We start from the raw sequence: 57,671 nt of genomic DNA on the forward strand, positions 1-57,671 counted from the left end.
ATGTTTTGTACTTCGTTCGGTTATTGAAGCCGATATTTAACCCCAAACCCAACAACCTAGATAGGCGTTTTCGCATTTATCGTGAAACGCTTTCGCGTTTTTCGTGCGCCAGGCTCAGTCAGCATGGGAAAGCTAACAATGACAGTGGTGGAAGCTGCCGGCTCCCATTCCATGGAATGCCGGAAAAAGCGACGAAGGAATCCTTGGTTGAATATTTGGCGGGCCAGACGTATGAGGGGGCGTGAGATATGGAAGCCATTATTTATATCGCACACGGAAGTAGGCTGAGCAAAGCGAATGGGAAATTTATTGATTTTATTAAAAAAGTCATGAAGAAGGCTTCGGCTCCCCAACAGGCCTATGGTTTTCTAGAACACGCTGAGCCGTCGGCTGCACAAGCCATTGAAGCATGTATCGAAAAAGGGGCAAGTGAGATTACAGTAGTCCCTGTATTCTTACTTCCAGGGATTCATGCCAATTTTGATATTCCGGTAGAACTTGAACGTTATCCAAATATAGTTTTTCATTATGGAAAACCACTTGGTGTTGACGCTATTATGGTCGACATTCTTGCAGACAGGCTGGCTGAAGCAGGTTTCGGTGAACAGGCGAATGAGGCGGTGCTGTTGGTGGGCCATGGAAGCCGTGTTCCTGAGGCGGCGATTGAATTTGAAAAACTAGCATTAGATTTAGCTCAGAAACTGGCGTGTCATGTTCACACGGGCTTCGTCACTACTCCTACTTTCTATCATGATACGGTGAGGAATCTAGCGGGCCGGAAAATTTTTATTCTGCCTCACTTCTTGTTTTCCGGAGGCTATACCGTCAAAATGAAGAGAGAACTAGAGTGGGCGGGCGACGATATTAATTTTTGCAAACCGGTTGGTTTTGTTGAAAAGTTGATTCCGCTTATTGAAAAACGGGTAGCAGAGGTGCAGTATGAATTCAACTTATCCAATTATGATACAGCTTGAAGGGAAAATAGTGGTTGTGGTTGGCGGCGGCAAGGTGGCTGAACGGAAGGTTAGCGGCTTACTTGGCACCGGAGCCAATATAGTGGTGGTCAGCCCGGAAGCGTCGGAGGAATTACAAAGGCTCTCTTGCGATGGAAACATTGAGTGGGTGCAGCGTCCATTTTGTGTTGGAGATTTGCAAGCCGCTTTTATGATCTTTGCGGCAACGAACGATAAGATGGTGAATCGTTTGATTAAGGAATCAGCCGTACCCGGGCAGCTTGTCATGGTGGCAGATGACCCGGATGACTCAGACTTTCATCTTCCGGCCGTTGTGCAACGCGGACGTTTATCAATTTCGGTTTCAACTGGAGGGGCCAGCCCAATCCTAGCCAGGAGAATCCGCAATATACTGGAGCAAGAGTTTGATCAGTCTTATGAAGACTACCTCGAATTTCTTTTTATTAAGCGGAAGTGGATAATTAGGGAAGTGGCGGATTCCACGTTAAAAAGAAAACTGTTAACGGCCATTGCGAGCGATGAATTCTTTAGCAGCCGCGATCGTGAGGGAGACTTTCAGCGGCTATATCAAGAATTGACTTTCTGAATCAGTAATAGCCGTTAAGGACATTTTCAGCGATATTCCGGTGAGTGTTGTCTTTAATAAGGGTTCTTAAGGACATTTTCAGCGATATTCCGGTGAGTGTTGTCTTTAATAAGGGCTCTTAAAGACAATTTCAGCGAATAGCAGTGAGTGTTGTCTTTAATAAGGGCTCTTGAAGACATTTTCAGCGAATAGCAGGTGGGTTTTGTCTTTAATAAAGGTCTTTAAAGAAAATTTCAGCGAATAGACAGCGTGTATTGTCCTTAATAAAGGCTCTAAACCAACGTTATTTTTTAAGTTATTCAATAAGGATCATCGTAATAAACAAAACATCCCCATGAATGAACTCCTTCTCCTTCACAAACCCGATTTTTTCATAAAGATGGATGGCTCGGTTATTAAAAGCCGCCACAGTAAGGCGAATAGGCGTGTCTCCATACTTCGCTTTAATATAATCTAAAATAAATGAAAAAAACAAAAGCCCCCGTCCTTGCCCCGTAAACACTGGATTCATCCCAATGCCAACATCTACATAACCTTTCGCATAGATCTCAAAATCACTACTAATCGGCACCTGAGCAGATTCCCCAATACAGAAAAAGCCAAATATTTTATTTTGATCATCTAAAATAACAGAATACGAGCCATTTAATAACTCCGCTATGGCCCCCGCACTATATTCATTACTGTAAAAATCATAAGGTGCTTCGTATTTCCAAGTCAAAAATTCCTCAGCAAAGATTTCATCCATTTTCTTCACAAATAACCGCATAAAACCCCTCCAAAGCTCAAATAGGTAAAAGTACCCGCGTCGTGAAATGGTGATATATCAAGGTCTATTATATAACAGACGGATAAATTTACCTATTTTTATAAAATTTTCAGAAAAGTAGTTCCATTTTTGAAAAGTGTGTTATATAATACAAAACGAGGACAGTTACTGTATTATAACAAAGAGGTGATCTAGTTCATGTCGACGCAAACGACAGGTATTGAAGTGGTTGGGGCATTGAAGGCCCAGTACGATGAGATTTTAACACCAGAGGCTTTAAATTTTATTGAAGAATTGGAGCGTAATTTTGGTGAGAGAAGAATTGAACTGTTACAGTACAGACAAAAACGCCAAGAGGAAATTGATAACGGTAAACTACCTGATTTCCTTCCTGAAACAAAGTATATTCGCACTGGGGAATGGACGGTGGCCCCGCTGCCAAAAGACCTTCAAGACCGCCGCGTAGAAATTACCGGGCCGACTGACAGGAAAATGGTTATTAATGCCTTAAATTCAGGGGCAAAATTGTTTATGGCTGATTTCGAGGACGCCACTTCACCGACATGGGAAAATGCCGTCGAAGGACAAATCAACTTACGGGATGCAGTAAATCGGACGATTTCGTTTGAAAACCCAAATGGAAAAAAATATGTGTTAAATGAAGAAACAGCAGTCCTAATCCCAAGACCGCGCGGACTGCATCTTGAGGAAAAGCACGTGCGATTAGATGGCAAGCCTATCTCGGGAAGCTTCTTCGACTTCGGGCTTTACTTTTTCCATAATGTAAAAAATCTGCTGGCAAGAGGCACAGGCCCTTACTTCTACCTTCCAAAACTGGAAAGCCATTTAGAAGCCCGGCTTTGGAACGATGTGTTTGTTTATGCACAAGAAAAGCTTGGAATCTCACAAGGAACAATCAAAGCTACGGTATTAATCGAAACCATCATGGCGGCGTTTGAAATGGATGAGATTCTATATGAGTTAAAGGAACACTCAGCCGGCTTAAACTGCGGCCGATGGGATTATATTTTCAGCTTTATTAAAAAACTGCGCACCCAAAAGGATGTCATTTTACCGGATCGCGCTCAAGTCACGATGACTTCACCATTCATGCGCTCATACTCATTACTTACAATTCAAACCTGTCATCGCCGCAAGGCACCGGCAATGGGCGGAATGGCTGCACAAATTCCGGTGAAAAATAATCCGCAGGCAAACGAAGAAGCCTTTGCGAAAGTCCGCGCTGATAAAGAACGGGAAGCACGTGACGGGCATGACGGCACATGGGTCGCACATCCAGGACTCGTGCCGGTGGCAATGGAAGTGTTCGACCGCGAAATGCCAACGCCGAATCAAATTCACACCGCGAAACAACAGAAAATTACCGTTACAGCGCAAGACTTGCTTGAGGTACCGGGCGGAACAATTACTGAAGCGGGTGTCCGCACCAATATCAATGTTGGGATTCAATATGTAGCTTCGTGGTTATCCGGCAGAGGCGCGGCACCCATTTATAACTTAATGGAGGATGCGGCAACGGCTGAAATTTCCCGTGCCCAGCTTTGGCAATGGATCCGCCATCCGAAAGGCGTTTTAGATGACGGAAGGAAAGTAACCGTGGAAATGTATGAGCAATTAAAGGATGAGGAACTAGAAAGAATCAAACGGGAAATTGGGGCACTAGGCTTTGAGAATGGCCGGTTTGATGAGGCAGTTCAACTATATGACGAGTTAATTATCAATAATGAGTTTGTAGATTTTTTAACACTACCTGGATATGAGCAACTTTAAAAAGCGTTTATTTTAAAAAAAATTTTAATAGATTGATAGGAGGATTTTAAAATGACAAATTCAAGAGTAGACCAATTACAAGAAAGCTGGGAAATGGATAGCCGTTGGAAGGGGATTACACGACCATACACGGCAGAAGATGTAATCAAGCTGCGCGGTTCGATTGACATTGAGCATACGTTGGCTCGCAAAGGCTCTGAAAAACTATGGAAACTGTTACATGAGGAAGAGTATATTAATGCCCTAGGTGCCCTAACGGGAAATCAAGCTGTTCAGCAAGTAAAAGCAGGCTTGAAAGCGATCTACCTAAGCGGCTGGCAGGTTGCGGCCGATGCCAACCTTTCCGGTCATATGTATCCCGACCAAAGCTTATATCCAGCAAACAGCGTGCCAAGTGTTGTCAAGCGCATTAACCAAGCCCTTCAGCGTGCAGACCAAATCACGCATTCAGAGGGTGATGACTCTATCGATTGGTTCGCTCCGATTGTTGCCGATGCCGAGGCAGGCTTTGGCGGACAGCTAAACTGCTTTGAATTGATGAAAGGCATGATTGAATCCGGTGCGTCAGGGGTTCACTTTGAAGACCAGCTATCATCTGAGAAAAAGTGCGGCCACTTAGGCGGTAAAGTATTGCTGCCAACACAAACGGCGGTTCGCAACTTGATTGCTGCCCGCTTGGCTGCCGATGTTATGGGTGTTCCAACTGTATTAGTTGCTCGTACGGATGCTAATGCTGCTGATTTAATTACAAGTGATATCGATATGAATGATGCCCCGTTCATTACTGGCGAACGGACACCGGAAGGATTTTTCCGTGTGAAAGCCGGAATTGATCAAGCGATTGCCCGCGGTTTAGCTTACGCACCATATGCCGACCTTATCTGGTGTGAAACTTCTGAGCCGAATATTGAGGAGGCAAGACAATTTGCCGAAGCGATTCATGAGCAGTTCCCTGGCAAACTATTGGCTTACAACTGTTCACCATCTTTCAACTGGAAAAAGAAACTCGATCAAGAAACAATTGCCACATTCCAACAAGAGCTTGGTAAAATGGGCTACAAATTCCAATTCGTTACCCTTGCCGGTTTCCATGCATTGAACCACGGCATGTTCGAACTTGCCCGCGGCTACAAAGAGCGCGGCATGGCGGCATATTCTGAATTGCAGCAAGCGGAGTTCGACAGCGAGCAATATGGTTACACTGCTACACGCCACCAGCGTGAAGTTGGAACAGGCTACTTTGATCAAGTATCAATGGTGATTACAGGTGGAACATCTTCAACAACAGCCCTGAAGGGTTCTACGGAAGAAGAACAATTCACAGGTTCTAAATAATGATCAGTATCCTTCTCTCCGATTGGGAGAGGAGGATTTTTTTTGTTAAGAGGGTATCGGAAGGTGTGTAGGGTGGTACTGTCGGATAAGTTGTGGTTATTGTCGGTTAGACTGTTTTTACTGTCGGATAACATGGGTTTACTATCGAATAAGCCGAGTTTACTGTCGGATAGCCACTTTTCCCCCATCCCGATTCCTAATTTTGGTTTGGAACACTTTTTAGGGTATGATCATAGATAATAGTAGCCTTTAAATGGAGTTGATTTTTTTGAAGAAACCTACCGTTGACGAGGTCTTGCAGCAAGGCATATATGGCACTTTAGAAACAAAACCGGATGAGCGGCGCAAATACTTAGGGACGATAAGAGAACGAATCATTGTTGCTCTGTATAAGAACCAGGTGGCTGAAGCCGAGGTTTATCCGCAAATTGAGCAGTCGATGAAGGAAAATCCAGGGGCACAGCTTTTTCTAAATGGAAACATGAGCTATGAGGAATTATCAAAGTATGTTAAATTGGCCACGAAACGAAAGATTGATCATAAGATCGTCACAAACAAAGAGCACGACACTGAGATTGGCTTACTATTAGCCATGCCCTACGCGATTGACAAAGAGGAAATTTTTATCACAAAAAAAGCCCTAAACTTAGAAAAGCCTCAGGAAAAAAAGGGACTATTTTCAAAGATATTTAAATGGTAAATGAGAAGTGTGTGATTCAAATTTAGAATTGCACATTTTTTATTTTTTTAAGACAAAATGGCAATTAATTATCGTAAAATTAAGATAATACAAGTGTATAAATGGGGGAAGAGCTCTTGAATCAAAAATCACTATGGCTGTCATCATTAATCATCTCTCTAGGAATAATTATTGGCTGTTCTTTGATTGCTTTTAAACCTTTACCCGCTTCAACCGAGCCAATAAATAAAGATGCAGTGGAAGGCAGTGTCATGCTTGATTTAGATGGTGCGTCGAAATTTCTAGGTTTTTCATCCGAAGAATTGCAAATGATTATCGCTAGTGAAAAAAAGGATTTGGAGACAAATGGAGGGTTTGAAGGTGTGATGCTGCCTTATATTACGGTAGAAGGTAATCTATATTTTGAAAAAACAAAGCTGTTACTTTGGGCTCAGCAGAATGCTGAGCTGCGGAAGGAATATAACAAGGGATATTAATTTAAAAAGGTGAGAGTATGACGATAAAAGGAATAAATCATTTATTATTTTCCGTTTCCAATTTGGATCAATCGATTGAATTTTATCAAAATGTGTTTGATGCGAAGCTTTTGGTGAGGGGGAGAGGTACTGCATATTTTGATTTAAATGGCTTGTGGCTTGCTCTTAATCTAGAAAAAGAAATCCCTCGTAATGAAATAGACCAGTCGTATACCCATATTGCATTTTCAATCGAAGAAGCGGACTTTTCAAATATGGTTGAGAAACTAGAGAGATTGAATGTCAATATTTTGCCTGGCCGGACAAGAGATGAAAGGGATAAAAAATCAATTTATTTCACCGACCCGGATGGACATAAATTTGAGTTTCATACAGGAACATTGCAGGATCGATTGGATTTTTATAAGCAGGAAAAAGGGTATATGGATTTTTACAATTAAAAAAGGGACTAAGTTTTTAGGAGAGTGTTCATGGGGACATTAAACGTCGAGCAAGAGATGAAATTGTCCTCATGAGGCGTTCATGAGGACAAAACTCGTCAACCAGGAGCCGAAACTGTCCTCATGAAGCCCTAGCCCAATATATTTGCTATCTCCACCGTCGCGTCCAGTTCAACAATCACATTCCCTTGAACAGCGCGGCTAATCATACAGGATGTTTCCGCTTTTTTAGCAAGCCGCCACGCCATCTCAACATCTTTTTCAGTAGCTCCAGGCTTCAAGACAATACGAGGGCGGTGGATAATTTTTTTATAGGTTATAACTCCTCTAGTTACATCAACAATTCCCTCAGATTCCATTGTTAAACCTACCTTCTCAAGACCGCTGCGTTCCATCATCGCCGCAAGGGTAATGATATAGCAGGTTGCCGCGGCCCCAAGCAGCATCTCATCGGGATTAGTGCCGACACCGGGTCCGTCCATTTCCGGCGGTATGGAGACTTTAGTTTTTAAATTCGCGGCCTCGATTTCCCCAACATCGTTCCGTAATCCCGGCCAGTTGGCTTTTAAGTGGAAAATATGTTCTGCCATGTTATATTTCCTCCAATTCTAGTTTTGCTCCCACGTCATTTGGAAAATATGGTATGGTTATTTTGATATGTTTAAAATGGAGCAGTGATAAATGAAAATTATCTTTAAAATGACTATGTTTCTAATTCTTCTTTTATATTTAGCGATTCTTTCAAAATTAATTTTGTTTAAATACATCCCGTTATCTGAAATTGTTAATCACTTTAACTTTACCTATGATGAATACCACTGGCGATCAAATAATTTCGTCCCCTTTAAAACCATCTATTTTTATCTGTTTTTAGCAGATATCAATTTAAATATCCGGATTGAGAATGTAGCAGGGAATATCATCGGTTTTATGCCCTTCGGATTTATCTTACCATTACTGGCGAAAAAGTTTCAAAAGCTTGGCGCTATAACCGTTGCCACCTTTAGCTTAAGCCTGACGTTCGAACTATTGCAGCTAGTATTTGAATTTGGCAGCTTTGATGTGGATGATTTGATTTTGAATACCATTGGCGGGATATTAGGTTACCTGCCTATTAAACTTGCTTTTCTATTCATTCAATCGAAAAATAAAGAAAACGCCTCTTAGGGGTAAAATAATATAAAAAAACCAACCAATGCGCTCTCTAAAAGGAGCCATTGGTTGGTTTTTCACTAGCATTTACTGGAACACTATCAACCAACAATTGCATGTTTTTCGCTACCTTTGTGCTGTAAGTGAAATCACCATAACAATAGGGATAGCGGAAATTATTTTTATCTCCGCCGCAATTATAAAGGGTAGGCTTTTCTTTTGCGCGGAGGAGTGAGTATTCCTTCGCCAGTTCCTCGCTATGTTTGCCGCCGCGCTCCGCTACATAATCGATATACCCGCTCCCCATGTTATAAGCTTGAATAATTGTGGAGAAATCCACCTTTTTCTGATTCCCATAGGTTAATACTCTCTGAAAATGTTTTACTCCGGCCTCGATACTTTGCTTTGGGTCTGTGATTGTGTTCCTTGGTAGACCGGCAGATTCTGATGCCTGCATAGGATCCCCGCCTTTTCCGTGGCTTTCCTGCTGCATCAAGGCAACTAGGACGGGGGTATGTTCCTCAAGCTGATATTTTGCTAATTCATCGTAAATCTGCGGACTATATTTTTTCACATCAGCAAATGGATCATTTTTTACTATTTGGGGAAGGGAATTTTGTTTTTGAAAATAATGTTGAAACATCGCCAAACCACAAAATATAATAAACAGCACGAAAAAGGTTCTGAACTTCTTCCGTCTTCGTTTTTTCATTAATAAACTCTCCTAAATCAATTCTGCATGGACTATTATAATGGTTTGTTAAAGCAAAGTCAGTGATAAACGTTTAAATAGAGGCTCAATTCAATAAAAGTAATCTAAAAATACAAACTATTGCCCATACTGAAGAAGGAATCATTGCGGTAAAGCGGAAAAGTTTGATATTATCAATAGTAAAATAACATTGGGATTGGGGGTTATGGATAATGTCACGAATTTCAGAGGAACAAGTGAAGCATGTTGCCAACCTAGCGCGATTGGCAATCTCGGAAGAAGAAACAGAAAAGCTCACAAAACAGCTTGATGCCATCATTACGTTTGCTGAGCAATTAAATGAATTGGATACGGAAAATGTGGAGCCTACATACCATGTGCTTGATATGAAAAATGTCTTACGTGAGGATGTTCCACAGCAAGGATTGCCGCGGGAAGAGGTACTGAAAAATGCACCGGAACATCAGGACGGACAAATTAAAGTACCGAACATAATGGGAAAGGAGGATTAATAAGATGAGTTTATTTGATTATAAGGTCTCAGACCTTCATGAACTAATACATAAAAAAGAACTAAAAGTAACAGATTTAGTCGATGAATCATATAAGCGGATTGGTCAAGTCGAGGACAAGGTCCAGGCTTTTTTAACGTTGGATGAAGAACAAGCTAGAAAATCCGCAAAGGTATTTGATGAAAAGGTAAATACAGGCGCAGAAAAAGGATTATTATTCGGAATGCCAATCGGCGTAAAGGACAATATTGTCACTAAAGGCTTACGAACAACTTGTGCGAGTAAGATCCTCGAAAATTTTGATCCGATTTATGACGCAACAGTTGTGCAAAAGCTGCAGCAGGCAGAAACGGTGACTATCGGAAAGCTAAATATGGACGAGTTTGCAATGGGTTCTTCAAATGAAAACTCAGCATTTAAAAAGACCCGTAATCCGTGGGCTCTTGACAGAGTGCCAGGGGGTTCTTCAGGCGGTTCAGCAGCAGCGGTCGCGGCTGGAGAAGTACTATTTTCATTAGGCTCTGATACGGGCGGTTCCATTCGTCAGCCCGCTTCCTTCTGCGGTGTGGTTGGAATGAAGCCAACATATGGCCGCGTTTCCCGTTTTGGATTAGTTGCCTTCGCTTCATCACTTGATCAAATCGGACCGATTACGAGAACCGTTGAAGACAATGCATATTTATTACAGGCTATTTCTGGGCTTGATCCAATGGATTCGACTTCAGCGAATGTGGATGTTCCGAACTTTGCAAGTGCCTTAACAGGTGACGTAAAGGGTCTGAAAATTGCGGTGCCAAAAGAATATCTTGGTGAAGGTGTCAGTGAGGCCGTTCGTCAATCGGTGTTAGATGCGTTAAAGGTACTTGAAGGTCTTGGTGCAGTATGGGAAGAGGTTTCTTTGCCACATTCTAAGTATGCTCTTGCAGCCTATTATTTGCTTTCCTCATCAGAAGCGTCAGCGAACTTAGCCCGTTTCGACGGTGTGCGTTACGGTTACCGGACACCAGATCCGGAAAGCTTAATCGATTTATATAAAAAGTCCCGTGCAGAAGGCTTCGGCGATGAAGTCAAACGCCGTATTATGCTTGGAACGTTTGCGTTAAGCTCAGGTTATTATGATGCTTATTATAAAAAAGCACAGCAGGTTCGGACTTTGATTAAGAAGGATTTTGAAGATGTGTTTGCCAAATACGATGTAATCGTTGGGCCGACAACGCCAACTCCAGCTTTTAAAATTGGTGAAAACATCGAGGATCCGTTAACGATGTACGCAAATGATATTTTAACGATTCCTTTGAATCTTGCGGGTTTGCCGGGAATTTCCGTTCCATGTGGCTTTGATGCAGGTCTGCCGCTAGGTTTACAAGTAATCGGCAAGTATTTTGACGAAGCAGCTATTTACCGTGTTGCCCATGCGTTTGAGCAGGCAACTAATTTCCATAAACAAAAGCCGGAATTGTAGGGGGTGAAATCAATGGAATTTGAAACAGTAATCGGACTTGAAGTCCATGTCGAGTTAAAAACGGATTCAAAAATCTTTTCTGCAAGCCCAAACCATTTTGGTGCTGAGCCGAATACTAATACAAGTGTCATTGATCTAGGATATCCAGGTGTGCTGCCTGTCCTAAATAAAAAGGCAGTTGAGTTCGGGATGAAGGCTGCGATGGCATTAAACTGTGAAGTTGCCAGCCATACGAAATTTGACCGTAAGAACTATTTTTACCCCGATAATCCAAAGGCTTACCAAATCTCACAATTCGATAAGCCGATTGGCGAGCACGGCTGGATTGAGATTGAGGTGAATGGTTATACGAAACGGATTGGGATTACGAGAATTCACTTGGAAGAGGATGCCGGTAAGCTGAACCATGGTAAGGGTTATTCTTTGGTTGATTACAACCGCCAAGGGACGCCGCTTGTGGAAATCGTTTCGGAGCCTGACATCCGTACTCCGGATGAGGCGTATGCCTATCTTGAAAAATTAAAGTCCATCATCCAATACACAGGTGTTTCGGATTGTAAAATGGAAGAGGGCTCACTCCGTTGTGACGCCAATATTTCAATTCGCCCGGTGGGACAAGAGGAATTCGGTACCAAAACGGAATTGAAAAACCTAAACTCGTTCAACTTTGTTCGAAAAGGTCTTGAATATGAGGAAAAACGCCAACGGGAAGTTGTTTCGGCAGGCGGGGTCATTGAGCAGGAAACCCGTCGTTTCGATGAGTCGACTGGTGCGACGTTGCTGATGCGGGTCAAAGAAGGTTCGGATGATTACCGTTACTTCCCGGAACCGGACTTACTCGATATCTATATTGATGAGGATTGGAAAGCCCGTATTCGTGCGGAAATCCCTGAGCTTCCTGACGCTCGGCAAAAGCGTTATATAGAAGAGCTTGGCTTACCTGTGTATGATGCTAAGGTATTGACGGTTACGAAGGAAATGGCTGATTTCTTTGAAGCGACTGTTGGCGGCGGCGCCGATGCAAAGCTTGCTTCGAACTGGATTATGGGTGATGTTTCTGCTTATTTGAATGCAGAGTCAAAAGAGCTTGATCAGATTGCGTTAACGCCAGAAGGACTTGCCGGAATGATTAAGCTGATCGAAAACGGTACAATTTCATCGAAAATCGCGAAAACAGTTTTTCTGGAATTAATCGAAAACGGCGGCGATGCCGAGAAAATTGTGAAGGAAAAAGGTCTCGTACAAATTTCTGATGAAGGAACTCTATTGAAAATTATCGCAGAAGTGCTCGATGCCAACCCGAAATCGATTGAAGATTTCAAGGATGGGAAAAATAAAGCGGTAGGATTCCTTGTTGGACAATTGATGAAGGCGACCAAGGGACAAGCCAATCCGCAAATGGTTAATAAATTATTACAGCAGGAATTACAAAAGCGATAAAAATGAAAGCTGGCAGAAGCTACTCTGCCAGCTATTTTATTGAGAAAAAAGTCGAGCGGATTTCGACATTCTTTGTACCAATTTCCCGGGAAAAAGCTATATGGTATAAGGATTCGGCCTGTTTTCAAACAAACGTTTAATTGAAAGTGAAATATAGAAGTCCTTGTCGAAGAGTGTAAGATGAGTCGAGAAGGGCAGTTGTTCGCCAGGGATTGCGGAAAAAGCGAAGAAAGGAGCTCTAATTTCGACAGTATTTGCAATCATTTTCTAGGGTAATCCCTTTAATCAAAGGCTTAGTTACGGATTCAAACAAACATTTGATTGGTATATTTTTTACCAAACAATCGTTTGATTGAAATTGGTTAAAATATTGATATAACGGGATTTATTTAATAAAACTACTAAAATATTTGTTGAATTTTAGACTGTAGAAAAACGGATGTTTTTACAAGCTATTTTTGAAAATAGATATCCCTGAAAACAAAAAAGAGGTATCTAAAAAGTCTTAGATACCCTCCCATTAGAATTAAAACGAAATCATCGCCCCGCGTTCATCAAAGACAGAGCTTGGATTCCAAGCGACTTCCCATAGATTGTTTTCAGGGTCGGCAAAATAGGCCGTGCGTCCGCCCCAAAAGGCATCACTTGGTTCGCGCAATATTTTCCCTCCGGCTTCACGTATTTCCTCAACGGTTGAGTCAACTTGCGCCGGTTTCTCCACGTTTATCGCGAAGGTCACAGCCCGATAGGTTTCGGGGGATTGCGGCAGATCAATGCCCGCGTCCTTGGCTAACTCCGCAATTGGGAACAGTGATAGCAGGACACCTGCTGTCTTAAAGACCGCGTATTGATCAGAGCTAAATTCAGTTTCTTCCCAGCCCAGCGATTTGTAAAATGCACGTAAAGCAGGTAAATCAAATGCTCCTATTGTGAGTAGGCTTACTCTCTGTGGAACCATCATTCTATACCCCCATTAAAGATCTTTTCCTTTTATTGTTCTTCATGTGTTTTTGAATATCCTCCTTGTAGGGGAAGCTGTTCGATTTAAATAAAAAACACTCGAATTTTCAATTGAAAATCCGAGTGTTTCTAATGTTATTATTCTTGTTTTAAAAGGCGGACACTTTCATCAAATTCCTCCTCGATCGCTTCATTTTTCTTATACGTGATTAAGCTGACAACAACAGCTACAATCAGGTTGAGGATAAAGCCCGGAACGATTTCATAGAGTGATTCACCGAAAAAGACCGTACCAAGGTCGCCATTTTTCCAGACGATGACGGTAACAGCACCGACAATCATGCCGAACAGGGCGCCCCAGTTCGTAATTTTTTTCCAAAATAGACTTAATAAAATGATCGGGCCAAAGGAGGCTCCGAAGCCTGCCCATGCATAGGCAACCAGATCTAAAATGGTGCTATTTTGTTTGAAAGCAAGTGCTGCTGCGATGACAGCAACGAAAAGGACAGCCATTCTTCCTAGGAAAACAAGATGTTTATCCTTTGCCTCTTTGTTCATCACGACTTTGTACAAATCTTCAACTAGTGCGCTCGATGTTACGATTAACTGGGAAGAAATCGTACTCATAATCGCCGCAAGAATCGCGGCCAATGCAAATCCCGCAAAAATAGGATGGAATAAGATCTGACTTAATGCAATAAATACTGTTTCTGGATTTTCTAAGACATGTTGTGGATTGTTATGGAAATAGGCAATACCAATTAATCCTGTAAAAATCGTACCGATTAGTGAGAAAATCATCCAGCCCATGCCAATACGGCGAGCGCTCTTTGTTTCTTTAATCGTTTTGATGGCCATAAAACGGACAATAATATGCGGCTGGCCAAAATAGCCAAGCCCCCATGCCATTGCTGAGATAATTCCAATCATCGTTGTCCCTTTTAATAAATCTAGTCTTGCAGGGTCAATCGCCCGAATGGTATCAAATGTTTCAGAAGGTCCGCCTGTGCTGAATATACCGATTGCTGGAACGAGTAATAGGGCAATCAGCATCATTAATCCTTGAATAAAATCGGTATAACTTACTGCCAGGAACCCGCCAAATAAGGTGTAGGCAACAACCACACCGCCTACGATATAAAGACCAGTATGGTAGCTTGTTCCGAATGAGCTTTCGAAAAATACAGCCCCAGAAACCATCCCCGATGATACATAGAAAGTAAAGAAAATAAGAATAACAATACCTGAAACGATACGGAGTAGTTTCGATTTGTCTTTAAAGCGGTTCTCAAGGTAGCTTGGAATCGTGATCGAATCATTGGCAACCTGAGTATATGATCGAAGACGTGGTGCGACTAAAAGCCAGTTTAGATAGGCACCGATTGTTAGACCTATGGCAATCCAGGCATCGGCTAAACCGGTTACATAAATTCCGCCGGGCAAGCCCATTAATAGCCAGCCGCTCATGTCGGCAGCGCCAGCACTTAAGGCAGTTACTGCAGGTCCTAATGACCTTCCCCCAAGCATATAATCCGTTAGATTGCTTGTTTTTCGATAGGAATACCAGCCGATAAATAACATCATTGCGATATATACCCCAATTGAAACCAGCTGCAGTGAAACATCGGACATATATTTCCCCTCCCTAATTATAAATAGAAAATAATTTAGATAATATTTTCTATATAGGAAATATTCTATCAACTTTGCAATTCTATTTCCAGTGTAAAAATATTGCTTTTTTAAAATAGGAAATAATGCTTGTACAATAATAAAGAAGAATGAATGAAGCAGTTCTTTTGTAACGTATGGTCGAAACGATTATCATAAAAGAAAATGAAAGAGGTGCAATGTGGATGGAGTTGAATAGTTGGTTTCAAAAAGGATTGACTGCGGACGAGTACATCAATTCGATGAAGCAAAATAAAGAGGAAATGCTTTCGATCTATGAGAAATTTTCTTTAAGTGCTGATGACAAAATGAAGCTCGAAGCAATCCAGGCACAAAATCTTCGTGGAATTGTACTGACCGAAGATTGGTGCGGTGATGCGCTGCTGAACAACCCGATTTTGATGCGGGTAGCCGAGGCGGCGGGTATAGAACTGCGTTTTGTGCTTCGTGATCAAAATCTCGAGTTAATGGATCAGTACTTGACGAATGGCACGTCACGCGCGATTCCCATCTTCATTTTTATAAAAGAAGATGGCAGTGAGGCGGCTGTATGGGGGCCAAGGGCGGCTGAAATGCAGGCGCTTGTGATGGAAAGACGGGCAGCGCTGCCGGATAAGGATGCGGCGGATTTCCAGGAGAAGCAAATGGAAGTGTATAAGCAGCTTCGGGCGGAATATCTAGTAGATTCGAACATTTGGCAGACCGTTGCGAACAGTATTATCGCTGCGCTAGTAAAGTAAAAAAATCCCGGCGGAAGTTTCCGCCGGGATTTTTTTTTCAAAAACCGCTGTTTTTTGGCGGGATTCGATCGTTAATTAAGTTTTTGTCATTTATCTTCGGTTCGATGCCTAGGATGAAGTTGCGGATGTTCGAGCGGTGCAGATAAATTAAAAATAACGAGAATAATAAAAAGATTAGTTCAAAATTGAGCTTTGGAGAAATAAAATCATAGATTAGCATGCTTAGGCCAACAGAGATGGAACCGAAAAACACATATTTTGATAAAAAGATAACCAAAAAGAAGCTTACATAGGCAATGACAAGTAAGGGAAGGTTTGTAATTAAAAGTGCACCTGCGGTTGTGGCAATCGCCTTTCCGCCTCTGAAACCGGCAAAAATGGGGAAGCAATGGCCAAGAACGGCCATAAGTCCAAAATAAAGTGGTTCTGCATTAAGGTTAAAATGAATTGGCAGGTACGCTGCCAAGGCTCCTTTTGCCAAATCGATAAGCAGGACAAACATAGCTGATTTCTTACCGAGAACCCTCAAGGTGTTGGTGGCACCGGGATTTTTGCTGCCGTGGTCGCGGATATCGACCCCGAAGACCAGTTTGCCTACGATTAGGGCAGTGGGAATACTTCCGATTAAATAGGAAGCAAGAAGAAGCACCCAGAACAAATGAATTACCCCCTTTGAATTATTTACCTTTCCATTAGTATTCTATCATAATTAGATGGTATTATTTTTTTGTATTTCCATTATTAAGAAGTATCGGAGTGCCAATCATGAGACAATTTTAGGTCATATTGCTAATAGCTATGCTAGAAAAAGAGAAGATATTCCTTAGTTCTTAATACCCTGATTGCATTTGTTATAATATATGCCAAATGCATGCAATAGATAAATAAAGTAGAATAAATTTAGTTAGATAAAAGAAAGGAATCATATGGATGAAGAAGAGAAATACCTTGGAATATAAAATGAAGACGTATTTTTCACTAATCTTTTTTTTCATGATAATACTGATAGGGATTATTATTATGCAGTACAGTAATGAGCGTTATCAGGAACAGAGTTACCAATATTTAAGAAATACAGTCGAATCAAATATAAGTTTGTTGGATAAGTATTTTAGCAGTTTACAGAATGTTGCCCGGCTTATCGTGAGTGATCAGGATGTAAGGACAGCGGTCGCCTATCGAAATCAAGTAAAGGAAATTGATTATTCGATTGAATTATATAATCAACGAAACGTAGATGAGAAATTACAACAACTTAAAATCATGCCGTATATTAAGAATGCCGTGATCATTGGGAGTAATCAAAAAGGATTATATTCCTATAAAGGAAACGTAAAGGAAGATTACGATTTTGCAAGACAAAAATGGTTTAATAGCTTACAGAATATAGGAAAGGTTTCCATTAGCGGCAGTTACTTTTCTGGATTTCATCCTACGGACTATCTGTTGAATGGGGAAGGGGAAGATACTATATCGATGGTTACACCTATCCAAAATAAGGTATCGTATGATTTCAAAAATAATTCATATCTGTTATGTGATGTTGATATTTCCTCTATCCTTCTAGCAAATACAGGAGAAAATGGGGTACAGCTAGTCATTAATAATGGTACTGAGTGGATTCACTTATCAGACTTGGCGGGTGTATCCAATCGGCAAATAGAGGAAATAAAGAGGAAGTACAGGAAGGGTGAAGAAAATTTTCTGGTAAAAAGCAGGGGTTGGGGAGAAGATGATTTATTGGTGGTTAGGAATACCACGAATACTACAGGTTGGAACATATTAGGGATCAAAAGCTTAAAAGGAATCCAGGACACGAAAAGGACTGTTTTTTTGTTTATTTTGGGAATGATTATTCTATCAGGTATCATCATTGCCATTGTTTCCGGGGTTATTTCAAAAACGATTTTGAATCCCGTCAATCAGTTAATTAGAAGTTTTAATAAAATTGCCAATGGTGACTACTCGGTTACATTTGAAAAGAACAGCAGTGAAGAAATTTCGATGCTTTCCCGAACGGCAGAAAACATGATTCAAAATATGCTGAAGCTATCTGATGAGGTATTGCTCGAACAGAAGAAACTCTCAAAAGAACAGATGCGAGCCCTTCAAAATCAGATTAATCCACATTTTTTAAATAATGTATTACAATCAATTAAAGCGCTTTCGCTAAATGGAGATGTAGAGAAGATTTCAAAATTAAGTACATTATTGGGTAAAATATTATCTTATTCCGTCTATCAGCCTTATGAGAAGGTGGCAATTGAGACAGAACTGCAATATACGGAACATTATATGATGATTCAAAATATCCGATTTGATAATAAAATCTTCTACTCAATAAATTGTGAAAAGGAATTGAAAAATGTAAGGGTGCCCAAATTAATTGTTCAGCCATTAGTTGAAAATGCTCTTATACATGGATTTAAGAATCAAGAAGCAGGAGTTCTGAACATTATTATTGAAAAGGATCAGTCGGATATTTGTATTATTGTTACAGATAATGGGATGGGTATGGAAGACGAATTAGTAAAGAGGATTAATGAGGAATTAACGTATAAAGACACTTATTCAGCGCTAAAAAGTATAGGGTTGCTTAATGTAAATCAACGGATCAAGAGCGAGTTTGGGGAAGCATATGGATTAAAACTTATTTCCAAGATTCAAAAGGGTACAAGCGTTATAATCACTCTTCCATCTATTAGCTAAGGGGAGATGTACATGTTTAAAGTACTATTGGTAGATGATGAAATACTGACAATTCGTATGTTACAGAGACTCATTGATTGGGAAAGGTTCAATTTAGAGTTGGTAGGATACGCACAAGATGGATTGGAAGCATATAATGCCTATTTAAAGTACGAGCCTCATATTATCATCACGGACATACAAATGCCTAACATGACAGGAATTGAGTTTATAAAAAAGGTAAGGGCTATTAATAAACAAACAGAGATTATTCTGGTAAGTGCCTATGGTGATTTTTCGAATATCCAAACTGCGATGAAAATGGGTTGTTCCGATTATATTTTAAAACCGATTGATGAGCAAGAATTGCATGATGCCATTAAAAAAGTTTCAGAAAAAATGGATGGTGAAAAAGAGCAAAGAAGAATTATTGATAAAAGTGAATCACAACTAAAAAAAATGGAGCTTCGGTACTATATGAAAACGGGAGTTCACTCTCAACATATTATGAAGCTTCAGGAAGGCTACCATTTTAATTTTGAACGATACCATATCCTTGTGTTCGAAATAAATCACAATACGATGGATGAATTTGTTACGATGCAAAGTATTGAATCAATGCAGATGAGTTATATTATTCACGTCATGGAGGATAAACTTAAAGACTATAAAAATATTCTTTTTGAATTTGAAGAAAATTCCTGGGTCATCTTACTTTCTGACATAGAGCAGGAGGAACTTGTTAGTCTTAGTAAAGAGATGATATCCACCCTAAAGAATCAATTCAATATAAATGTAAAAGCGTGTTTTAGTGATACTGTCAATGGATTAATGGAATTACCACTCCAATATAAAGAAATCAAACTTTTGTGCCGCTACAATTTTTATCTTGATACGGAAGAAATACTGGGATGCGGGTATAATTGCCAAAAAGATGATTTTAAGGAAATCCAAAGTCGTACATTAGCAAAAGAAGTGGAAGAAGCACTAAAACTAAAAGATCTAACAAATGCAGAAAAAATAGTAAATGAAATATTTCAATTATCTAAAAGTATGAATCCATTTGAGTTAAATCATATCTATGAAATTTGTTTTGAAATGATATTGATTTTGAAAAAGGCAATTTCAGCTAAAAGTAAGAAAACGGAGAAAATGATGGAGATTTTATCTATTTCCTATCAAGACTTGTTGAAATTAAAGTCGATCAATAGTCTTCAGGATTTTATGAGGCATAGGATGGAGGAAACGCTCAATCAAAAAAAGGAGGTTAAAGGGAAATATAGCCAACTAGTAGAGGAGAGTATAAAAATATTAGAAAGTCATTATAATGAAAGTCTGTCACTAGAAGATATATGCAATCAAATTTCAGTTAGCAAAAATTACTTTTGCTATCTTTTCAAACGAGAAGTAGGAATTAGTCTGTGGCAGTATCTGACAGAGCTAAGACTAGAAAAAGCAAAGGAGCTTTTACTAGAAACCGATATGAAAAATTATGAAATATCCTTTCAAGTTGGGTATGATAACCCAAGCTACTTTTCAATGCTATTTAAAAAATACGAATCCATGACACCAAATGAATTTCGAAAACGGAGGCAGAAGCAGTAATATTATAGTAGAAATCCATAATTTTATCGCTTCTTTTATGATTAAATCTTTTATATAGTGGGAGGAAATCCGGATAAGGTACTGCCGCGTAAAAATTTAAAATAAGTTGTATGTCAATACTTATTGGATGATCATTTTTGCTGGCAGCCGGTAATCCTAGGAGGGGACACTATGAAAATAAAGATGTTAGAACGCGAATATTGGTACGGTGGTTATGTACATGAAGGAATAATTGAGCCCATTGGAGAAGAAGATTTTCGTAAGATTGATTTACGGAACAATCGGACACCAAATCAATCCATGCCGTTATTTCTGTCTACTAAAGGCAGATATCTATGGTGGGATAGGGGATTTGCTGTTACATTTAATCGAGGAATGATTGAGATTGATGAGGACATAGTGGTAGGCGAGGGATACCAGAATATAAAGGGTGCTTATTTAAGTGCGATGTCAAAGTATTTTCCTTTTACTATGAATGGACTCAATATGGAATTATTTCGATCCCCAATTTATAATAGCTGGATTGAGCTGACATTTAATCAAAATGAAAAGGATATTTTAACATACGCGGAGGATATTTTAGCCAATGATTTACCTGCAGGCGTCCTCATGATTGATGATGGCTGGTCAGACTACTATGGGAAGTGGACCTTTAATAAGGAGAAATTTCCAAATCCAAAAGAAATGATTCAAAAGCTTCATGACCAAGGATTTCATGTGATGCTTTGGCTTAGTCCTTTTATAACTCCTGATACTGTAGAGTACCGGGAGACTAGAGATAAACAATTACTTGTCAGAAATAAAGATGGGAAACCATTTATCACGGAATGGTGGAATGGCCATTCTGCAGTTTTGGATTTTTCAAATCCTGACACGATTGTATGGATGAACGAACAATTAGGCCGTTTGTGTGATTTAGGTGTAGATGGGTTTAAGTTTGATGGCGGCGATAGCATTTATTACAAGGAAGATAATGAGACGTACGGAAATGTCACACCGGATGAACAGTCTTTATTATGGGCAAAGTTTGGTGAGAAATATTCATTTAATGAATACCGGGTCACCTTTAAGGCAGGGGGCATGTCCTTACTTCAGCGGTTATGTGATAAAGAGCATTCATGGGGAGATTCAGGAATTAAAGCGTTAATCCCAAATAGTCTCTTACAAGGAATTACGGGTCATCCGTTTAGCTGTCCAGATATGATCGGCGGGGGCGAATACCTTAATTTCCTTCATCTCTCCGAAGGGGCATTAGACCCCGAACTTTTTGTAAGGCACAGTGAAATTGCTTGTCTGATGCCATCCATGCAGTTCTCTGCAGCACCTTATCGAGTGCTGGACAAGACTCATTTTGAACATATACTCCGAAGCGTTCAAACACGAAAGAACTATCAAGATATTATTGAACAGTTGGTTTTACATGCAAAAGAAACAGGAGAACCTATTATTCGTTATATGATATATGAATTCCCTGATGAGCCGGTTGAAAAGATTGTCGATCAGTTTATGCTCGGAAGTCATATTCTTGTCGCACCTGTTAGTGAAAAAGGGGCAGCAGGAAAGGATGTATACGTGCCGAAAGGCGATTGGAAATATGGAGAAGAATGGATCCATAGTTTAGGAGAATATCGTGCCTTTTCCAGTACACAGGGAATACCGATTATTCTTGAAAGGGCATAGAAGCGTAATATTGTGATAGAAAAATAGGCGAAATAGAAAGATACTATTTATTCAAGTGAATAAATAGTATTTTTTTTATATAAGAACCGTAATATAGCTTATTTATAGCCTATAAAGAAACTTATACAATATACCTATCACAAATAACAGGGGGCATTTATATGAAGAGGAAAGCGATTTCATTGCTGCTGTGTGCTTCTATGGTAGCAGGCAGTTTAGTAGGTTGTTCAAGTAAATCAGAAACAAATAAGAAGGTTGAAGGAGAAAAGGTCGTAAAACTTCGTATGTTGGGGTATAATGCCGAGTCCACAAGAGCGACATATTTGAAATTATTAGACGAAAAGCTGCCGAATGTTGAGATCAATTTTGAGTTTGTGCCACTTGACAATTTTAACAATGTCTTGAATTCACAGCTCCAGGCCGGGGAAGGCCCAGACATCATTGAAGTAGGCGGGGAAGCAAAGCTCTTAGCAAAAGCGAATTACCTATTGGATTTGACAGATAAAGAATTTTCATCAAAGTATGTGGAACCAGGTCTTAAGCCATATTCAATAGATGGAAAGGTTTATGCAACACCATTACAATCTTGGTTTGAAGGAATCTTCTATAATAAGGCGATCTTTAAAGAAAATAATATTGAAGTACCAAAGACGTGGGATGAATTCGTTTCTATTAGTAAAGAGTTATCTAAAAATGGGGTTAAACCACAGGTTATGGGTGCTCAATCTTGGGAACCAATGATGAAACAGAGTATTGGTCTAGTTAACAATGAGTTTTATGCAGATAAAGAAAATAAAGATTTTGATGATAAGTTTAACGAGGGCAAAGCAAAATTAGCAGAAGAATGGCTAGCATCTGTAAAAGAGTGGTCTAGGGTCATAGACGAAAAAATATTGACAAAAGATATGCTGGGGCTTAGCTATGATCAGGCATTAGATCAATTTGCAACAGGAAAAGCAGCAATGTGGGAAAGTGGTCCATGGGCAGTACAAACCATCCTTGAGAAAAATCCAGATATGGAGCTAGGAATGTTTCCAATACCAGGTAAAAAAGAGGGCGATGGCTGGCTGATTGGCGGACCTGGTTCTGCTTTGGCCATTAATGCTAAGTCAAAACACATTGATGAAGCACTAAAAGTATTAGAAGTAACAGCAACAGAAGAGGCACAGAAGGCACTTGTAAAAGATAATGCCGGCAGTTCCTTCCTAAAAGGTGTTGAAGTAGATTTAGGTGATATCTATCAGGATAGTGAAGGTGCCTTTAAAGCAGGGAATGTATACGCTCCATGGACAGCAGTTTGGACCTCCGGGAACCCAGTAGTAGAAGCTTATGGGAAATCCTTGCAAGAGGTGTTGGCTGGTACAAAGACGGTAAAACAAGCACTGCAGGATGCGGATGATACCAATGACAATTTAAGAAAGACGTTACAATAAAACTGTTTTTATATAGTTAAGATTGAACATTAATTGGAAAATGGGGTTCTCTCCATTTTCCGCCTTTTTTCATGATAACCATTTTTCTAGGAGCAGGGAGGATTAAAATGTACAGCAAGCAACGAGAACGGATCTTTATGTTGATGATCCTTCCAGCATTTATTGGATTTATGATTCTTTTTATTGTACCTACGGCGATGAGTTTTTTCTATAGTTTTACAAATTGGTCTGTGTATAATACGACACTTCAATTTACTGGATTGGATAATTATAAGCTGCTGTTTCAAGATACAAAAACAGTCGCCGCCATCAAACATACCTTGCAGTATGCTGTATTAATTACCATTTTGCAAAATGTTATTGCGATCTTACTAGCGGTATTTTTGACTAAAAAAACGGCAGGAGCCAATTTTGTAAAATCAGTCGTCTTTTTACCGGCTGTACTAAGCATTTTAGTTGTTGGTTTCCTATTTCAGTATATTATGACTTCGGCAGATTACGGGTTATTGAATAATATGATTCAATTTTTTGGTGGAAATCCGGTGAATTGGCTGGGGGATTCAAAGATTGCGTTATATTCCGTTTTAGGAACCCAAGTATGGCAATGGGCCGGATGGTCGATGGTCATTTATATAGCAAACTTAAAAAGTATTGACTCTGCTCTTTATGAAGCAGCAGAGATTGATGGGGCAGGGAAGATCAGGAAATTCTTTTCTGTAACATTACCACTATTATACCCTGCTGTATCCTTCAATGTTCTAATGAGCCTTATTGGCGGAATGAAGGTGTTTGATGTTATTTTCGCGATGACCAAAGGCGGACCAGGATATGCAACGGAAACCATCATGACTACGTTGATTCGGGAAGGGTTCAATAGCGGCAGAAACGCCTATGCATCTGCTCTTGCGGTGGTATTTTTTATAGCCGTTTTTGTATTATCGCGAATTGTCATTACTTTCCTAAATAAGTGGGAAAGGAAAATCTCTTAATGAAAAATAAACTAATAGGAAAGACTTTTTACCGACTTGGGCTTATGGTAATCTGTGTATTTGTGTTTCTGCCTATTTATTATTTGATTATCACCACGTTTAAATCTCCTTCAGAGGCAGCTGCAAGTCCTTTGGGCCTGCCTAAAAGTTTGACATTTGGAAACTATGCCAAAGCCTTAGATGCCATGAATTATCTTCAGGCATTTAAGAATAACGTAATCATTACGGGTGTAGCTGTCATCCTGCTGGTTTTCTTTGCAACGATGGCTGCCTACGTAATCGCTAGAAGTAAAAAGAAAATCATTAAAATGATGTATTCCATCTTTTTGGTAGGACTGATCATACCATTTCAGATTGCTATTGTCCCGTTGTACCAGATTATTTCTGGCTTGCACTTGATGAATACACACCTCGGGGTCATTTTAGTCAGTGTTTTCTGTATTAATCTTCCATTGTCTATTTTTCTATTACGCGGTTTTATTAATACCGTCCCAATTGAATTGGAAGAAGCTGCATTTATGGACGGCTGTGGAACCTTTAGAACCTTTTGGTTAATTATCTTTCCGTTGTTGAAGCCAATTATTTCTACAGTTGTCATATTAAATACATTAGCCATTTGGAATGACTTCCTTACTCCATTATTATTCTTGCAGTCACCGGAAAAAGCCGTTCTACTGCAGGAAGTGTATAAAAATGTAGGGCCATTTTCAACAGACTGGACATCATTCTTTCCAATGCTTGTGATGTCAACACTTCCATTAGTTGTTTTCTATATCCTTATGCAAAAACGTGTAATCGATGGTGTTGTAGCAGGATCCGTGAAAGGCTAATGAATCATGAGGAGGTGAATTATGGTATGTGTGGACTTTCAGACGAATTATTAATTGAATCCTTTTATAGAGCTAGAGAATTAAATTTAGATACTGATTTTATACTTCTAATTGAAACTGAAATGTTCAGTCGCTCATTATTTCATAATAAAAGTGAATTTCCATCTAATGGTTAACGGCGGTTGTGTTGCACAAGTTAGATAACGATCCAGGAAAAAATTTAATCTTTGTTTCTCAGTCTTGTGATGCATTTATAGAGGGAGGATATGATAACATGACGAAGATAAAAAAGTTTATTAGTATCATTTTGGTCACGCTTGTTGTTCTGAATATTAGTAGTATGGGTGTACTAACAAATAAAGCCTTTGGTGCGACAACAGAATCTAAAAAATTTGTGATTACATTTGATCCTGCCAATGGCCAGGAAGTAAAACAGGTCAAAATAGTGAAAGGTAAAAAGCTTAAGGAGAAAAAAGTACCTTTTTCAAAAATGAAAAAGGAGGGGTATGACTTTCTTGGGTGGTACAATGGTCAAAGTAACAAATATGAGGTAATCTTTCCGTTTCAACCTGACCAAGATATAACCCTTGTAGCAAAATGGGGAAAACATACACCGCCAAGTCCAGTAAAAAAGGATGGATATCGTTTAATTTTTGATGAGGAATTTAATAATGCTAATGGAAAATTAGATTCAACATTATGGGTGGACCAATATTTGTCATCTTGGACAAGGACCCCTGAATTCGCTAAACCCATTTACAAAATAAATAATGGAGTTATGAACCTACAAGTGAAAGAAGATACACCTGGATGGGCTCCGGAGTATGATGGGGAAACTCGGGTAAGTGGATTTACAACGGGAAATAGAAATGGACTTCATAATTGGAATGGTACCAATGTAGTGCGTAATCCTGTTGATACTCAGTTAACACATATTAATCAATATGGGTATTACGAGATCCGGGCAAAGGGTCAAGCTGGCTCATCAAGGCATTCTGCATGGTGGTTGTTAGGGTTTGAGGATAGAGAAGAGCACTCAGCAGAGATTGATATCTTTGAGATTCTAGGAAACCAACAGACTGCGGTTCCGAGAGCATTTCATGGTTGGAAAGATAAAGATGCTTTTGCTGTTAAAGATCAGGGAGAGACATTTATAAATGCCCAAGCAAACTTCCATGATGAATGGCATACATTTGGAATGGATTGGCAAAATGGTACGGGTGCAGGTGCATATCCTGATAAACTTGTATTTTATGTCGATGGAAAAGAAGTAGGAAGTAAAAACGTAAATATCGACTATCCTATGATTCAATTATTCTCTCAGTATGAGAAACGAGCAGGCGGATGGACGGGTCCATGGGAATGGATGCCCTATCCAAACTCTTTTGATATTGATTATGTAAGAGTTTATAAAAAGCTTTCTAACGGTCAGAAGGAATTATCAAAAAAACAACTGAAAGTGGTACATGTTGAGGATTCAATGGTAACAGTTCTGAAGGGACAGGCGGCTCTCAAACAATATACTTCAAGTGTGAACGGACATGAGGGAGAAGTATATACGGAGCCCAACTTACCAAATACAAAATCCTATGTCAATGTGACATGGAATGACGGTGTTATCACACAAGAGTTTGTAAAATGGGATCCGATTACACAGGAAGATTTAGTAAAGTTAAATAATGGAGAATCGATTACAAAGAATGGAATCCTTCCAAATCTAAATAAAGTTGCAGGTATAACAAATCCAACATTACAAATTGCGGTGACAACGCCACCTCCACCACCTCCGTATACGAGTGAAAACCTAGGAGTGGCAAACAGTCAAACTGAATTGGCGAAACTGTTTGATAGTAATCTGGAAAGCAACAGTGGAGAATTTAGATTTGCCTCTAATCAGTTACCAAATGATAAAGAAGTAAATATTCAGTATAACTTTAATAAGAATGTTACGTTACATTCTATTTCATTTACTACAAACTTTGGACAGGATCAGGGAATTAAAAAGTTTAAGCTGGCAGCATGGGATTCGAAAACGAATAGTTGGGTAAATCACGATAAGGAATATAGTATTCCTTGGACAGCTGCTGGAAATACTGAAATCGGAGAAACGTTGAAAGTTGAAATAGATTCTCTTGAAACATCGAAAATTAAAATGATCATTACGGAAGTAGGACTTAGATGGGAAAATAAAATAGCAATGCGCGAGATTGCATTTAATTAGAGTTTTCCTTGGACGACCGATGAAATGGAACAAAATAAGCACACAAAGGAGCAGGTAAATCGCCTGCTCCTTTGTGTGCTTGTTAGAAATGGGTGACATTCACCGTTTTGAAAAAATAAACAGTAGAATGCATATGCAGGTATCGACAATTACGTTAGGATTGAGAAAACAAAAAAACATTTTTATAAAAAGTGTAGGGGTTTGAAAAAAACGAATCGTCTATTCAAGTGTAAGTAGGATAAGAAAGGGGGAGAGAACGATTAACGACACAGCCTTAATAGAAAAAGTGCTGGAAGGCAATGATCATGCCTTTCGTCTTTTGGTTGAGAAGTACCGCAATGATGTGTTCCGGACTGTCTTTGCTGTTCTTCGCGACCAAAAGGAAGCGGAAGACGCGGCACAGGAAGTGTTTATGAAAATTTACACCTCTCTCCCCAAATATGAACATCAGGGGTTTAAAACGTGGATGACACGGATTGCTGTGAACCATGCGATAGATGTGAAACGAAAACAGGCAAGACGAAGAGAGGAAGTTGTCGAGACCCTCGAGCAAACGGCATTAGGGACGCCGAGGGATAGTGTGGAAAAGGAAATTATTGAGCAGGATCAGCGCAGACTTGTGAGGAAAAAGCTGAATGAAGTACCTGAAAATTACCGCGAAGTGATTTATGGCTTTTATATAGCGGAGAAAAGCTATCAGCAAATGGCCGAGGAACAAAATGTCCAGGTCAAGACGATAGAAACAAAGCTGTACCGGGCCAGGAGCTGGATGAAAAAGAATTGGAAGGAGGACGATTTTTCATGAAGCATTATAGTTACGATGAATGGATGGAATACGTGAGTGACGAAATCAATGACCAAAAACGTGAACAGCTGGAAAATCACTTATATACATGCGACCAATGCCTAGAGACATACTTACAAGCAGTCTCAGCCAATGAAACATCCCTCCCAGTTCTTTCAAACGAAAGCAACTTCACAGACCAAATAATGGCAATGGTAGCGCCAAAGGCGGTGCCTAACACCAATAACGACCTTAGCACTATGGAAACAGTTCAATTGGTGCCTGACACCAATAACACTATTAATACTATTAACACCATCAACAACACGGTTAATAGGAAGAAGCGTTTTTATCAGCAGGCGGTGTTTCATTATTTGTTGGCGGCGGCGGCGACGGTTCTTTTGATGTTTTCGGGGGCGTTTCAATCGCTTGCCAATTATGCGAACTCGATAGAAAGTCCGCAGCACATACAGGAAAAAAAGCCTTCGGTGACGGAAGGGGTTATTAATAAAACATTTGCATGGATGGATTCACTAGAAAAGAAGGAGGCAGATAAGAAATGAAAAATTCCACGAAGGCTTTAACACTATCGCTTTTTCCCGGCCTCGGACATATTTATTTCGGCAACATGATTCGCGGGGTGATGTACTTACTGTCAGTAATAGGATTGGCATTTATAACGGTTATTGCTTTATTCACCCATAATGAGGAAGTGGCGATCCTAGCTTTTATGGCTGGAGTTTCAATTTATTTAATTAGTTTCATTGATATGGGAGTTCAGATTTCAAAACAAAAGAAAGCACTAATAGAAACAAATCCTGATTACCAACAATCTAAAGCGGCACAGGATTCAGAACGTTTTTATACGATTGTCTTATCGTTTATTCCGGGGCTTGGCCATTTCCAACTCGGCTTAATGAATCGGGGTTTAACCTTATTGGCGACATTTTTTGGACTGGGCGCCATGGTCATTTTCATCACGGCACTGTCTAGCCGGTCAGAATTTCTAATCTTTTTAGCGGCACTTCCCGTTATATGGGTGTACGGATTTTTCGACGCTGTTCAGCAGGTAAATAAAAAGCAGCGTGGTGAGGAGCTCATAGACCGTACCATTTATGAGGATTTTGAATTACGCCGCGAAGACGGCAAGAAAAGCAAAGCCATTGCGACCTTTCTCTCGATTTTCCCAGGAGCCGGCCACTTGTATTTAGGTTTGCAGCGCCGCGGCATCCAGCTAATGGCAGCGTTCCTGTTCTCGATTTATATTTTAGATGTATTGCGCCTTGGCATCTTCTTGTTTCTAATTCCGATCATATGGTTTTACAGCTTTTTTGACGCGATGCAAAAGGTATCGCGGTACGGGGAAGAAAAGTTGGAGGATGTCCCGATCATCTCGTATTTCCTTAATCATCAAAAATGGGTGGGAATCGGACTTATCTTATTGGGCCTTTATTATTTGGTCATGAATGTCCTATTACCGGCATTTTCACCAATGTTAGAAAGATTAATCAACTTTGACATTATGTATTGGGTGCAAAACTACATCCAGTCAGGCATTGTATGTGTCTTGTTGATTGTGGGAGGAATCAAGCTTTTATCTGGAAGTAAGGTTAAAAGGGAGGTTAAGAATCATGAGTAAGTGGGGAAAAACGGTAGAGGGACTGGCCTTAATCGGAGCCGGAATTGGGTTCCTTTTTAGAAAAAGAAAAGGGGGAGAAGAAGTATGAGAACCTGGCGTGTTGGGACGTTTTCGATGGGGGCCTCGCTTTTGTTTCTTGGCCTCTTTCTTTTCTTTTCAAAGTTCTTGGGTTTAAATCTTGTTCAGGTGATGACGGCTTGGTGGCCGCTTCTGCTGGTCGTCCTCGGAATTGAAATTCTTCTTTATTTATTTCTTTCACGGCAGGAAAAGCCAATATTAAAATATGATTTTCTGAGTATTTTCTTTGTTGGGGTGATTGGCACGATTGGCATTGCCTTCGCTGTTGTCAATGCAACAGGACTGATGGACAAGGCAGAAGAGGTAATGGCAAGGGAAGAGCGGTCGTTTGAACTTCCTGCTTTCTCCTACCAAATGGAGGACAGCATTAAACGGGTTGTGGTAAGAACGGTCGGCTACGACATGACGATTGAGGCGACAGAAGAGAAAGAAGTATCGATGTTTGGAACATACCGGGTGCAAACGGCAAAGAAAGAGAAGCTGCTTAAAAGTGCCGATGATTTCATTGCGGCAAACCAAAAGGGAGATACACTTTATTTAAACCTTAAGTCTCTGCCAAACGAGATGGGTCCGTTTTATTCGGAGGGAATGGCAGCGGGGACCATTCTAGTGCCGAAGGATGTAAAACTTGAGGTCATCGGAAATGGGAATTCGTTAACATTAAAACCGCGGACGCTCGCGAACGACTGGAATATTGAGAGTGTCTCATCGATTGTTGTAGATGTTGCTGAAAATAATAATTTGAAGGTTTCTGCTGTAGGTGTGGAGAATGTGAGCGGAAAAGATGGTGAATGGCAGGTGTCCGAAAAAGAGAGCTCAGACAATGAGACGGGAAAAAATGCTGTTTATCAATTGGGTGAAGGGAAATACCGTATCAATATTGCCAAAGCTTATGATGTTAGCCTGAACACATATTAATAAAAAATTCCTCACTTATTTTTTGCAAAAAAATAAATAACCATTATGATAGTAAATGGACGTGGGGAGGAGATAATAATAGGTATCCTGCATGAATGGGCAGGAGGATTCCCACGAATGGAAGGTCCAGATTGATGGCTTTGCAATATGTTTGTAAGCAATGATGAAAATTGGTAGAATATAGAATTGACAAAGCCATGTATTTAAAAAATAGGATGATGATAATGAAAAGAGCAAGACTGATTTACAATCCTACCTCAGGACGAGAAGTTTTGAAGCGGAATCTGCCGGAAATTCTTGAAAAATTAGAGATTGCCGGATATGAAGCATCCTGTCATGCAACGACGGGCGCGGGAGATGCAACAGCTGCAGCCCGGTTAGCTGTTGAACGCCAGTATGATGTGGTGATTGCAGCTGGCGGGGATGGAACGATTCATGAGGTCGTTAACGGCTTAGCTGAACAGGAGTATCGTCCGAAATTAGGCATTATTCCAGCAGGTACAACGAATGATTTTGCCCGAGCCCTTCATATTCCCAGAGACGTGGGAGCGGCCGTGGACATCATTACTAAAGGGGAGTTAATCCCTGTTGATATTGGCCGGATTAATGACCGATATTTTATTAATATTGCAGGCGGCGGCAGAATTACCGAGATTACATACGAAGTACCGAGTAAATTAAAAACGATGCTCGGCCAGCTAGCTTACTATTTAAAAGGGATGGAAATGCTCCCTTCAATAAAAGCATCGGATCTAAAGATTGAATATGACGGAAAGCTGTTTGAAGGAGAAGCAATGATGTTTCTAGTCGGGCTGACCAATTCAATTGGCGGATTTGAAAAGCTGGCGCCAGATGCTTCCATTAATGACGGTTTGTTTTCCCTGTTAATTTTGAAAAAAGTAAATCTTGCTGAGTTTACCCGGATTGCAACGCTAGCGATTCGCGGTGAGCATGTAAATGATCCAAATGTGATTTACACACAGGCCAATCGGATCAAGGTTTATTCTGATGAGAAAGTGCAGTTAAATTTAGATGGTGAATTTGGCGGCTTACTGCCGGCAGAGTTCGAGAATCTTTATCGTCATTTAGAGGTATTCGTGCCCCTTGCTGATATTCGCCCAAATGACCGGCCGACAGACTGGGAGTCGGGGAAAAGATATAGCTAACAAGAAGTTCGTTCCTTTAGGAGCGGACTTTTTTATAGAAAAATCCCTTGGTACTTTTGCTTTCGGGTGCCTCAATTAATGTGTATAATGAATTAAAGACATCAGTCAAGACAATGTAAGGGGCGATGGGTGATGAAGGCATTAATTAATATTGATTACACGGTTGATTTTGTTGCAGATGCGGGGGCGTTAACCTGCGGAGAGCCGGGCCAGGCGATTGAGGGGAAAATCGTTGAACTGACGCAGCAGTTTATTGATCAAGGGGACTATGTTGTTTTTGCAATCGATGTCCATGATCAAGGGGATGAATACCATCCGGAAACGAAATTATTCCCGCCGCATAATCTTCGCGGGACATCAGGCCGGGACCTATTTGGTGCACTCCAGAATGTTTATGATGAAAATAAACAAAAAGAAAATGTTGCTTTTATGGATAAAACAAGATACTCGGCATTTGCGGGGACAGACCTTGAAATCAAATTACGTGAGCGGGGTATTACCGAAGTCCACTTAGTTGGTGTTTGCACGGACATTTGCGTCCTCCACACTGCCGTGGATGCCTATAATAAAGGCTTTAACATTGTCGTGTACAAGGATGCCGTTGCATCGTTTAATCCCGCAGGACATGAATGGGCGCTGGGACATTTTGAACAATCGCTTGGAGCTATGGTTAAATAGTGCTATTAATGATATTATCAGTTATAATGGTGAAAAGCTGTAATAGTACTCCGGAGGTCAATTATGAAACACATTTATCATGATGATAGTTTAACTCTGCATACGGATCTATATCAGATTAATATGGCAGAGACGTATTGGAGAGATGGAATACATAATAAACGTGCGGTCTTCGAACTATTTTTCCGCAAGCTTCCTTTTGGAAACGGCTATGCTGTTTTCGCAGGCTTAGAAAAAGTCATTCAGTTTATTCAAGGATTCCGTTTTAGCGAAGAAGACCTGGATTATTTGAAAAATGAAGTAGGGTACAAGGACGATTTTCTTGAATATTTAAAGGATATGCGTTTTACGGGCTCGATTCATTCCATGAAAGAAGGCGAACTTGTCTTTGGCAATGAACCCATTTTACGGGTGGATGCACCTCTAGGGGAAGCACAGCTAATTGAAACCGCTTTGCTCAATATTGTGAATTACCAAACATTAATTGCCACAAAAGCCTCGAGAATTAAGCAGGTCGTTGGCAGTGAAGTGGCGATGGAATTTGGGACAAGACGGGCTCAGGAAATGGATGCAGCGATTTGGGGAACGAGATCTGCCTATCTTGCCGGCTTTGAAGCCACAAGTAATGTCAGGGCGGGAAAACTGTTTGGTATTCCTGTTTCGGGAACCCATGCCCATTCGATGGTCCAAGCCTATAAAGATGAATATACGGCCTTTCATAAATATGCAGAAACACATAAAGACTGTGTCTTTTTAGTGGATACGTATGATACCCTTCGTCTCGGCGTGCCAAATGCGATTAAAGTGGCTAAGGAACTGGGAGACAAGATTAATTTTATCGGGATCCGCCTAGACAGCGGCGACCTTGCATATCTATCTAAAGAAGCAAGAAAGATGTTGGATGAAGCCGGGTTTACGGATGCGAAAATTGTTGCGTCAAGTGATTTAGATGAGTACACGATTATCAACTTAAAGTCGCAGGGTGCTAAAATCGATAGTTGGGGAATCGGCACCAAGCTGATTACTGCCTTCGATCAAGCAGCGCTCGGTGCTGTATATAAAATTGTTTCGATTGAAGATGAGAATGGTAAAATGGAGGATACGATTAAGATTTCCTCTAATCCGGATAAGGTGACAACTCCGGGGATGAAAAAGGTTTACCGGATTATCAATAATACGAACCACCATGCCGAGGGAGATTATATCGCGATGGAGGATGAAAAGCTGCCGGAAAAACGTATCCGCATGTTCCATCCAACCCATACGTACATTAACAAGGTGGTAACGAACTTTACTGCAAAAGAGCTCCATGAAACTATTTTTGTCAATGGCGAGCTCGTTTTTGAAATCCCTTGTCTGGAGGAATCACGCGAGTATCTAAGACAAAATCTTGATGCATTATGGGACGAGTACAAGCGGATCTTGAATCCAGAGGACTATCCACTCGATTTGAGTCAAAAGTGCTGGGATAACAAAATGAAAAACATTGAAGAAGTGAAAGAAAAAGTAGAAGCGATGAAGGAATAAGAGAAAGAAGGGGCGTCCTTAAGAAGGGCGTCTTTTTTCTATGGAATAGGGCGGAGCGTGGCAATCCTTAATGGTGTAATATGAAAAAGTGCATAAATCTTTCGAAAAAGTCTGTCATTTCTTATAATGAATAAGGACACAGGGCTAACGGTAAAGGAGAAAGAATATGTTCAATTTAGCTCCATTGATGCTCGAAAAGGTTGGAATTATCGTGATTGTGGCATTTTTACTTTCGCAAATGCGGTCGTTTCGCCAAGTGATTCAAAACGAGCACAGCAGAAAAGAGAAAATCATGCTTATCTTACTGTTTGGTTCGTTCGGAATCATTAGTAATTATACAGGCATTGAAGTTCACCATCATACGATAGGCAGACCCGATTGGCTTACTGAAATGGACCATGAGAGTGCACTAGCAAACACAAGAGTGATGGGGATTGTCATTGGCGGTTTACTTGGGGGACCAACGGTTGGCATTGGCGCAGGACTGGTTGCGGGTATTCACCGCCTTACCCTAGGGGGATTCACTGCCTTTTCTTGTGCTTTTTCTACCATTCTTGCTGGAATTGCAGCAGGATACTTTGGAAAAAAACGAAAACAGAAGGGGAAGCAAATCACGTCCTCGTTTGCTGTCCTTATCGGAATGGCCCTAGAAGCTGTCCAGATGCTTATCATTCTTGTCGTAGCCAAACCGTTTAATGATGCCTGGGAACTCGTTCAGCTCATTAGCCTGCCAATGATTTTTGGCAACGGTTTAGGTACATTGCTGTTTATGTTTATTATTCAAATCATTAAACGTGACGAAGAACGCGCCCGTGCCAACCAAACGAACCAAGCCTTTCTTATTGCGGATCAAACCCTGCCTTTCTTTCGCCAAGGTCTTAACTTCCATTCCTGCAAGGAAATTTCAGAAATTATGCTGAAATTGACCCGTGCAGATGCAGTAGCGATCACTGATGACCACCAGGTCCTAGCCCATGTCGGCGCCGCTTCAGATCACCATATCCCAAAGTTAAAGCCTGAGACAGGCTTGACGAAAAAAGTGCTTGAAAAAGGTAAAATTTCCATTGCAAGATCAAAAGAAGAAATCTCTTGTTTTGATAGTCAATGTTCGCTAGAAGCAGCGATCGTACTGCCATTAAAGGTAAAAAACAAAATCTTTGGCACCTTAAAAATGTACTACACGGAGCCTGGAAAGCTGGATAGGGTACAGCAGGAATTGGCTGAAGGGCTGGCGAATCTTTTTTCGACTCAGCTGGAGCTTGCGGAAGCAGAAAGACAGACGAAGCTATTAAAAGATGCAGAAATTAAGGCTTTACAAGCGCAAATTCATCCGCACTTTTTATTTAATAGTCTTAACACCATCTCCGCACTCTGCCGTACAGATGCAGATAAAGCTCGTAAATTACTATTGGAACTTGGTTCCTTTTTTCGTGGCAATCTCCAAGGAGCAAGGCAGATGCTAATCCCTCTGGAAAAGGAATTAGCGAATGTTAGGGCCTATCTATCATTGGAACAGACTCGCTTTCCTAATAAATACAACATTGATTTTCACGTAGAGTCACACCTAGAAAAGGTAATGATTCCTCCTTTTACCTTGCAGCCATTAGTTGAAAATGCGATTCATTATGGTTTTCCTCGAAGTAAGTCTGAAGGGAAAGTGACTATCACAATTTTTTCAAAAAACAATCAATTGCAAATTATCGTAGCCGATAATGGAAAAGGAATCCCAGAGGATCAGATAGAGTTGCTTGGTAAACAAGTTGTCCATTCTAAAAAAGGAAATGGCACGGCGATTTATAATATTACTGAACGTCTAAAAGGAATTTATAATGGTCAAGCAAGTTTATCTTTAAAGAGTAAAGTTAATCACGGAGCGACCATCACGATTTCCATTCCGCTTGAGAGGAAAGGAGTTTTTGATCAAGATGTTGAAGGCCTACATTGTGGATGATGAACCATTAGCAAGGGATGAATTAAAATACCTGCTCATTCAAAGTGAGCAGGTGGAAATCTTAGGAGAAAGTGATTGTGTAGAGGATGCAGTGTCGGCTATCACAGTTCTAAAGCCGGATCTTGTTTTCTTGGACATTGAACTGGATGATGATAATGGATTAAGTTTAGCGAGGCAATTAGAAAGCCAGGAGCAAACTCCCGCTATTGTCTTTGCAACGGCTTATGATGAGTATGCCTTACAGGCATTTGATGTAAATGCAGTCGATTATATTTTAAAACCCTTTGATGAGGAGCGCATTCAAAAAACGTTGGAAAAAATCAAGAAAATGCAACAATTTAGGGATAAGCCGGTACCTATCCAGTCCTCTATGAAACACAACAATAATGGGAAAATTGCCGTTCTTGCGGATGAACGGATTATTTTATTAACGCTGGCAGATATTCTTTATTTCGCATCCAGTGAAGGAAAGTGCCATATCGTAACCCTCGATCAAGCATACAAAGTGGCAGATGCACTTGTCGTGTTGGAGAAAAAGTTACATAGTTCTAAATTTCTACGTGTTCATCGCAGTTTTATTGTCAACTTGGATCATGTTATTGAAATAGAACCGTGGTTTAACTCTACCTATAATTTGCTTATGAAAGACGGCTCCAAAGTTCCAGTAAGTCGAACCTATGTAAAGGAATTAAAGCAGCGTTTCGGTTTTTAAACTGATTGTATTTCATTTGTTGATTTTTGCAATTCATCCTTCTATTTGTGCATTTTATCGTGAAAACGGAATATATCCGCTTTTATTTTGTAAAATTGATGAAGTAGATACAAAAGTGGAAGGAGAATATACGAAAATGAATGCGATTACAATTGTTATTGGCTCGATTTGTATCCTTTTAATTGTTTATCGTTTATATGGTACTTTCATGGCAGCAAAAGTTTTGAAGCTTAAGGATTCAAAACCGACTCCTGCTCAGAAATTTGAAGATGGACGAGATTATGTACCAACGAACAAATGGGTAGTTTTTGGCCACCATTTTGCAGCGATTGCAGCAGCAGGTCCACTAGTTGGCCCCATCCTAGCTGCGCAATTTGGTTATTTACCAGGCTTGCTTTGGCTGCTGATTGGTGCTGTTATTGGCGGCGCTGTCCACGATATGGTTGTTCTCTTTGCCTCTATGCGCAGAAATGGAAAATCGTTATCAGAAGTAGCCAAAGAAGAACTTGGTCCTATTGCAGGCTTTTGTACAGGCTTAGCTATGCTATTCATTATCACCATTACTATGGCAGGATTGTCATTGGTTGTTCTTGGCGCACTTGAAAGAAATCCTTGGGGAACGTTTGCGGTTGGGATCACGATTCCGATTGCAATGGGTGTTGGATTGTATCATAAAAAGACAGGAAACTTAAAACTAGCAACGATTGTGGGCTTCGCATTAATTATGGTGGCAATCGTTCTTGGACCAAATATTCAAGGTACATGGCTAGGTGACGTGTTAACCCTTGAAAAAAGTACATTAGCACTTATTCTGCCAATCTATGCTTTTTTTGCGGCTGCATTACCAGTCTGGCTATTATTGGCACCACGCGATTATTTAAGTACATTTATGAAGATTGGGGTATTTGCCGCCTTAATAATTGGGGTATTCATTGTAAATCCAGACGTACAATTTCCGGCATTTACAGAATTTCTTAACGGCGGGGGGCCGGTAGTAGCGGGTCCAGTTTGGCCATTTATCTCCATTACGATTGCTTGTGGAGCCATTTCGGGCTTTCATGCATTTGTAGGATCTGGTACAACACCAAAGATGGTCAATCGTTGGAGCGATGTGAAGGGCGTTGCATTTGGAGCCATGCTTGTTGAATGCTTAGTAGCAATCATGGCTTTAATTGCTGCTGTATCACTGCAGCCAGGTGATTATTTTGCCATCAACTCTTCACCGGAGAAGTTTGCTACACTTGGAATGGAAACAGTTCACCTGGATGAACTGAGTAAAGAAGTTGGAATGGACCTTGAAGGAAGAACGGGTGGAGCCGTTACACTTGCAGTAGGGATGACGTACATCTTCACTGCCGTTCCGTTTTTTGCAAAATTGGCATCCTACTTCTATCAATTTGTTATTCTATTTGAGGCAGTTTTCATCTTAACAGCTATTGATTCAGGAACACGGGTTGCCCGCTACCTGATTCAAGATTTCTTGGGAGACTTCATTAAACCGTTAAAAAGAACAGATTCAATCGGAGCAAATATATTTGCCAGTGCGTTAGCCTGCTTTGTCTGGGGATATCTTCTTTTCTCAGGTGACATTAGCTCTGTCTGGGCGCTATTCGGTGTATCGAATCAATTGATGGCATCGATCGGTCTTATTGTCGGAGCGACCGTCGTGTTAAAGATTGCGGAAAAGCGCTGGTACATGCTGACATGTCTAATCCCACTAGCATACCTGTTTGTCACGGTTATGGTAGCAGGGTATTGGATGGTGAAAAATGTTTACTTAAATGCAGCTAATCCTGGTTTCAACGTATTGAACGCTATCCTTTCCATTATCATGCTGATCCTTGGAATCGTCATCATGGTTACATCCATTATTAAATGGACGAATCTATGGAAAATTCCACAAGCAATATTAGTGAAGAATTCCGAAAAGGAAGTTGCTTAAAAAAAACAGCACTCATTCATTTTGAATGGGTGCTGTTTATATATCTCATCAATGAACCTTTGCCGAAATTGATTTTAAAAAACTAAAACCGGATAATTTTAATATGAGTTTTTCTCTATCCCTAATCCTCTTTTGTACATATATGGAGAGATCGTCAATCATAAATTCATGATAGAGGTCTAAAGTCTTTGGTTTTCCCGGTACGGCTACCAGCTCCTGTACTCCTGGGGCACAGCAAGCTTTTACTTCAATCGTTTTTACGGTTAACTGGTTGCCTTTAGATTCTAACCAGTTTTTTGATCCAGCATCGATTTCGATAATCAACCATTATCCACTCCTTTTTAATTACCCTTAATCTAGTATAATATTTAATTTTATTGTGTACTATGTTTTAGGACTTAATGTAATTATTAAAAAAAGCAGACCCATGGAATGCTGTTCCTCCTGAGTCTGCCTTTCTGTTATTTTTGTCTAAAGTAATCCATAAAAGCATGGAAGATTTCGATGCCTTGGTAGGTGAGCATTCCTGCTGCCGATAACGAAAAGAATCCAATCAGAGCAAAACGAATCCACATATTATTTCCTCCCTTTTTATTCATTTTTCTTATGAATTGGGTGGGAGGATTAAGTAGTTTGATTGATGAAATACCGGGATGAGAAAAATAAGTTTTCTGCTAGGTGCCAATAACAACTGCAGGGGTGAAATCATTGCTGTTGAAATGACTAATACAAGTACAAACAGTAATTGCAGGTATATCGGCTGTTTTTTCTCATCGTCTGAAAAAGCCTTTGCCTTTGTATCATCCTCGTTGATAACAGCTTTGATTGCTGAATGGGATTGCGGAAGAATAGTTGAAATGTGTAAAAAGTTTAAAGCAAAGAAGGCAAGCAGCAAAGGAATGGAAAGGGTTTTTATGCGTTTAATCATCATCCACTCCTTCCAATGAGATTGTTTTAATCATATACACTTTTATTATATTTGAAAACAAAAAAGTTCTGACAAATTTTTCGCACTTATGAAAAAAAGGGCTCTTGATGTCGGCAGTTTTCGCATTTAACCCGCTATTGTGTTACAATCTTAGCTAGTCAAAACGAGTAAAGGAAGAAATTGATGAGCAAACAATTACCAGTTAACAAAAATGATTATATAGATGTAGTCTTTGAAGATTTAACACATGACGGGGCGGGAGTTGCGAAGGTGGATGGTTATCCATTATTTGTTCCAAACGGACTGCCAGGCGAAAAAGCTAAAATTAAGGTGATTAAGACTGGCAAAGGCTATGGGATTGGCCGCTTGATTGAACTTTATGAAAAAAGTCCTTACCGTGTGGAGATTGCTGGCAGTGAACGGCATAAATACGGCGGCTGCCAGCTCGAGCATATTAGCTATGAAGGTCAGCTGAAATACAAAGAAAATCAAGTCCGGCAAGTCCTTGCGCGCATCGGCAAATTGGAGGATGCAAAAGTCCATCCGATTATTGGAATGGAAAATCCATGGCACTATCGAAACAAGGCCCAGGTACCAGTCGGGGAAAAAGACGGTAAATTGATTGCGGGATTTTTTAAACCGCGTAGTCATGAAATTGTTGATACAAATGAGAGCTTAATTCAACTCCCGGAAATTAATGAAGCAGTACAAGCAGTGAAGGAGATTTGCAGTGAGCTTGGGATCCCTGCGTATCAAGAAGAATCCCATAAAGGAGTTCTCCGTCATATTATGGCACGGTACGGCAAGCAGACAGGCGAGCTCATGGTTGTCATCATTACGAGAACAGCGGATCTGCCGAAGAAAAACAAATTGGTTGAAGAAATTGTTGCTCGGCTTCCGAAAATAAAATCAATTGTTCATAATGTTAATTCAAAGCGGACCAACGTAATTATGGGCGAAAAAACGAGTACCCTTTGGGGAAATGAAGTGATCTATGATTACATTGGGGATGTGAAGTTTGCCATCTCCGCGTTGTCGTTTTATCAGGTCAATCCTGTGCAGACAAAGGTTTTGTATGATAAGGCGCTTGAATATGCCGGGCTTAGCGGTGAAGAATCTGTAATTGATGCCTATTGCGGCATCGGGACCATCTCTTTATTTTTAGCACAAAAGGCACGCAAGGTTTTCGGAGTAGAAGTGGTTCCTGAGGCGATTGAGGATGCCAAACGGAATGCCGAATTGAACGGGATTACGAACGCGGAATTTGCGGCCGGGGCAGCAGAGGTTGTTATTCCAAAGTGGTATAAAGAAGGTATTACTGCCGATGTTTTAGTGGTTGATCCGCCGCGTAAGGGCTGTGACGAAGCCCTGCTGCAAACAATTATTGAAATGAAACCAAAGAAGGTCGTTTATGTTTCCTGTAACCCGGCAACATTGGCTAGGGACCTTCGGATATTAGAAGATGGCGGCTACAAAACCGTGGAAGTGCAGCCGGTGGACATGTTTCCGCATACGACCCATGTGGAGTGCGTCGCGCAGCTGATTTTAAAATAATGTAAGAATTAAGCCCAGTCTTAGGACTGGGCTGTTTGAAGTGGGGGCGATTATTACTTATTCTCCATTCGAAAAAATAAGAGTATTCGATTTTCATTTCGAATACTCTATTAAATTGAAGAAAATCAACTAAATTGGAAGGTGCCTGGCACTTTTTTTCTTGGAACGGACCCCAATGTCGCTAACTCTCCTAAAACCTGGCGGCATGGCCGTGCAACATTCCCGAAGAGCTTCCGTGTCAAATTGACTATCATTCTACCTATTATAATGCATATTCCAAATTAGCTAGGATCCTACTTTTTATAATTAGTTTAAATCAACTACAACGAAAGTATAGAAAATCCAATAAATTTAGAAGAATTATGAATGTCTCGCCATCCCAATTGGTGAGTTGTATTACCATAAAATAGCATCTAGGCTTTAATGACTAATATTTATAAAATTTAAATAATTCTAACTATTCATGTAAATATATATTTATTAATTTATAATAAAACCGACTGATAATAATAGGGGGTAGCAAATGTTGAAGAAGAAGTTTATTGTTCCTGCAGTTCTGTCGTCGGCGTTGTTGGTAGGTTCTATTCCAGCTAGTAATGTATTTGCGAAACCGGTTGATTCGAAGGTGGTTAATAGTGTACAAGCATCTAAGGAATGGAATGAGAAGGCAAGCGTCCCATTATTTGTAAAGGAGCGATTTGCCGAGAAATTCTCTTCTAGCAATCCAGCCAATGCAGTAAATTATTTACAGAAAAACGAAGGTAAAACCGGAATTAAAAATCCGGGTAAAAATCTAAAAGTAAAAGATACGCAAACAGATGAATTGGGTATGACTCATGTCCGCTTTAATCAGTCAATCAATGGAGTTAATGTAGAAGGGTCCGAAGTTATTGTTCATTTTAATAGGGATAATGAAGTCGTATCCGTCAACGGAAGAGTAAATCAGACGATTGCCGATGATGCAGTGGACACGACTGCCTCTTTAAGTAGTGATGCTGCACTAGAGGCGGCATTATCCTCTGTCAATGCTCCCGAAGAGCTGACATATGAGCCAACTTCCGAGCTTGTTGTCTACCCATTTGAAGGGGAAAATCATACGGCTTATAAAGTGAATGTTAACTTTATGGGAGATGAACCTGGAAACTGGTTTGTCTTTGTGGATGCAAAAACGGGAGAAGTCGTCGATAAGTATAATGGCTTAATGCATGCGGATGAAATGAAAACACAAAAAGGTGCTGGGAAAGGGGTACATGGCGCTCACAGGGAATTACATATTACCCAAGTGAAGGAACCGAATTCTGGGACTAAGTTTGCGTTGGCTGATTATTCTCATGAGGGTCTTCAAGGCATTATCACGTATGATGCTAAAAATGATAATACTTCTAGTAACGATACTATATATGTTGGAAATTCTGCTGCATTTATTGGCGACTATGATCGGGCTCTAGTCGATGCACACTATAATTCGGAAAAGGTATATGACTATTACCTTAATGAGCATGGTCGCAATTCCCTTGACGGTAAAGGGATGGCCATCATCTCCAGAGTCCATTATGGAACCAATTATAACAATGCCTCTTGGAATGGGCGTTGGATGACCTATGGTGATGGTGACGGTGAGTTCATGATTTCTTTATCAGCCGGCCTTGACGTTGCTGCCCACGAAATGACTCATGGCGTCATCACTAATACAGCAAATTTAGTATACCAAAATCAATCTGGAGCACTAAACGAATCATTCGCTGACATCTTTGGCGCACTCGTTGACGATGATGATTGGGAAATGGGCGAGGATATTATGGCGCCTGCTGAAAAAGATAAGGGTAATGGAGTATTGCGCAGTTTAAGAGATCCACATAGTGTTATTGTACAGAACGCACAAAGAAGGGCATATAGCACAAATGGCGGCGTCTATCCGAAACATATGGATGAATTTTATCATATGCCAACTTCAGTTGATGGCGGAGGTGTCCATGTTAACTCTTCGATTACAAACCATGCCGCATACCTGATTGCACAAGATATCGGCAGGGAAAAATTGGGAAAAATTTTCTACCGTGCTCTATCTGTTTATTTAACGCCAAATTCCAATTTTAGCGACGCGCGTAAGGCGGCTGTTCAGTCTGCAATCGATCTTTATGGTGAAGGCAGCGCGGAAGTGGCTGCAACTAATTCCGGATTTGATGCGGTGGGAATCTACTAATTAAATAATTGGATCTGCCCGCAGGAATCAATATTTTTATGGATTTTAGAATAATATTGAAGTGCGTTTTATGTTCCCCAGACTAAGAGTTTGGGGGATTTTTTGTTATGGTCTCCACCAGCATCCCATGTGTAGCCACATATACACTGGACATGTGGAGTGCGTGTCGCAACTCATTATTAATAAATAGAAAAACTGTAGCCCTTTCGTGTAAAGGGCTTTATGCATTTTAAAGAGATATCTGATTTATTTATACTTTATCTAAGATTAAACCAACTCTGATTGTCGGGATTAGCCGTGTTTAAAGCCAATATAAGTATTGAATACATACCAAATTAATGCTGCATGCAGTTTTTCAGATCAGACAATCATGAAAGTTTGCAATTTCATGATTGTCTGACCCTTTTTTACGTTGTCAATTATAATCCAAACATGTTAAGACTGTAGTAATGGTGAAGCGAAGATGGGTAAACTATGAAATGAATGTTTTTATTATCAAGTAATGGGTTTAGTTCTGACGGTATCGTTGAACAATTCATTGAAAAGTATTAATGCATAGAAAGGATAGGAAAATGTCAGGAATAAAAGATGAAATCATTTTAAGAGGGCTTAAAGAAAATAATTTAAAAAATGTAGATTTAAACATACCTAAAGAAAAAATCATCGTATTTACTGGTCTTTCAGGCTCAGGAAAGAGCTCAGTGGTTTTTGATACATTAGCAACAGAGAGTAGAAGACAAATGACTTTGAACTATCCTCTCTATGTCAGAAATCAAATGCCAAGGTATGAGCGACCCCACGCCGATCTTATGCAAAACTTAAGCCCGGTTGTAGTAGTAGAACAAAGACCTATAGGAGGCAATTCCCGCTCAACAGTGGGCACCTATATGGATATTGATCCATTAATTAGACTTTTGTTCTCGAGAGTAGGAAATCCACCAATCGGTTCTGCCACTGATTTTTCAAGTCAAAGTTCTTTTGGCAGATGTCCAAAATGCGGTGGATATGGGGAAGTCATTGGACCAGACCTTGATAAGTTGATCGATTACGATAAGTCACTTCGAGAATATGCAGTGAAATTTAAACCATTATCGCCTTCAGGCTGGCAAGGTCAATGGATGATGACCTGCGGATTATTCGATCCAGATAAACCGATAAAGGACTATGCAGAAGAAGAACTCCACCTGTTCTTATATGGTCCCCGAGAAGGTGAAAGAGCCTATGCGCCGTTTCACACAAAAAATGGACCCCATAATGCAGAGTGGGATGGGTTATTGCCTAGATTTACGCGTGTTTATATAAATAGAGACATCTCAAAACTAAAACAAGTATCCCAAGATGACGTTTTAGCAGTGTCAACACATTCATTATGCCCCACATGTAAAGGTTCAGGCTTAAACCCCAAGGTATTAGAGTGCAGCATAAATGGCCTAAATATCGCAGAATACGACCAATTAGAGCTGCCTGAAATGCTAGAAGAACTAAAGAATATTAAAGATCCTATGGGGAAATCGATAGCACAACAGGCAATCCCGTATGTAAAACAACTAGTCGACATGGGACTGGGATATTTGAGTCTGTCAAGAAAAATGGGCACCCTGTCCGGCGGTGAAGCTCAAAGGGTAAAAATTGCTCGTCATTTAGGAAGCAGTCTAAACAATATCACCTATATTTTTGACGAACCAAGTGCAGGACTCCATCCAGAAGAAGTGGATATGTTAATTATTATGCTAAAAAGGATAAAAGATCAGCATAATACCGTAATCGTAATCGAACATGATCTATCAGTAATAAAAGCTGCGGATGAAATAATTGAGATGGGACCAGGAGCAGGTGTTAATGGAGGAAAAGTTGTCTATCAAGGAAAATTAGAAGGACTAAAAAACACTCCCACCGCAACGGCCTTAAAGCGCCAGCTAAAAGTAAATAAAAACCCAAGGGAAATAAAAGGTTATTTTACAATAAGAAGAGCAGGTAACAATAACTTAAAAAATATAAGCGTCACTATTCCTAAAAATGTCTTGGTCTCTGTTTGTGGAGTATCTGGTTCAGGTAAAAGCTCCTTAATATTGGAAGCCTTCACGAAAAAGTATCCAGAATCCATTACGGTAGGACATGGTGGTATAGGAATTTCCAATCGTTCAACTATGGCTACCTATATGGGAATAATGGATGATATACGCGCAATATTTTCAAAAGCAACAGGACAACCGGCAGGATTGTTTAGCTTTAACTCCTTAGGAGCATGTCCGGTCTGCAAAGGAAAAGGAGTCCTAACGCCAGAAGTAGCATTTGCAGATCCAGTGACGATCCCTTGTGAGGCATGTGGCGGTACGAGATACTCAGACGAAGCGCTTAAGTTTAGCTATCAAGATAAAAATATAGTAGAAATTTTAGATTTAACAATAGACGAGGCTATAAATTATTTTAAAGCACCAAAAATCATAAAAAGAGTGCACACGCTAAAAGATGTGGGATTAGGTTATTTGACCTTAGGGCAGACGACAAGTTCCCTAAGCGGCGGAGAAATTCAACGTCTTAAACTGGCAAGCCACTTACAAAAAGAGGGCCAAATCTATCTGTTAGACGAGCCATCCTCAGGACTGCACTCAGAAGATAATGAAAAACTCTTAGATGTATTTCAAAATCTTGTAAACAGAGGTAATTCCGTTATAATAATTGAACACAAACTAGACCTGATAGCGACGAGCGACTGGGTAATAGAATTGGGTCCAGGAGGAGGAAAACAAGGCGGACAAATTATATTCGAAGGAACACCGGAAGAGATGTTAAATGCAGAAACATTGACGGCGAGATGGTTAAAGGATGGAGTTAGAAGACATTCGGAACGGGGCGTATGGTCGGCCAATATCTAAATCTTACTACCTAGAACGAATTCTCAAGGAAGAATTTCGTTCTTTTATCATTTAGCAAATGTAACTCGAGAAGATATCGACTCAATCACTTATACCATAAATAAAGGCTTGTTCGTAGAAGATTTACACTAACAGAAGAAAATAAAGAAGACAAAAACTGGCTATTATCAGAAAAGATATATGTCATTTATGGTGAGCCTGGTTCAAATCAATTTCAAGGTATCAAGGAAATCGGGAATACCTATACAGTTACGTATAAAGAACAGGATAAATATAATTATACACTTGCAATTCCTCATGATGGCAATAATGTAGTAGATGATGACATTATAATCCGCGTAAATGTAAAATATACAGATGGAAACTATGAACAACAAGATATTGTTGTAACTCAAGAATCAAATTCTATTTTACTCAAGCTTAAATAAAATAATTGAAGAGATAATACTGCAAAATAAAGAACCAGTAGGAACAAAGTTAACTAAGATCGACAGAGAAAATCAATGGTCACCTAACAACTACGGCGCCTTTATTTCATTGGTTCTTCAAGGGGTTGAAGAGAATAAAACTTTATTTTACATCACGATAAAATATTTTGTCAACAATAAATTTGTAATAATTTATAAAAAATGTTATAATTGTCTTACAATTGTTTTTTTATGATATTCCGTATCCCGTATTCTGATGTATTTTTTGCAGTTAGAATGATGGATACGTTTTTTAATATCCTTTTTTAAACAAAGAAGAATTCAAACAGTTGTGTAAGCTTTAAAGGTAAGTTAGTTGAATAAAATTATCAATTTACTATCTAACAGTAACTTAGTTTTTATTCTACAAGGAGGCCTATAATATTGAATCTAATCAATAAGAAAGTTACACACAAGCGTTTTGGCACGGGGAGTATAGTTAAGCATAATGATTCTATTATTGAAATACATTTCGCATCGGAAAATAAAAAGTTTGTTTTCCCCGATGTATTTGGAAAGCACATAACGCTGCTTGATAAAAGTGCTGCTAATTTACTTGAAAAAATTATACAAAAAAAGGAAAATGAGCGAAGAGAGGAAGAATGGAAGAAGGAAGAGGAAAAAAAACTACAACGGAAAAACCAGGAACTTCGCTTGGAACATGAAAAACTTATGAAAAACCATAAACTACATCCCGAATCACAAATGGTTTTTTGGTGTGACACAGAAGAACGGAATCGTTCTTTTTCAGAGTGGAAGGTTTTTTCAGGTGTAATAAAAAGTGGTAATAACAAGGGGAAGCCAAACAAACCCATCCGCTTACACCAAAATAGCGCTGTCCTGTTAACAGCTGTAGATTCCAGCAGGCCTGAAAAAGACAGACGTATCTTAGGTGTCTATATGGTGAATGAAGATTTTATCGGTAAGCTATGTGAAGATGGATATATTCCTGCTCATTCAAAATACAGACTCCAACTTTCAGAGCAGGAATCAAATCAGATGCTTTTCTGGGAATATTATGTGAATGAAAAGTTCCCCCAAAAAATGACATGGAATACAGGTAAATACCGTTATTTTGAAAATTTATGGTTGGCTCAAATTTTGCTTGATATCGTTTCGTTGAAAAGTGACCCAAAAGAACGAGAGCAGGCACAACAATTTTTTAAACATTTCTGTAAAATGAATCAGATAACAGATCAAGAGTTACCAAAACCTAATGGCGCATTATTGCGTATTTAGTTGTTAGCCCAAAGCTTTTTTAGCAGGAAGTTTGATTAGTGTTTGCTGTTTATTCCTGCTGTAGAATAATTAGGATGATTCTTTATCGTGGAAGGAGTCTTCTAAGTATCAGGGATAAATAGCTGAACAGTGATTGAAAACTTACCAGCATCTCATATTGTATGGCCACATACACTCTAGTCACGTTAAGTGCGTGTCGCAACTCATTTTAAAAGAAGGCAACTAACCATTAGTTGCCTTCTTTGTCTTAAGAATCATTAACTCTTTGAAAAGAAAGAGCCATCTGTTCCTAAAAAGTTATACTTTTAGGACTTCCCTCAATAAACAACAACCGGATCATAGGTGCTGAGATTGTCATATACAGTTTTCATAATACTTGGAGGTGTGTTGACACAGCCATGCGATCCTGCACTAAGATAGGCATTACTTGCCCAATTGCCCCGCCAGCTGGCATCGTGGAACCCCTGACCGTCATTTGTAAAAGGAGCCCAATAGTTTACATCTACCTGATAAGTGATTTTTCCGTTTTCTCTGCCCGTTAGGACGGAAGGCGTTTGCTTATAGAGGATATACCACACACCCGGTGATGTATCATGACCAGTGCTGTGATTCCCGGTAACAACATTCGTAGTGACGACTAATTTTCCATTTTTGTATATCCAAATTCGCTGCTCTGCAATGGAGACTTCAGCGTACGTATCGCCAATACCATTGTTTACGATTGTGTCATATCCGTAGCCTTCACCCTTCCAGCCATGACCGTAAATATTAGACGCAGAAACTGATTTCTCCCCATTTTCAAAAGCGCTCATAATGCCCGGTATTTCTTTATCAACATCGATGGCCCAGCCATAGCCTTTACCTTTCACCGATATCACCGAACCTGAATGGGTCATGAAGGTGAAGTCCTTATTTAATGTGGATTGGGAATTGTTAATTTCAGCAATCTTATTCTTAATATCACCGGCATCATCAAGCTTAATCTGCAAATCTTTTGAAATAGAAGCATTTTTAATTAATTCACCCGCGTTTAACGTAAACACTTTATCCTGTACCTGATAATCGACGGTCTGTGCAAGAAATTCCTCCAGCTTTTTCTGTTGATTTTTAATAAACTCGCTGTCTTCTTTAATTGGCTGTATGTATGCTGGATTGAGGCGGATTTCACTAATATATTCTTGCTGTTTTTCGTAATCATTCAATAGACTAGCGACATCATACTGCTCTCCGCTAATGCTGTTAGTGACAACAATTTTGCCTTGTTCCAAACGAACCATCGCATCTTGCGGCGCTTTTAAACTTTGATTCATGGCTAACAGCTTTTCTTCTACCTGTTTTTTCAATGTCTGGTTTCGATACTGGTCCTGATTGCTTGGCATGATTGAATAATCTTTAACCTTTGAAGAAGGAAAAAAAGTCCGCTGGCTCTTTAATAATTTTTTGACGTCGGGCAGGTCCTCATCCGAAAATACCATCTTTGTATCGTTTCCATCTAAAATTTGCTGTTCTCCGATGTAGACAACATTTTTTAATACGGTTGCTTTTAATTTTTTTAGCGCCTGATCAGCAGTCATTCCACCGACTTTGATGCCATTAATCTTGATTTGTGAATTAAAATGGTTTGCCTGATAATAGCTGCCTGCTGCAATGAAAAGCACGATAATAAGAATGATCCCTGCTGTAATAAACTTCCAGTTTGCATGCCATTTAGCTGAATTTACATGTTGTTTCTCCATTTCTTGAACATTTACCGTGCTTTCCATTAAGTTACCCCCTATACTGACCTTCTGTCCTAAACATCTTAGCCATTAGCAATTGATATTGTAATTTTGGTTACCACTGTTTAGAAAAATGTAATTTATACTACTATTCTACAAAATGTCAGATTCGAACATTGTCGGTTTTTGGGCAGGATTAAACTTTATGTATATAAAAAAGGGCAGCCGGAAAATCGGCAGCCCTCTTGCTTTATTAACAGATTTATTAAGATGTCTTTTTGATGAATCTAAGAAATTTTCAATTGGTGCGGGAGGTTTCCCCCTAGGCACCTAATCTTAAATTCCGTTTTATTTCCCCATGATTTCTTGTATTTCTTGGTGATTCATAAGAATTTCATTGCCATAATAATAACTGATGGATAGTACAATGATCAGACCAATATAAATGAGAAATAATTGCATTTTTGTTGCTTTGCTTGTTTTATAATAGCTTTCCGTTATCTGTACTTGTTTTTTATAATCGAGTAATTTTTCTTCCAATCTGTTGAGGATATTTTCTATAACCTGTTGATTATGATGAAGGTCATCTTCATTCCATACTGGGACACCCGATAATTGTTGAAGGTAGCGATCCTTTTTCATTTGTTCAATTTCTGTATTCAGTGTATATAATATTTTAGTAATTTCCTGGTTTGAAACTTTCTGTTTTGCCTTGCTGGTCATTTCTTGAACGAAATCTAAATCATTTGATCCTTGCTTTATTTTACCTATCAAATGCTCCAGTTCTTGTACTTCCATTTTATTGTCATGCAGACCTTTTTGTTTTTTATATATTTTGTACCATTCTATTCCGCCCATGATGACAATGATAAATCCTATAAAAATATGTTTTATTATTGAAAACGCCAATAAAAGGATGATGCCTAACCCCCATAGTTTCGTACTGATTCCCGCAACGATTCTCCCGCCGTCCAATGGGGTGATTGGGATTAAATTAAATAAATTGATCATTCCTCCCAAAATAATCAGAAGTGCCCAAAAAGGTTCATGTGTAAAATAATACAATGGAATCGCAGGCAAGAAGGATAACAACCCGAATAACGGACCCATGTATGCTACGAATCCTTCATCCTTTGCATTTTTAGGCATTTCCTTCAGGCCGATCACTGCTCCGACAAATGGAATAAATACAGCAGGGCTAACCGGAAGTTTAATTCTTTTAGCAGCATATAAATGCCCCATTTCGTGAACAAATAACAAATAGACTACAGCAATTGCGAACTTCCAACCGAAAAAAAGGGCATAGGTGCCAAGGTAAATGAACATGCTCACAAGTGTTTGGAGTTTTAAAAATTTAAAAATGACTAAAACAAACTTTAATTTACCAAATAAAAATGCCCCTATTGCCGTAAGTATCCCCCAATAGGTTTTCTTGCTGCTAGTTACATTCGTTTTACTCAAATAACCATCCCCTTAAATCCCTGCCCGATGTAAAATCAAAATATAGCTTTACAAACATTATACAGGAAATGGTTGGAAATTTGGTTAAACGGTTGGGAAGAACAAGCAATTTTCATTCGTTTTTTTGGCATATAACCAACCCTAATAAACTGGCTCCATTTTCCTTTTTTACTAATTGGAGCTTAATGAGGACACACATTATGACGTGGTATTTTATGGTAAAATTAAAGTGCGTAATGGGATGGAGATGAACTAAGAAATGGAAGGGATTATTGTTAAATATTGTAAGAGGCAACAATGAAAATAAATATTAAGTAGTGAAATCAATTGGAATGGTTCTTATTTGCCCTGAAGGGTAATATGAACTGTCACCATAGAGGAGGCGCAGTATGAAGCAGCTTTATATTAAGCAGAAGGTATTTAGTCTGGGTGGCAAATTCACGGTAAAGGATCAGCAGGAGAAGGATGTATATTACGTGGAAGGTAGTTTTATGAAAGTCCCAAAGACTTTCACCATTATGAATAATGCAAGAAATGAAGTTGCACTTATTACCAAAAAGACGTTCAGCTTTTTACCGAAGTTTTTTGTTAACGTGAATGGTCAAGAGGTGTTAATGATTAAGAAAGAACTTTCTTTCATTAAAGCACGTTATACGATTGAGGCAGCAGGCATTGAAGTACATGGCAATTGGTGGGATATGGAATTTCAGGTAATGCAGCATGGTGAAGTTGTTGGTAAAGTGAACAAGGAGTGGTTTACTTGGGGCGATAGCTACAAAGTTCAAATCATTGATGAAAATATGGAAGCTATCGTTATTGCGCTTGTTGTCGCAATTGATTGTGTAAAGGCAGAGGACGCAGCTGCTTCCTCGGCATCGACGATTTAATTTCCCAAATTACGGAGAAGGTAATTATATGAAATCAACAGATAAATTTACAGATAAACTTCAGAAGGGCAGTTGTTATCTATTTTGTTATTTAATCAAGTGGTTTTTGAGTTTTCTTAATATAAAAAATATTGTTGACAACAAAAATCTATGATGCTACCATTTTTATAAACCGTAGACGAGGGAGTTAAACTGTTAAACGATCTCTCAGCGAATCCGGGATGGTGTAAGCCGGATAGATGCAGTAACAGCAAGTGGGCCTCCGAGGGCGAAGCGAAAGAATTTTTTTAAGTAGCTTAGACGCAATGCCGGCGTTACAGGGCTAAGGGTGTGTATGCACCCTACAGAGTGGGTATGTATGATACATATCAAACAAGGTGGTACCGCAAGTTAACACTTGTCCTTGAATTATTATTTGAGGACAGGTGTTTTTTATTTTTTTATGAGGATAGGAGAATGTGCCATGGATGATAAATTTACGCTATATAACTTAAAAGTAGAGGTTGTTGCTACAGATATTCCAATGGTATGCAGGCATAAGGAAGGGGACTATTTCTTAGTTGTTGGGGAAGACCTAATCTTCCCAGAAAATAATTCTTTTTCCATGTATGCATTAAGCGCTATTTTGCCATTACTGCCTGCAAAGCAGCGGCCATTACACGCGAATGACTGGATGTTGTCCGATAGTGTAATTGCCTGCCCGGATCCAAACTGTGGTGCCAGATTTAAAATAAGTCGTATCGGAACGCAAGAATTTAGTCATGCTGAATGCACAATAGAACCAATAGATAAAGGAGATAAACAATAATGGCAGAGCGATTCGAACTAGCAAAAGATTATACAATCAACAGAGTGATCAACGGCTGCTGGCAGCTATCAGAAGGCCATAGCTTACAATCAAAACTAGATATGCAAGATGTTATGAAGGCCTTCCACATGCTTGCTGAGAGAGGATTTACGACATTTGATTGTGCAGATATCTATACGGGTACGGAAGAACTCCTCGGTGAATTTTTAACGGAACTAAAAGAAGGAAGCACCCTTTCGCCGCATGATATTCAAATTCATACCAAGTATGTACCGGATATCAATTTGCTTAGTGAGGTCGATTACAATTACACAGAAAAAATAATTGACAGAAGCCTCAAACGTCAAAAACGAGATGTATTGGATCTTGTTCAGTTTCATTGGTGGGATTACAATGTGCCTGGCTATGTTGAGACAGCGGGAGATCTGTTGAAGCTTAAAGAAAAAGGAAAAATCCGTAATATCGCCGTTACAAACTTTGATACGAAGCATTTGCGCGAAATCGTTGATGCCGGGATCCCTGTTGTGTCCTGTCAAAATCAATACTCGGTGTTTGATAGACGTCCAGAAAAAGAATTAATAGATTATTGTAAAAGCAAAGGAATTTCCCTGCTGTGCTACGGTACATTATCTGGCGGTTTGTTAGCGGAAAAATGGATCGGCCAAACTTCGATTCAACCAGAAACGCGCTCTCACGTTAAATATTTTCAGGTGATTGAAGATACTATGGGCTGGGATGGCTATCAGAAAATGTTGGGATTGCTGCAAAGAATCGCTAAAAAGCATTCAGTCAAGGTTTCACAGATTGCTACAAAATATATATTAAGTCAAAAAGGAGTCGGGGCATCTATTATTGGAGTGAGAAATAGCCGGCATGTGGAGTCAAATACGCAAATATTTGCTTTCGAGCTTGAACGTACCGATATCGAAGAAATAAAACAATTCTTAGACAACTATCCAATCGTAGACGGTGAACCGTTTGAGTTAGAGCGTACTGTTGATTCAAAATATCGCAATATTATGAAGATGAACTTAAATGAGAAATAAGTGAGAGTGTATGTTTAGTCTAGCATAGAGAGTTTAGTAGAGGAGAGGGAGTTTCGATATGAAGAAGAGACTTGAATTTAGAGGTGGCTGGGGAACTGCGTTTATTCCAGTCGTGATTTTTCTATTTTTCTGCATACTGTTTTTTATTGTTTTTAAAGCGTTTGAAATGTATGCTCTCGCCATGGGCGCTTTCGTTGCACTGATGGTAGGGGCCATTTTTGTAAAAAGAGGAAACTACGATCGGTTCTGGGATTCCGTCTATGACGGCGTAAAGGAAGCCGTACCGATTGCCATCCTGCTGTTCGTCATCGGGATGTTCTCAGAGTTGATCAAAGCTACTAACATTTCGTCAGGTTTCGTATGGCTTGCAGACTTGCTGGGCGTGGATGGGGGATTATTCACTGCGTTTACATTCTTAGCCGTTTGTATCATTTCTACTGCTACTGGATCATCCATCGGAACTATGTTTACCTGCTTTCCTATTTTCTACCCGGCAGGAGTATTGTTGGGATGTGATCCCGCCATTCTTGCGGGTGCAATCGTCAGTGCATCTATATTTGGCGATAACTTAGCACCAATATCAGATACCACCATTATCTCTGCAGGAACTCAAGAATACACAAAAAGAGAAGGGTTCGCTGATGTGGGCGGCTGTGTTGCCAGTCGATTAAAGTATTCCTTGGTCGCAGGTTCTATCTCGTTTGTTCTGTTCTGGATTTTAGGCGGAGGAGGTACGGTAGGTGCAGGCGCATCGGATATCCTTGCAAAAAACATGAATCCCATCTCGCTTGTCATGCTGGTTCCGGTAGCCGTCATGTTAATCGTAGCCATCAAAACCCGCAATATCTATAAAGCTATTACTATAGGGATCATTTTAGGGACCATTACAGGTCTCGCGTTTAACCTGTTAACTTTCGACAAGGTTATCTCAGTGGAGGATGGGGCGCCGAAAGGGTTCCTAACGGGCGGCATCAGCAGCATGATGGCAACCGTCACGCTGGTTATTTCAGTCTACGGGATTATGGGTGTGCTCAACGGTGCGGGAGTACTTGAAAAAGTCACAAATGGCATCCTTAACAGCAAAATGGGCAAGACGGTTCGCAGTGCCGAAATCGCAATGATGTTAGGCATTTCGTTTACAACGTTAATCTTCGGTGGTGTGACAAGTGCATCGATGACAACATTTGGTAAAGTACAAAATGAGATTGGCAAACGTGTTGGGTTGCATCCATACCGTCGTTCCTATCTACTGGATGGTTTTGCTAATGCAATTGTGCTAGTCATACCTTTCTTAAGTGTTTTTGTATTCATCGGTGCTTTGCTGTCAAAAGGGTATGATTTTGTTGCCCCGCTTTTACTAACACAAGTCAGCAGCGGCATGATCTATTGCATGGTACTGTTCTTGGTTCTATTGTCCTCTATCATTACGGGATGGGGCCGCGAATATGAAGGCCCTGAAGGAAAAGTAGTTAGCAATCCTCAAGAAATGTAAACAAGATACCAAGTCCGGCTCTTATAAAATGATGAGAGCCGGATTTGGTATCGAATCGTTTTTATCGTCACAGTGAGAGTGAAGAATAAATATGTACATAATCTGGCTACACTGTTTCTACGGCTGGATAAGAAGGGTCGATCCATTAAAAAGTAATTCAATATTTAGTAGATGAAGAGGTTTTCGTATGAATAATGAAAAAAGGAAGTTACCACCTGAACAATGTGAAGAAATAATAGGGATATTGAAAGTCCGTTTTGAGAAAAATATGAATCGCCATAAAGGACTTGAATGGGCTAACGTACAAGCAAAACTAGAAAATAATACTGAAAAACTGTGGTCGCTTCATGAAATGGAAACAACTGGCGGCGAGCCGGATGTTATTGTTCATGATAAACAGGCGGACGAGTACATTTTTTATGATTGTTCAGCGGAAAGTCCTAAAGGACGCAGAAGTGTTTGCTACGACCGTGAAGCACTGGAGTCAAGGAAACAGCACAAACCAGAAAACAGCGCTATAGATATGGCTGCTGACATGGGTATTGAGATATTAACGGAAGAACAATACCGGGAGCTGCAGCAACTTGGAAATTTCGATACGAAAACATCGAGCTGGGTGAAAACACCTGCTAATATCAGAAAACTCGGTGGGGCCATCTTTTGTGATCGGCGCTACGACACTGTCTTTGTGTACCACAATGGAGCAGAATCCTACTATGCTGCCAGGGGCTTCCGTGGCTCGGTGAGAATCTAAATTTTTAGTATGAAACGCTGCCCGTTGAAAGGACGTATGGGGAGTTCTGTTTGCTACTTGTAAGAAAAGATTAAAACAGATAAGACAGTGAGTAAAGAGCCTCTCCATAAGGAAAGGCTCTTGATTATTAATAAAAACAACTTAAAGAATTTGAACCAAGACGGTTTTATTTTAAAATTAATTAAATACGAGTTACCTGCCAGTCAATTGCTTATAAACCTATATGATGTTTCCCAAACCGAACGAGAGAGTACATATCCTGTTCTAGAAATGCATGGTTGATGGCAATATTTTTAAAAAGACTACGTACACAATCTGACAAGGTTAAAAACTGTATAAGGAGGCGTTATCATGGCCCGAGTTTTATTTATAAATGGCGGATCGGAAGGACATGTCAATCCAACGATTGGAGTGGTGCAAGAGCTGGTAACGCGCGGCGAAGAAGTCGTGTATTTTACAATCGAGGATTTTCGTGAGCGAATGGAGAAAACGGGGGCGACAGTGAGGACCTTTGATGTTCAGGAATTTTTAAAAGCCTTTCTCTCAGGGGGGAGAAATAATGTACTCGAAAGAATCAATGGTCTTTTGCATACGGCAGATATTATGATTCCTAGCGTTCTGGAGAATATCAAAGGAGAGCCATTTGATTACATCATTCACGATTCAATGTTTGGCTGTGGGCGATTACTTGCTCAAATCCTTAAGCTTCCTGCCGTCAATTCTTGTACTTCGTTTGCGCAGTCTAAAAGCTCATTTGATAACATGTTCAAACAGCTTTCTAAAAATATTCCTGCAGAAACATTCGATGAAAACATAAGGCTGACGAAACTCGTGAAGGAGAAATATGGGGTAGAAATCCATTCGTGTTATGAAGTCTTTTGTAATCCCGCACCACTTACAATTGTATATACCACCAGGGAGTTACAACCTTTTGAAGAGGAATACGACCAAACGTATAAATTTGTTGGGCCATCCATCACTTCAAGAAAGACGCATGAAAGCTTTGATTTTACTTCAATCAAGGGAAAAAGCCCAATTTACATATCCTTGGGTACTGTCTTTAATCAAGCAATTGATTTTTATAAGCTTTGTTTTGAGGCATTTGGAAACACGGAACATACTGTGGTCATGTCGATTGGGGAAAAAGTTCACCAATCTGATTTGGGAACGATACCTGAAAACTTCATTGTGAAAAATTATGTTCCACAAACGGAGGTGCTGAAATACACGAAATTATTTATTACACATGGCGGAATGAACAGTGTCCACGAAGGCCTTTATTATGGGGTTCCGCTCATTGTAATCCCACAAAGCGCGGATCAGCCGGTCATTGCCGGTCAAGTTGCCAATATCGGAACTGGTATTCAATTACAAATGCAAGACTTGACCGCAAATCTGCTGCGTGAATCCGCAGACCAAGTGTTGAACCATCCATCATTCCATCAAGCTGCGGCAAGGATGAAAGAATCATTGCAAAAATCGGCTGGGTATCAGCAGGCTGTTGATGAGATTTTTGAATTTAAAAGACACTATAACATCTAAACGAATATTGTGGTCAGTCCCCACTCAGCCATTCAATATAGAGATTGGTGAAAATTTACAGAAGAGCGTTTATCTCCTCAGCTTAAAGGGTATTGGTTAGTAAAACCTTTTAAAGGAGGGAGAATTTATGAAATT

Annotated in this window: 53 protein-coding genes and 1 other annotated feature (1 of these 54 running past the window's edge); of the genes, 43 read left to right on the forward strand and 10 right to left on the reverse strand. The window is 39.9% G+C overall.

The window, feature by feature from the left end; all coding sequences use genetic code 11:
- From ACO1D1_RS03300 to ACO1D1_RS03310, 3 genes are all read left to right on the forward strand, one after another.
- On the forward strand, positions 1 to 245 hold a 245-nt coding region (locus tag ACO1D1_RS03300), incomplete at its 5' end, for a hypothetical protein (protein WP_423334936.1).
- A 3-nt stretch (positions 246 to 248) separates the two neighbouring features.
- Positions 249 to 974 (forward strand): sirohydrochlorin chelatase, encoded by a 726-nt coding sequence (locus ACO1D1_RS03305; protein WP_149868332.1) that lies wholly within the window; start codon positions 249 to 251, stop codon positions 972 to 974.
- Positions 940 to 1,560, forward strand: coding sequence for a precorrin-2 dehydrogenase/sirohydrochlorin ferrochelatase family protein (locus tag ACO1D1_RS03310; RefSeq protein WP_423334937.1), 621 nt, complete (start codon positions 940 to 942; stop codon positions 1,558 to 1,560). The genes ACO1D1_RS03305 and ACO1D1_RS03310 overlap by 35 nt, the downstream gene beginning before the upstream one ends.
- Positions 1,561 to 1,855: 295 nt before the next feature.
- On the opposite strand, the gene ACO1D1_RS03315 is transcribed toward ACO1D1_RS03310, so the two are convergent.
- Positions 1,856 to 2,329 (reverse strand): GNAT family N-acetyltransferase, encoded by a 474-nt coding sequence (locus ACO1D1_RS03315; RefSeq protein WP_149868334.1) that lies wholly within the window; start codon positions 2,327 to 2,329, stop codon positions 1,856 to 1,858.
- Between the two features lie 198 nt (positions 2,330 to 2,527).
- Here ACO1D1_RS03315 and aceB point away from each other — a divergent pair, with 198 nt between their 5' ends.
- The 5 genes from aceB (at position 2,528) to fosM (ending at position 7,071) form a co-directional block, all read left to right on the forward strand.
- Positions 2,528 to 4,120 carry a malate synthase A gene (aceB, locus tag ACO1D1_RS03320; protein ID WP_149868335.1) on the forward strand — a complete coding sequence of 531 codons (1,593 nt, stop codon included), beginning with the start codon at positions 2,528 to 2,530 and terminating at the stop codon, positions 4,118 to 4,120.
- A gap of 51 nt (positions 4,121 to 4,171) precedes the next feature.
- A complete protein-coding gene (aceA, locus tag ACO1D1_RS03325; RefSeq protein WP_149868336.1) occupies positions 4,172 to 5,455 on the forward strand; it encodes an isocitrate lyase in 1,284 nt (427 codons plus the stop codon).
- Positions 5,456 to 5,723: 268 nt separating this feature from the next.
- Entirely contained in the window at positions 5,724 to 6,155 is a 432-nt protein-coding gene (locus ACO1D1_RS03330) for a YueI family protein (protein WP_423334938.1), read from the forward strand.
- Between the two features lie 116 nt (positions 6,156 to 6,271).
- On the forward strand, positions 6,272 to 6,631 hold the full coding sequence (locus ACO1D1_RS03335; RefSeq protein ID WP_423334939.1) for a hypothetical protein: 360 nt from the start codon (positions 6,272 to 6,274) through the stop codon (positions 6,629 to 6,631).
- 17 nt (positions 6,632 to 6,648) lie between these two features.
- Positions 6,649 to 7,071 carry a FosM family fosfomycin resistance protein gene (gene fosM / locus ACO1D1_RS03340; RefSeq protein WP_423334940.1) on the forward strand — a complete coding sequence of 141 codons (423 nt, stop codon included), beginning with the start codon at positions 6,649 to 6,651 and terminating at the stop codon, positions 7,069 to 7,071.
- A 131-nt stretch (positions 7,072 to 7,202) separates the two neighbouring features.
- Here fosM and ACO1D1_RS03345 read toward each other — a convergent pair whose 3' ends face one another.
- Positions 7,203 to 7,661: an OsmC family protein gene (locus tag ACO1D1_RS03345; protein WP_423334941.1), complete on the reverse strand. Its 459-nt coding sequence runs from the start codon at positions 7,659 to 7,661 to the stop codon at positions 7,203 to 7,205.
- 91 nt (positions 7,662 to 7,752) lie between these two features.
- On the opposite strand from ACO1D1_RS03345, the gene ACO1D1_RS03350 reads away from it, so the two are divergent.
- Positions 7,753 to 8,238: a VanZ family protein gene (locus ACO1D1_RS03350; protein WP_423334942.1), complete on the forward strand. Its 486-nt coding sequence runs from the start codon at positions 7,753 to 7,755 to the stop codon at positions 8,236 to 8,238.
- 37 nt (positions 8,239 to 8,275) lie between these two features.
- On the opposite strand, the gene ACO1D1_RS03355 is transcribed toward ACO1D1_RS03350, so the two are convergent.
- The gene (locus ACO1D1_RS03355) at positions 8,276 to 8,935 is read right to left on the reverse strand and encodes a lysozyme family protein (RefSeq protein WP_423334943.1); all 660 of its coding nucleotides are present in this window, start codon (positions 8,933 to 8,935) and stop codon (positions 8,276 to 8,278) included.
- Between the two features lie 212 nt (positions 8,936 to 9,147).
- Here ACO1D1_RS03355 and gatC point away from each other — a divergent pair, with 212 nt between their 5' ends.
- Genes gatC through gatB form a run of 3 tightly spaced genes read left to right on the forward strand, consistent with a single transcriptional unit; the run spans position 9,148 to position 12,349 of the window.
- Entirely contained in the window at positions 9,148 to 9,447 is a 300-nt protein-coding gene (gene gatC, locus ACO1D1_RS03360) for an Asp-tRNA(Asn)/Glu-tRNA(Gln) amidotransferase subunit GatC (RefSeq protein ID WP_423334944.1), read from the forward strand.
- Between the two features lie 4 nt (positions 9,448 to 9,451).
- Positions 9,452 to 10,909, forward strand: coding sequence for an Asp-tRNA(Asn)/Glu-tRNA(Gln) amidotransferase subunit GatA (gatA, locus tag ACO1D1_RS03365; RefSeq protein ID WP_423334945.1), 1,458 nt, complete (start codon positions 9,452 to 9,454; stop codon positions 10,907 to 10,909).
- A 12-nt stretch (positions 10,910 to 10,921) separates the two neighbouring features.
- On the forward strand, positions 10,922 to 12,349 hold the full coding sequence (gene gatB, locus ACO1D1_RS03370) for an Asp-tRNA(Asn)/Glu-tRNA(Gln) amidotransferase subunit GatB (protein WP_423334946.1): 1,428 nt from the start codon (positions 10,922 to 10,924) through the stop codon (positions 12,347 to 12,349).
- A gap of 526 nt (positions 12,350 to 12,875) precedes the next feature.
- Here the strand turns inward: gatB and ACO1D1_RS03375 are convergent.
- Positions 12,876 to 13,310, reverse strand: coding sequence for a VOC family protein (locus tag ACO1D1_RS03375; protein WP_423334947.1), 435 nt, complete (start codon positions 13,308 to 13,310; stop codon positions 12,876 to 12,878).
- Between the two features lie 137 nt (positions 13,311 to 13,447).
- The gene (gene putP / locus ACO1D1_RS03380; protein ID WP_423334948.1) at positions 13,448 to 14,941 is read right to left on the reverse strand and encodes a sodium/proline symporter PutP; all 1,494 of its coding nucleotides are present in this window, start codon (positions 14,939 to 14,941) and stop codon (positions 13,448 to 13,450) included.
- A gap of 224 nt (positions 14,942 to 15,165) precedes the next feature.
- On the opposite strand from putP, the gene ACO1D1_RS03385 reads away from it, so the two are divergent.
- A complete protein-coding gene (locus tag ACO1D1_RS03385) occupies positions 15,166 to 15,720 on the forward strand; it encodes a thioredoxin family protein (RefSeq protein WP_423334979.1) in 555 nt (184 codons plus the stop codon).
- A 37-nt stretch (positions 15,721 to 15,757) separates the two neighbouring features.
- Here the strand turns inward: ACO1D1_RS03385 and plsY are convergent, their stop codons facing one another.
- Positions 15,758 to 16,378: a glycerol-3-phosphate 1-O-acyltransferase PlsY gene (plsY, locus tag ACO1D1_RS03390; protein WP_149868348.1), complete on the reverse strand. Its 621-nt coding sequence runs from the start codon at positions 16,376 to 16,378 to the stop codon at positions 15,758 to 15,760.
- Between the two features lie 335 nt (positions 16,379 to 16,713).
- Between plsY and ACO1D1_RS03395 the strand changes: the two genes are divergently transcribed.
- The 18 genes from ACO1D1_RS03395 to ACO1D1_RS03480 all read left to right on the forward strand — a co-directional run bounded on the left by ACO1D1_RS03395 (position 16,714) and on the right by ACO1D1_RS03480 (position 38,561).
- Positions 16,714 to 18,429: a sensor histidine kinase gene (locus ACO1D1_RS03395; RefSeq protein ID WP_423334949.1), complete on the forward strand. Its 1,716-nt coding sequence runs from the start codon at positions 16,714 to 16,716 to the stop codon at positions 18,427 to 18,429.
- Positions 18,430 to 18,441: 12 nt separating this feature from the next.
- The gene (locus ACO1D1_RS03400) at positions 18,442 to 20,013 is read left to right on the forward strand and encodes a response regulator transcription factor (RefSeq protein ID WP_423334950.1); all 1,572 of its coding nucleotides are present in this window, start codon (positions 18,442 to 18,444) and stop codon (positions 20,011 to 20,013) included.
- Positions 20,014 to 20,184: 171 nt separating this feature from the next.
- The gene (locus ACO1D1_RS03405) at positions 20,185 to 21,693 is read left to right on the forward strand and encodes a glycoside hydrolase family 31 protein (RefSeq protein WP_423334951.1); all 1,509 of its coding nucleotides are present in this window, start codon (positions 20,185 to 20,187) and stop codon (positions 21,691 to 21,693) included.
- 161 nt (positions 21,694 to 21,854) lie between these two features.
- The gene (locus ACO1D1_RS03410; RefSeq protein ID WP_423334952.1) at positions 21,855 to 23,126 is read left to right on the forward strand and encodes an ABC transporter substrate-binding protein; all 1,272 of its coding nucleotides are present in this window, start codon (positions 21,855 to 21,857) and stop codon (positions 23,124 to 23,126) included.
- A 107-nt stretch (positions 23,127 to 23,233) separates the two neighbouring features.
- Positions 23,234 to 24,115 carry a carbohydrate ABC transporter permease gene (locus ACO1D1_RS03415; RefSeq protein WP_423334953.1) on the forward strand — a complete coding sequence of 294 codons (882 nt, stop codon included), beginning with the start codon at positions 23,234 to 23,236 and terminating at the stop codon, positions 24,113 to 24,115.
- Positions 24,115 to 24,945 (forward strand): carbohydrate ABC transporter permease, encoded by an 831-nt coding sequence (locus tag ACO1D1_RS03420; protein WP_423334954.1) that lies wholly within the window; start codon positions 24,115 to 24,117, stop codon positions 24,943 to 24,945. The genes ACO1D1_RS03415 and ACO1D1_RS03420 overlap by 1 nt, the downstream gene beginning before the upstream one ends.
- A 26-nt stretch (positions 24,946 to 24,971) precedes the next feature.
- Positions 24,972 to 25,121, forward strand: coding sequence for a sporulation histidine kinase inhibitor Sda (locus ACO1D1_RS03425; protein ID WP_423334980.1), 150 nt, complete (start codon positions 24,972 to 24,974; stop codon positions 25,119 to 25,121).
- Between the two features lie 98 nt (positions 25,122 to 25,219).
- The gene (locus ACO1D1_RS03430; protein WP_423334955.1) at positions 25,220 to 27,166 is read left to right on the forward strand and encodes an InlB B-repeat-containing protein; all 1,947 of its coding nucleotides are present in this window, start codon (positions 25,220 to 25,222) and stop codon (positions 27,164 to 27,166) included.
- 286 nt (positions 27,167 to 27,452) lie between these two features.
- Positions 27,453 to 27,971, forward strand: a complete 519-nt coding sequence (locus tag ACO1D1_RS03435; RefSeq protein WP_423334956.1) for a sigma-70 family RNA polymerase sigma factor — start codon at positions 27,453 to 27,455, stop codon at positions 27,969 to 27,971.
- Entirely contained in the window at positions 27,968 to 28,513 is a 546-nt protein-coding gene (locus tag ACO1D1_RS03440; protein ID WP_423334957.1) for an anti-sigma factor family protein, read from the forward strand. Before ACO1D1_RS03435 ends, ACO1D1_RS03440 begins: the two co-directional genes overlap by 4 nt.
- Positions 28,510 to 29,589 carry a hypothetical protein gene (locus tag ACO1D1_RS03445; protein ID WP_149868358.1) on the forward strand — a complete coding sequence of 360 codons (1,080 nt, stop codon included), beginning with the start codon at positions 28,510 to 28,512 and terminating at the stop codon, positions 29,587 to 29,589. Before ACO1D1_RS03440 ends, ACO1D1_RS03445 begins: the two co-directional genes overlap by 4 nt.
- 84 nt (positions 29,590 to 29,673) lie before the next feature.
- Positions 29,674 to 30,585 carry a hypothetical protein gene (locus ACO1D1_RS03450; RefSeq protein WP_149868360.1) on the forward strand — a complete coding sequence of 304 codons (912 nt, stop codon included), beginning with the start codon at positions 29,674 to 29,676 and terminating at the stop codon, positions 30,583 to 30,585.
- A 224-nt stretch (positions 30,586 to 30,809) separates the two neighbouring features.
- Positions 30,810 to 31,751: a diacylglycerol kinase gene (locus ACO1D1_RS03455; protein ID WP_423334958.1), complete on the forward strand. Its 942-nt coding sequence runs from the start codon at positions 30,810 to 30,812 to the stop codon at positions 31,749 to 31,751.
- Positions 31,752 to 31,880: 129 nt separating this feature from the next.
- A complete protein-coding gene (locus tag ACO1D1_RS03460) occupies positions 31,881 to 32,429 on the forward strand; it encodes a cysteine hydrolase family protein (RefSeq protein WP_423334959.1) in 549 nt (182 codons plus the stop codon).
- Between the two features lie 63 nt (positions 32,430 to 32,492).
- Positions 32,493 to 33,956, forward strand: a complete 1,464-nt coding sequence (locus tag ACO1D1_RS03465; RefSeq protein WP_149868363.1) for a nicotinate phosphoribosyltransferase — start codon at positions 32,493 to 32,495, stop codon at positions 33,954 to 33,956.
- Between the two features lie 166 nt (positions 33,957 to 34,122).
- Positions 34,123 to 35,907 (forward strand): LytS/YhcK type 5TM receptor domain-containing protein, encoded by a 1,785-nt coding sequence (locus ACO1D1_RS03470; RefSeq protein ID WP_423334960.1) that lies wholly within the window; start codon positions 34,123 to 34,125, stop codon positions 35,905 to 35,907.
- A complete protein-coding gene (locus ACO1D1_RS03475; RefSeq protein WP_423334961.1) occupies positions 35,882 to 36,619 on the forward strand; it encodes a LytR/AlgR family response regulator transcription factor in 738 nt (245 codons plus the stop codon). The genes ACO1D1_RS03470 and ACO1D1_RS03475 overlap by 26 nt, the downstream gene beginning before the upstream one ends.
- A gap of 136 nt (positions 36,620 to 36,755) precedes the next feature.
- The gene (locus tag ACO1D1_RS03480; protein WP_423334962.1) at positions 36,756 to 38,561 is read left to right on the forward strand and encodes a carbon starvation protein A; all 1,806 of its coding nucleotides are present in this window, start codon (positions 36,756 to 36,758) and stop codon (positions 38,559 to 38,561) included.
- 48 nt (positions 38,562 to 38,609) lie between these two features.
- On the opposite strand, the gene ACO1D1_RS03485 is transcribed toward ACO1D1_RS03480, so the two are convergent.
- Both ACO1D1_RS03485 and ACO1D1_RS03490 read right to left on the reverse strand, forming a co-directional pair.
- A complete protein-coding gene (locus tag ACO1D1_RS03485; RefSeq protein ID WP_149868366.1) occupies positions 38,610 to 38,885 on the reverse strand; it encodes a CC/Se motif family (seleno)protein in 276 nt (91 codons plus the stop codon).
- Between the two features lie 280 nt (positions 38,886 to 39,165).
- Positions 39,166 to 39,492, reverse strand: a complete 327-nt coding sequence (locus ACO1D1_RS03490) for a hypothetical protein (protein ID WP_423334963.1) — start codon at positions 39,490 to 39,492, stop codon at positions 39,166 to 39,168.
- Positions 39,493 to 39,672: 180 nt separating this feature from the next.
- On the opposite strand from ACO1D1_RS03490, the gene rlmD reads away from it, so the two are divergent.
- From rlmD to ACO1D1_RS03510, 4 genes are all read left to right on the forward strand, one after another.
- The gene (gene rlmD / locus ACO1D1_RS03495) at positions 39,673 to 41,043 is read left to right on the forward strand and encodes a 23S rRNA (uracil(1939)-C(5))-methyltransferase RlmD (protein WP_423334964.1); all 1,371 of its coding nucleotides are present in this window, start codon (positions 39,673 to 39,675) and stop codon (positions 41,041 to 41,043) included.
- A gap of 523 nt (positions 41,044 to 41,566) precedes the next feature.
- On the forward strand, positions 41,567 to 43,246 hold the full coding sequence (locus ACO1D1_RS03500; protein WP_423334965.1) for a M4 family metallopeptidase: 1,680 nt from the start codon (positions 41,567 to 41,569) through the stop codon (positions 43,244 to 43,246).
- A 572-nt stretch (positions 43,247 to 43,818) separates the two neighbouring features.
- Positions 43,819 to 46,122 (forward strand): ATP-binding cassette domain-containing protein, encoded by a 2,304-nt coding sequence (locus ACO1D1_RS03505; RefSeq protein ID WP_423334981.1) that lies wholly within the window; start codon positions 43,819 to 43,821, stop codon positions 46,120 to 46,122.
- A gap of 851 nt (positions 46,123 to 46,973) precedes the next feature.
- Positions 46,974 to 47,828, forward strand: coding sequence for a malate synthase (locus ACO1D1_RS03510; RefSeq protein ID WP_423334966.1), 855 nt, complete (start codon positions 46,974 to 46,976; stop codon positions 47,826 to 47,828).
- 317 nt (positions 47,829 to 48,145) lie between these two features.
- On the opposite strand, the gene ACO1D1_RS03515 is transcribed toward ACO1D1_RS03510, so the two are convergent.
- Positions 48,146 to 49,591: a L,D-transpeptidase gene (locus ACO1D1_RS03515; RefSeq protein ID WP_149868388.1), complete on the reverse strand. Its 1,446-nt coding sequence runs from the start codon at positions 49,589 to 49,591 to the stop codon at positions 48,146 to 48,148.
- 115 nt (positions 49,592 to 49,706) lie between these two features.
- On the opposite strand from ACO1D1_RS03515, the gene ACO1D1_RS03520 reads away from it, so the two are divergent.
- Complete coding sequence (locus tag ACO1D1_RS03520) at positions 49,707 to 49,880, forward strand: hypothetical protein (protein ID WP_423334967.1); 174 nt, start codon at positions 49,707 to 49,709, stop codon at positions 49,878 to 49,880.
- Positions 49,881 to 49,894: 14 nt separating this feature from the next.
- Here ACO1D1_RS03520 and ACO1D1_RS03525 read toward each other — a convergent pair whose 3' ends face one another.
- A complete protein-coding gene (locus ACO1D1_RS03525; RefSeq protein WP_149868389.1) occupies positions 49,895 to 51,007 on the reverse strand; it encodes a site-2 protease family protein in 1,113 nt (370 codons plus the stop codon).
- Between the two features lie 389 nt (positions 51,008 to 51,396).
- Between ACO1D1_RS03525 and ACO1D1_RS03530 the strand changes: the two genes are divergently transcribed.
- From ACO1D1_RS03530 to ACO1D1_RS03560, 7 genes are all read left to right on the forward strand, one after another.
- Positions 51,397 to 51,894 (forward strand): LURP-one-related/scramblase family protein, encoded by a 498-nt coding sequence (locus ACO1D1_RS03530; protein WP_149868390.1) that lies wholly within the window; start codon positions 51,397 to 51,399, stop codon positions 51,892 to 51,894.
- 166 nt (positions 51,895 to 52,060) lie between these two features.
- Positions 52,061 to 52,302 (forward strand) — a binding site (T-box leader).
- A 55-nt stretch (positions 52,303 to 52,357) separates the two neighbouring features.
- Complete coding sequence (locus tag ACO1D1_RS03535; RefSeq protein ID WP_423334968.1) at positions 52,358 to 52,702, forward strand: TIGR04076 family protein; 345 nt, start codon at positions 52,358 to 52,360, stop codon at positions 52,700 to 52,702.
- Positions 52,702 to 53,748: an aldo/keto reductase gene (locus ACO1D1_RS03540; protein WP_423334969.1), complete on the forward strand. Its 1,047-nt coding sequence runs from the start codon at positions 52,702 to 52,704 to the stop codon at positions 53,746 to 53,748. Before ACO1D1_RS03535 ends, ACO1D1_RS03540 begins: the two co-directional genes overlap by 1 nt.
- Positions 53,749 to 53,806: 58 nt before the next feature.
- Positions 53,807 to 55,240: a Na+/H+ antiporter NhaC family protein gene (locus ACO1D1_RS03545; protein WP_423334970.1), complete on the forward strand. Its 1,434-nt coding sequence runs from the start codon at positions 53,807 to 53,809 to the stop codon at positions 55,238 to 55,240.
- A gap of 187 nt (positions 55,241 to 55,427) precedes the next feature.
- Positions 55,428 to 55,994 carry a DUF4256 domain-containing protein gene (locus ACO1D1_RS03550; RefSeq protein ID WP_423334971.1) on the forward strand — a complete coding sequence of 189 codons (567 nt, stop codon included), beginning with the start codon at positions 55,428 to 55,430 and terminating at the stop codon, positions 55,992 to 55,994.
- Positions 55,995 to 56,345: 351 nt separating this feature from the next.
- Complete coding sequence (locus ACO1D1_RS03555; protein WP_423334972.1) at positions 56,346 to 57,536, forward strand: macrolide family glycosyltransferase; 1,191 nt, start codon at positions 56,346 to 56,348, stop codon at positions 57,534 to 57,536.
- Positions 57,537 to 57,663: 127 nt separating this feature from the next.
- Positions 57,664 to 57,671, forward strand: partial view of a DUF1540 domain-containing protein gene (locus tag ACO1D1_RS03560; protein WP_149868396.1) — the 5' end (the start) only. 148 nt of this gene lie beyond the right edge of the window; 8 of the gene's 156 nt are visible here — the first part of the coding sequence; its start codon is at positions 57,664 to 57,666; its stop codon lies off the right edge, out of view.

Origin of the sequence: Neobacillus sp. 19, assembly GCF_049463095.1 — a bacterium.
Lineage (GTDB): Bacteria > Bacillota > Bacilli > Bacillales > Cytobacillaceae > Neobacillus.

Coding starts and splice junctions, on each gene's coding strand:
- ACO1D1_RS03310 (WP_423334937.1), top strand. CDS start 940: ATGAATTCAACTTATCCAATTATGATACAGCTTGAAGGGAAAATAGTG.
- ACO1D1_RS03530 (WP_149868390.1), top strand. CDS start 51,397: ATGAAGCAGCTTTATATTAAGCAGAAGGTATTTAGTCTGGGTGGCAAA.
- ACO1D1_RS03440 (WP_423334957.1), top strand. CDS start 27,968: ATGAAGCATTATAGTTACGATGAATGGATGGAATACGTGAGTGACGAA.
- ACO1D1_RS03385 (WP_423334979.1), top strand. CDS start 15,166: ATGGAGTTGAATAGTTGGTTTCAAAAAGGATTGACTGCGGACGAGTAC.
- ACO1D1_RS03350 (WP_423334942.1), top strand. CDS start 7,753: ATGAAAATTATCTTTAAAATGACTATGTTTCTAATTCTTCTTTTATAT.
- ACO1D1_RS03425 (WP_423334980.1), top strand. CDS start 24,972: ATGTGTGGACTTTCAGACGAATTATTAATTGAATCCTTTTATAGAGCT.
- ACO1D1_RS03535 (WP_423334968.1), top strand. CDS start 52,358: ATGGATGATAAATTTACGCTATATAACTTAAAAGTAGAGGTTGTTGCT.
- ACO1D1_RS03475 (WP_423334961.1), top strand. CDS start 35,882: ATGTTGAAGGCCTACATTGTGGATGATGAACCATTAGCAAGGGATGAA.
- gatC (WP_423334944.1), top strand. CDS start 9,148: ATGTCACGAATTTCAGAGGAACAAGTGAAGCATGTTGCCAACCTAGCG.
- ACO1D1_RS03505 (WP_423334981.1), top strand. CDS start 43,819: ATGTCAGGAATAAAAGATGAAATCATTTTAAGAGGGCTTAAAGAAAAT.
- putP (WP_423334948.1), bottom strand. CDS start 14,941: ATGTCCGATGTTTCACTGCAGCTGGTTTCAATTGGGGTATATATCGCA.
- ACO1D1_RS03410 (WP_423334952.1), top strand. CDS start 21,855: ATGAAGAGGAAAGCGATTTCATTGCTGCTGTGTGCTTCTATGGTAGCA.
- ACO1D1_RS03375 (WP_423334947.1), bottom strand. CDS start 13,310: ATGATGGTTCCACAGAGAGTAAGCCTACTCACAATAGGAGCATTTGAT.
- ACO1D1_RS03550 (WP_423334971.1), top strand. CDS start 55,428: ATGAATAATGAAAAAAGGAAGTTACCACCTGAACAATGTGAAGAAATA.
- ACO1D1_RS03445 (WP_149868358.1), top strand. CDS start 28,510: ATGAAAAATTCCACGAAGGCTTTAACACTATCGCTTTTTCCCGGCCTC.
- aceA (WP_149868336.1), top strand. CDS start 4,172: ATGACAAATTCAAGAGTAGACCAATTACAAGAAAGCTGGGAAATGGAT.
- gatB (WP_423334946.1), top strand. CDS start 10,922: ATGGAATTTGAAACAGTAATCGGACTTGAAGTCCATGTCGAGTTAAAA.
- ACO1D1_RS03545 (WP_423334970.1), top strand. CDS start 53,807: ATGAAGAAGAGACTTGAATTTAGAGGTGGCTGGGGAACTGCGTTTATT.
- ACO1D1_RS03465 (WP_149868363.1), top strand. CDS start 32,493: ATGAAACACATTTATCATGATGATAGTTTAACTCTGCATACGGATCTA.
- ACO1D1_RS03395 (WP_423334949.1), top strand. CDS start 16,714: ATGATAATACTGATAGGGATTATTATTATGCAGTACAGTAATGAGCGT.
- ACO1D1_RS03315 (WP_149868334.1), bottom strand. CDS start 2,329: ATGCGGTTATTTGTGAAGAAAATGGATGAAATCTTTGCTGAGGAATTT.
- ACO1D1_RS03540 (WP_423334969.1), top strand. CDS start 52,702: ATGGCAGAGCGATTCGAACTAGCAAAAGATTATACAATCAACAGAGTG.
- ACO1D1_RS03345 (WP_423334941.1), bottom strand. CDS start 7,661: ATGGCAGAACATATTTTCCACTTAAAAGCCAACTGGCCGGGATTACGG.
- rlmD (WP_423334964.1), top strand. CDS start 39,673: ATGAGCAAACAATTACCAGTTAACAAAAATGATTATATAGATGTAGTC.
- ACO1D1_RS03470 (WP_423334960.1), top strand. CDS start 34,123: ATGTTCAATTTAGCTCCATTGATGCTCGAAAAGGTTGGAATTATCGTG.
- ACO1D1_RS03400 (WP_423334950.1), top strand. CDS start 18,442: ATGTTTAAAGTACTATTGGTAGATGATGAAATACTGACAATTCGTATG.
- ACO1D1_RS03490 (WP_423334963.1), bottom strand. CDS start 39,492: ATGATGATTAAACGCATAAAAACCCTTTCCATTCCTTTGCTGCTTGCC.
- gatA (WP_423334945.1), top strand. CDS start 9,452: ATGAGTTTATTTGATTATAAGGTCTCAGACCTTCATGAACTAATACAT.
- ACO1D1_RS03450 (WP_149868360.1), top strand. CDS start 29,674: ATGAGAACCTGGCGTGTTGGGACGTTTTCGATGGGGGCCTCGCTTTTG.
- ACO1D1_RS03415 (WP_423334953.1), top strand. CDS start 23,234: ATGTACAGCAAGCAACGAGAACGGATCTTTATGTTGATGATCCTTCCA.
- ACO1D1_RS03555 (WP_423334972.1), top strand. CDS start 56,346: ATGGCCCGAGTTTTATTTATAAATGGCGGATCGGAAGGACATGTCAAT.
- ACO1D1_RS03430 (WP_423334955.1), top strand. CDS start 25,220: ATGACGAAGATAAAAAAGTTTATTAGTATCATTTTGGTCACGCTTGTT.
- ACO1D1_RS03480 (WP_423334962.1), top strand. CDS start 36,756: ATGAATGCGATTACAATTGTTATTGGCTCGATTTGTATCCTTTTAATT.
- ACO1D1_RS03305 (WP_149868332.1), top strand. CDS start 249: ATGGAAGCCATTATTTATATCGCACACGGAAGTAGGCTGAGCAAAGCG.
- aceB (WP_149868335.1), top strand. CDS start 2,528: ATGTCGACGCAAACGACAGGTATTGAAGTGGTTGGGGCATTGAAGGCC.
- ACO1D1_RS03500 (WP_423334965.1), top strand. CDS start 41,567: ATGTTGAAGAAGAAGTTTATTGTTCCTGCAGTTCTGTCGTCGGCGTTG.
- ACO1D1_RS03405 (WP_423334951.1), top strand. CDS start 20,185: ATGAAAATAAAGATGTTAGAACGCGAATATTGGTACGGTGGTTATGTA.
- ACO1D1_RS03420 (WP_423334954.1), top strand. CDS start 24,115: ATGAAAAATAAACTAATAGGAAAGACTTTTTACCGACTTGGGCTTATG.
- ACO1D1_RS03455 (WP_423334958.1), top strand. CDS start 30,810: ATGAAAAGAGCAAGACTGATTTACAATCCTACCTCAGGACGAGAAGTT.
- ACO1D1_RS03355 (WP_423334943.1), bottom strand. CDS start 8,935: ATGAAAAAACGAAGACGGAAGAAGTTCAGAACCTTTTTCGTGCTGTTT.
- ACO1D1_RS03515 (WP_149868388.1), bottom strand. CDS start 49,591: ATGGAAAGCACGGTAAATGTTCAAGAAATGGAGAAACAACATGTAAAT.
- ACO1D1_RS03520 (WP_423334967.1), top strand. CDS start 49,707: ATGTCAGATTCGAACATTGTCGGTTTTTGGGCAGGATTAAACTTTATG.
- fosM (WP_423334940.1), top strand. CDS start 6,649: ATGACGATAAAAGGAATAAATCATTTATTATTTTCCGTTTCCAATTTG.